This window comes from Gillisia lutea (genome assembly GCF_021568705.1).
GTDB classification, from domain to species: domain Bacteria; phylum Bacteroidota; class Bacteroidia; order Flavobacteriales; family Flavobacteriaceae; genus Gillisia; species Gillisia lutea.
This window is the reverse complement of record NZ_JAKGTH010000010.1, coordinates 194416-252086: the sequence shown is the minus strand read 5'-3', so window position 1 is coordinate 252086 and position 57671 is coordinate 194416. Positions and strand designations below refer to the sequence as shown.

Below are 57671 nucleotides of genomic sequence, written 5' to 3'. Positions count from 1 at the left end.
GTTGTTGTTGAAGAGGTATTTGAAAAAGAATACTTTAAAGATAAAAGATTACAGGTTTCTGTTTTCATGTCCCCCATAAATGTACACGTAACGCGTCACCCTGTTGGAGGAATTGTAAAATACAGTAAATATCATCCCGGAAAGTTTCTTGTTGCTTGGCACCCTAAGTCCAGTGAAGAAAATGAGCGAACTACCGTTGTGGTTGAAAATAGCGAATTTGGAGAAATTCTTTATAGACAGGTGGCTGGAGCTCTGGCCAAACGTATTGTGAATTATGCGGTTGAAGGAGAAGAAGTAGCACAAGGAAGTGATAGTGGCTTCATTAAATTTGGTTCCAGAGTAGATATTTTCTTCCCTTTAAACACCAAGATCAATGTAAAGTTAAATGATAAGGTAAAAGGCGGCCTGAGTGTAATTGCCAATATTTAAGAAAAGAACAAATGGCAAACTTTACAGAAGAACAATTTAAAAAGGCCTATGAAATGGCCAATACAACTACTTTAAAATTCCCTCCCGATATTTTATTGCATTTCTATGCGTACTATAAGCGAGCAACTGAAAAAAACGGGTTCTACAGTCCAAGAGATGAGGAAGATGTGAGAAGTGGCTTTAAAGCTAATGCGCTGCTTCAGGTAGAGAGTATAAGTCCGGAAGAAGCCAAGATCAAATATATTGAAATGGTACAAAAATATATAGGGGAAGTATAATTACTTCCCCTATTCAATTTTATCGCTCTGGCGAAATAAAAAACTTATTTCAAGGCAGCTAAACTCTTCTTCAGCACCTCGATTTTTGCTTCTGCATCGGCCTGTTTTGCTTTTTCGACAGCCACAACGCTTTCAGGTGCATTATTTACAAAACGCTCATTTGATAGTTTCTTTTGAACCGATTTCAAGAAACCTTCCGTATAATTAAGTTCTTCAGTAAGTTTCTTTATTTCCTCCTCGACGTCTATAGCACCTTCCATAGGAATAAAGTACTCATTTGCTTTAACTCTAAAAGATAAAGCCCCGTCTACCTGTTGCGTTACATAATTGATATCAGCAATATTACACATCTTCTTAATTACAGGATTAAAATTTTCAGAAGCATTCTCAGCATTAAGAACTGCCAGGTTTATTTCATCTTTAAACGAAATGTTTTTAGATTTTCTAATAGTTCTTACTCCCGAAATCACTTCAGATGCAAATGAGAATTCATTAATTATGTTCTGGTCGACCTCAACAAATTCAGGCCATCTTGAAATAATTAATGCCTCTTCCGGAGTTCTACTTTTCAACTGCTGCCAGATCTCTTCAGAAACAAAAGGCACAAAAGGATGAAGGATCTTTAAATTATCTTCCAATATGCTTATTACCTCATCATAAGTCTTTTTATCAATTGCTTCACCGAAAGCCGGCTTCACCATTTCTAAGAACCAAGAACAATAGTCATCCCACACCAATTTGTAGGTTGCCATTAGAGCATCACTCATTCTATATTTAGAATAATGATCTTCAATTTCCAACAAGGTTTTTTGGAATTTTGCTTTATACCATTTTACGGCTAACTTGGCTGCTTCATTTTGTTGCTTATTCTCATCAACTTCCCAGCTATTAACCAGTTTAAAGGAATTCCATATTTTATTTATAAATCCGCTCCCTTGTTTACATAGGTCTTCATCAAACATAAGGTCATTCCCTGCAGGCGAACTTAGTAACATCCCCACTCTTACCCCGTCTGCCCCGTATTGATTTATTAATGCTAATGGGTCTGGAGAGTTTCCTAAAGATTTCGACATCTTACGGCGTTGTTTATCTCTAACAATCCCGGTTAAATACACATTCGTAAAAGGTTTCTCACCTCTATATTCATATCCCGCAATAATCATTCTTGCTACCCAAAAGAAAAGAATCTCCGGCGCAGTTACTAGGTCATTAGTAGGATAATAATAATTTATTTCCTTATTGTCCGGTTCGAGAATTCCATTAAAAACACTCATTGGCCATAACCAAGAAGAAAACCAAGTATCCAAAGCATCAGCATCCTGAGTAAGATCCGTTATGGTTAACGAGCTCTTTCCTGTTCTTTCAATTGCCTTTTCCAATGCTTTTTCAGCATTTTCAGCAACTACAAAATCTTCTTTTCCATCTCCATAGAAATATGCAGGTATTTGCTGTCCCCACCACAGTTGTCTTGAGATATTCCAATCTCTAACATTTTCCATCCAGTGCTTGTACGTATTTACAAACTTATCTGGCACTAAATTCACATCCTTATCCAGCACAGCATCTAAGGCAGGCTGAGCAAGATCTTTCATTTTCAAGAACCACTGGTCGCTTAACTTTGGCTCAATAACAGCACCAGTACGCTCACTAGTTCCCACTTTATTTATATGGGTTTCAGTTTTAACTAAAATTCCAAGTTCTTCTAATTCGTTTACTATTTTCTTTCTGGCATCAAATCGATCCATTCCTTTATAATGAAGCCCAAAGGAATTCAAAGTAGCATCATCATTAAAGATATCTATCACTTCAAGGTTATGGTGCTCACCAATAGCTTTATCATTTTCATCATGAGCCGGAGTTACTTTTAAACATCCTGTCCCAAATTCCACATCTACATAATCATCTTCAATAATTGGAATTGTACGGTTGGCTAATGGCACTATAGCTTTTTTACCTCGTAAATGGGCAAAACGCTCATCGTTGGGATTGATACATATTGCTGTATCTCCTAAAATAGTTTCGGGACGAGTAGTAGCAATTGTTACAGTTTCATCGCTATTCTCGATTTTATAATTTAAATAATATAAATTACCCTGTTTTTCCTGATAGATAACCTCTTCATCAGAAAGTGTGGTTTTCGCCTCAGGATCCCAATTCACCATTCTATAACCACGATAGATCAATCCTTTTTCATATAGATCTACGAAAACCTTAATTACAGAAGCCGACATAGTATCGTCCATAGTAAATTTAGTGCGCTCCCAATCACAAGAAGCTCCTAATTTCTTTAGCTGTTCTAAAATTATTCCGCCATGCTTATGCGTCCAATCCCAGGCATGTTCCAAAAATTCCTCACGAGTGAGGTCATTTTTATTAATACCCTCTGCTTTAAGCTTGGCTACAACTTTTGCCTCAGTGGCAATAGAAGCATGATCTGTACCCGGTACCCAACAGGCGTTAAAACCTTTAAATCGCGCTCTTCTAATTAATACATCCTGAATAGTATTATTAAGCATATGTCCCATATGCAGTACCCCTGTTACGTTTGGAGGAGGTATCACAATAGTATATGGAGTTCTTTCATCAACTTCAGAATGGAAGAAATTGTGTTCCATCCAGTAGTTATACCATTTATCTTCTACCTTTTGAGATTCGTAATTTTGGGATATCGCCATCTTTGGTCTAATTTTTGAAAAATAAGGGCAAAAGTACTCATTAGTTAAGGATAATAAAAGGAGTTGTTTTGCTAATACCTTTGGGTCTGAATCAAAATGACTTATCTTTACTATAATTAAAAAGAAAAATTATGAAAAAATTTCTTTCAGTTTTAATATTGATCATTGCCGGTTACACCAGTATGGCAGCCCAAAATGTTGCCAAATTCGAGTTTAAATCGGAAGTTATCGATTATGGAGAGATCGAGAAAAGAAGTAATGGAGTGCGGGTTTTCACTTTTAAAAATATAGGAAATGCCCCCTTGGTTATTGAAAATGTATATTCCAGCTGTGGATGTACAGTACCCACATGGACAAAAACGGCAATTTCGCCTGGCGGCAGTGGAGAAATCCAGGTTAAATATGACACCAGCCGAACAGGTCCCATAAGAAGAACCATTACGATTTATTCAAATGCCGATGAACCCACGAAAGCTATCAAGATTAAAGGAAAAGTTCTAGACCCGGAAGAAGAGATCTAAAATATAAAACTCCCAAATTGGGAGTTTTTTTATAGTATTTTTTCGAGTTTAAAGCTAACCACCTTTTCCACTCCTTTCCTTCTAATACGCAGTTTAACTCTTTTGCCTTGAGCAGCACTAAATATTTTATTAATTTGCTCTAAACTAAATTTATAGGTGGGTCTGCCATTAATTTCCAGTACAACATCATCAATCATTAACCCTTCTATTTCCGCAGGCGAACCGGGTCGAATTTCTACAATTTTATATTCTGGCTCCAGAACATATTTAATATCCACCTCGCTTTTAAAAGCAATTACTCCTCCATGAGTTTCATTTGGATCACCTTGAGGGATATAGTTTTCAATATCCTTCACTACCGTATAGCCATCATGCGCAAGTACGATCCCGCTCATATCATATTCAAAAGGATCTTTAAAATATTTATTAGGCTTTAGCCGAAGGCGCTCATTTTTATAATCGAAAGTTGAATGAAATCTTTTTAAAATTTGAGCTCCTATAGTTCCGTTGCGTTTATTGTAAGTATCAATTCCTGAAAAATATAAGGTATCTGGAAAGCTGGCAGTAACTTCTTTGAACTTAAATTTCCCTAATTTAAAACTCGGGATTCGACTTCTTAAGCCATAAACACTTCCACCCATTCCGTAACCCAAAAAATCTTCAAAATAAGTTTCCGGCACCACCACTCCACTTTTCGGATCTTGAAATAACCAAAGCGCATCTCCTGAACCACTATCAATTAATAAACTTACTATAAACTCATTTGTACCGTCAAGTCCGGCGATTACATCAATATAAGGTTTGTTTTTATGAAAGGTAAGTTTGAAATCTTCACATCTGGCACAGGATTTATAGTTATACTTATCATTCTTATAAGCTCTTAGTCTTTTCTTTGTGTAATTGAATTCAACTACAAAATCCTTAAAAAAATCATACCCTAAAATTCCATGTATTGGAACTCCTATTCTATTAGAAAGGCTGATCTCATGTTCATAAACGACATAGAAAGTTAAATTGCTATGAAAGGCAGAACCAATTTCTGCCACATTGCCCGTAGATTTTAACGCTCGCACCGGCTCTCCTTCGCCGAGCCCTCTCAAATAGATTACAGTAGCATTTTTAATTTCCAAAGAATCTTTTTCCTGCAAGCTGAACAGCACAGTAGAATCTACTCCAGTATCCAGTAGAAAGGACAACTCCACCCCGTTAATACCAACCGGAATAACTACCAGATCATTTACAAGTTCAAACTTGAGATCGAAGTAATCTTTATTGTCACTAATATTAAAATCATCTTGAGCAGCCAAAGAAAAAGGCAGAAGGGCACAAAAAAAGAAGGACCAGAAAAAATATCTCAATTTTTTCTTTAAAATACAAAAAATCCTGAGATAATTGATAATTCTTAATCAGTCTATCTGCTTTTAATTTTGCATTTTTGCATGGAAAAAATAATTAAAGCTATGCCTAAAATTTCAGTTAAAGGGAATTCCATGCCGGAATCACCAATAAGAAAATTAGTTCCATTTGCGGAAAAAGCAGTAAAAAACGGAAAAAAGATATACTTACTTAATATTGGTCAGCCAGACATAAAATCGCCTGCAGCTGCCATGGATGCGGTAAGAAACCATGATATTGAAGTATTATCCTACAGTCATTCCGCAGGATTTGAAGGATATAGAAAAAAATTGGCTGACTACTATAATAAAACAGCTATACCAGTAACCAGTGAAGAAATAATTATTACTACCGGTGGTTCGGAAGCGCTGCTTTTTGCAATGGGTAGCATTGCCGATACAGGAGATGAAATTATTATTCCTGAACCATTTTATGCCAATTATAATGGATTTGCAACCGCTTCCGGAGTTAAAATTGTTCCGGTTGAATCTAAAATAGAAACCAATTTCGCCTTACCTCCTATTAGTGAATTCGAAAAGTTAATCACGCCAAAAACAAAGGCAATTCTTATATGTAACCCCGGAAATCCAACCGGGTATCTGTATACAAAAGAAGAAATTCAGCAATTGGCAGAAATCGCTATAAAGCATGATATTTTTGTGGTTGCCGATGAGGTATACCGCGAATTTGCATACGATGGCGCCAAGCATTACTCAATAATGAGCATTCCTGGAATGGAACAACATGCAATTATGATAGATTCTGTTTCTAAAAGATACAGCATGTGCGGAGCCAGAATTGGATGCTTAGTTTCCAAAAATAAAGAAGTAATTAATACTGCTATGAAGTTTGCACAGGCCAGATTAAGTCCGCCAACTTTTGAGCAAATAGCCAGCGAAGCAGCATTAGACACCCCACAAAGTTATTTTGATGATGTTATTAAAGAATATACTTCAAGAAGAAATCTTTTAATATCCGGTCTAGAAGAAATAGAAGGTGTAAAAGTTGCGGTTCCAAAGGGAGCTTTTTACTGTATTGCGGAACTACCGGTTACCAATGCCGATGATTTTGCAAAATGGCTTTTGGAAGATTACCAATTAAATAATGAGACTATTATGGTAGCCCCGGCTGCCGGGTTCTATTCTACTCCAAATACAGGACTCAACCAGGTAAGGATAGCATACGTATTAAAAAAGGAAGATCTTGAAAAAGCAATAAACATATTGAAAGAAGCATTAATAGCATATAACAAATAATGAAGGTTTTGCATAATGTATCTTTAAAAGACTATAACACATTTGGGATAGATGTGAAGGCACAAAACTTCATATCTGTAACTAATGTTGCGGAACTTGAAAAAGTACTTCAAAAAATCTATGCTGAAGAACTTTTCATTTTAGGTGGTGGTAGCAATATGCTATTAACCAGAGATATCGAGAAGACGGTATTACATATAGATATAAAAGGGAAGCGCGTAGTAGAAGACTTAGAAGATTACATTATTGTGGAAGCCGCTGCGGGAGAGAATTGGCATGAATTTGTGCTATGGACTCTCAGTAATAACTGGGGTGGCCTGGAGAATTTATCTCTCATTCCCGGGAATGTTGGCACCTCTCCAATCCAAAATATTGGCGCCTATGGGGTAGAGCTAAAAGATAGCTTTATTTCCTGTGAAGCTATAAATATACAGACCTTAGAAAAAGTCACTTTCATTAATGCTGACTGTGAATTTGGATACCGAAATTCCATTTTTAAGAGCAAAGTTAAAGGCAAGTATATTATTACAAGTGTAAGGTTTAAGCTAAGTACACATGCGCATAACATTCGCACCAATTATGGCGACATAAATGCATCACTGGAAGAGGCGGAAGTAGTTAAGCCCACTATTCAAGATATTTCAAAGGCCGTTATTAAAATACGACAGCAAAAACTACCCAACCCGGCAGAACTGGGAAATAGTGGAAGTTTTTTTAAAAACCCGGTTATTCCAACCGAAGACTTGAAAAGTTTAAAATTGGAATATCCTGAAATCCCCTCTTATGAAGTTTCTGAACATGAGTATAAGATTCCGGCGGGATGGTTAATAGATAAGGCGGGCCTTAAAGGCTATCGCATCGGGGATGCGGGAGTGCATAAAAATCAAGCCTTAGTATTAGTTAATTATGGAAATGCCAGTGGGGAAGACATTCTTACTTTAGCCCAAGAAGTTCAACATAAAGTCTTTGATAAATTCAGGGTGAAATTAGAACCTGAAGTCAATATTTTTTAAATAAAAAATCCCGCAAATGCGGGATTTTTAGTTTTATTGTGCTTTTAATTAAGACTTTTTCATCACAACAGCATCAATCTCATGAACTACACCGTTTGAAGCTTCAATATCAGCTTTTACAATAGTAGCAGTTTTACCATTTCCATCCTTTAACACAACATTCTCACCACTCATCATCGCAGTTAATTCTCCACCTCCAACGGTACTGAATTTATAAGAACCATCATTTTCCTTGATTTTGTTTTTCAAGTCTTCAGCAGTGATTTTATCTTTAACTACATGATATTGTAAAACATCTTTAAGATCACCTTTACCTTCTTCGGTCATTAATTTATCTAGAGTTGCCTTTGGCACTTTCGCAAAGGCATCATTAGTAGGAGCAAAAACTGTATATGGCCCTTCATCCTCTTTCATCATTGTGGCAAGTTCAGCAGATTGTAATGCTGAAACTAAAGTACTAAGCTCGGCAGTTGCCATGGCTTTAGCTGCAATACTGTTAGATTCCATTTCCATTTTTGCTTCATTGGCTTTCATTTCAGCCTCTCTTTCGGCTTCAACGCGTTCCATTTCAATCTTGTCTTTCTCTTCTTGCTCCTTCTTCTTGTTATCTTCACAAGACGTAAAAGCAATTGCTGATAATGCAGCAACTATTATTAAATTTTTGATTTTCATAATTTAAGTTTTTTGTTAATTAATTGATGCAAGTTACCACCGATGCCCATATTATTGTTTTTTTTTCAACTAAAGTTTAGTTAAATATTGTAAAGGTTATACTAATAATAGAATTAGTTTTTAAGGCGTGTATTTTATTCTTATTTTTGCAATCTAAAATTTAGTTATGAAATTACTACTTATAACAGTTATCTTACTAGGTTTAGCATTCGCAGGAATCGCTATTAAAATATGGGGAAAGAAAGATGGTAAATTTGCCGGTACATGTGCCAGCCAAAGTCCTTTTCTGAATAAAGAAGGAGAATCTTGCAGTTTTTGCGGAAAATTACCGGAAGAAATGGGAGATTGCGCTAATACCGAAAAAGGAAACTAACCTGTATGGCAATAACTTTACTAGTCGCATTCTTAATCTTTTCGATTATAAATATCCTATTTTACATAGGATATTTTAGTTTTTCAGCAGCAAAGAGTCAGAACACAACTGCTACAAATATTCCCGTTTCTGTAATTATTTGCGCTAAAAATGAAGCTGAGAATTTAAAGCAATTCATACCCAATATATTAAACCAGGAATATTCCAATTTCGAGGTAATACTTATCAACGATGCTTCTTCTGATGACACCTTTGAAGTTATGGAAAATTTCCGTGATATTGACCCTAGAGTTAAGCTGGTAAATGTTGAAAACAATGAAGCTTTTTGGGGCAAGAAGAAATATGCACTTACCTTGGGGATAAAAAAAGCTAGCAATCCTTATTTATTATTCACTGACGCCGATTGTGTTCCTGAATCTAATCTCTGGATCCAGAAAATGGTAATCAATTTTATAGACGAAAAATCTATAGTGTTGGGCTATGGCGGTTACTTCAAACAAAAATTATCGTTTTTAAATAAGCTTATTCGTTTCGAGACAATGCTAACGGCAATTCAATATTTCTCATACTCCAAACTAGGGATTCCATACATGGGAGTGGGAAGAAACCTCGCATATACATCAGCCGAATTTTACAATCAAAATGGATTTGCAACTCATTTACATTTAAAATCGGGAGATGACGATCTTTTTGTGAACCAAGCCGCTACTAAATTCAACACAGCGATTTGTTTCGACAAAGACGCCATCACCAGAAGTGTTCCCAAATCGGATTATAAAAGCTGGATCCAACAGAAGAGAAGACATATAACAACTGCCAAATACTATAAATTCAATCATAAATTATTATTAGGAACCTTTTTTCTATCGCAATTAGTATTTTGGATTTTATTTATTGGACTCTTAGCCCTCCAATTTTACTGGCCAATAGTTTTGGGAGTGTTTATTTTAAGACTTATTATACAGTATATCGTCTTTTGGAAATCGGCGAAAAAATTAGATGAATTGGATTTGCTTTGGGCTATCCCGGTGTTGGAATTCTTTTTAATATTAATACAAATAGGTATCTTTAGCTCCAATCTCTTTTCAAAACCAACCAATTGGAAATAAATCCGGGGAATTTAATTAGCCAAATTAAGCTGGCTCAGGAAGGGAACCAAGCCGCCTTTAAATTTTTACTGGACACTTTCTGGGCAGATGTGTACATGTTTCAGCTAAAAAGAACCAGGAATGAATATGATGCCGAAGAGATTACTATTCAAACTTTCTCTAAAGCTTTTGATAAGCTGGAAACTTTCGACATCAATTACTCCTTTAAAACTTGGCTAATTACCATTTCCAAAAACATTCATATCGATCTTATAAGGAAACAGAAAAGCTCCATTCGAGCCCACACTTCGGAAGATGAAACCGAAAAAGTCTATACAGTAGCCGATGAAACCCCATCTATTGAAGACACTTTGATTAATGAACAGCATTTGGCTCAATTGCTTAGTGACATTAAGCAGTTAAAACCTCCCTACCAGGAGATCATCAATTTGAGATATTTCCAGGAAAAATCTTATAAAGAGATCGCAGCATACTTGGACGAACCAATGAGCAATGTGAAAGTTCGTTTGCTACGAGCTAAAAAATTATTAGCTCAAATTATCGAGTCAAGAAAGTAATATGCACTGCTTAAAGTCTCCCCTCCTTATTAACTGATTTCACCTTATTATTGTATCTTTGCGCCATAGAATTTTGATATGATAACAGATACTATAACTACCCCAAAATCAGCTCCAAAACCTAAGTGGTTACGTGTAAAACTTCCTACCGGAAAAAAATACACAGAACTTAGAGGACTGGTCGATAAATATGATCTTCATACCATTTGCACTTCGGGAAGCTGCCCAAATATGGGAGAATGCTGGAGCGAGGGAACTGCCACCTTCATGATATTAGGAAATGTATGTACGCGTTCCTGCGGATTTTGTGGCGTAAAAACCGGTCGACCTGATACCGTAGATTGGGATGAACCTGAAAAAGTTGCTCGCTCCATTAAGCTTATGAAAATTAAGCATGCTGTAATTACAAGTGTAGATAGAGACGACTTAAAAGATATGGGTTCCATTCTTTGGGCAGAAACAGTGAAGGCCATTAGAAGAATGAATCCAGAAACCACTTTGGAAACACTTATCCCTGATTTTCAAGGCAATGAAAGAAATATAGATCGTATTATCGAGGTAAACCCGGAAGTTGTTTCTCATAATATGGAAACTGTTAAGCGTCTTACCCGAGAGGTAAGAATACAGGCAAAATACGAGCGTAGCCTTGAAGTTTTAAGATATTTAAAGGATCAGGGTATTGCCAGAACAAAGTCGGGAATTATGCTAGGTTTAGGCGAAACTGAAGAAGAGGTAATTCAAACTCTAAAAGATCTTAGAAGTGTGAATCTTGATATTGTAACAATTGGACAATATCTACAACCAAGTAAAAGGCATTTACCCGTAAAACAGTTTATTACTCCCGATCAATTCAAAAAATACGAAACTATAGGTTTGGAATTAGGTTTCCGACATGTAGAAAGCGGAGCCTTAGTGAGATCTTCCTATAAAGCACAAAAGCATCTAACGTAATTTCCACAAGAGAGTTTAAATGGCAAAGAAAATAAGAATTGCGATCAATGGATTTGGTCGCATTGGTCGTAATCTATTTCGATTAGTAATTGACAATGAAACTATAGAAGTTGTTGCCATTAATGATCTTGCTGATGCTGTAACCCTTACCCACTTATTAAAATACGATAGTATCCATGGAAAACTTGGGTGCAAGGTTACTTCAGAAAATTCTACTATTTTAATAAAGGGCAGGTCTATTCCTGTTCTAAACAAAAAACACCCACAGGAAATTGAGTGGAGTAAGCACAAAGTTGATTATGTTATTGAGAGTACCGGCAAATTCAAAACAACCGAAGATCTAAAACACCATCTTCAAGAAGGAGTAAAAAAAGTAATTTTATCAGCCCCTCCAGAAGATGACACTATAAAAATGGTTGTTTTAGGGGTAAACGAAAATATTCTGGATGGATCAGAAAAAATAATTTCCAATGCCTCCTGTACCACCAATAATGCAGCCCCAATGCTAGATGTTATCAATAAGAATTTTGGGGTAAAACATGCATATATTTCAACCATACACTCTTATACTTCTGATCAAAGCTTACACGACCAACCTCATCGCGACCTGAGAAGATCTCGTGCTGCGGCCCAATCTATAATTCCCACGACTACGGGAGCCGCAAAAGCACTGACTAAAATTTTCCCCGAGCTTAGCGATGTTATTGGAGGCTGCGGGATTAGAGTACCAGTTCCCAACGGATCGCTTACCGATATGACACTAAATGTGCTTAAAGAAACTAGCATAGAAGAAGTAAATGCTGTTTTTAAAGAAGCATCAGAAACCTATCTCAAGAATTACCTGAGCTACACCGACGAACCCATTGTTTCTATTGATATAAATGGAGATACTCATTCCTGTATATACGATTCTAAAATGACCTCGGTTATAGGGGGGAATTTAATAAAACTGATTGGCTGGTATGATAATGAAATAGGATATTCTAGCCGCCTTATTGATTTAATTTCTTTCATTTCAAGATAATACCTATATTTAACAACATTTAACAATCATTTGCATCAGTAGGAAGCCCCCATGAAAAACTTATACTTCTTGTTACTTCTTCTCTTGAGTGGTTACACTATGGTGGCTTTTCAACCAAAGAACGACAGTGAAATTTCGGATGCAAATAGCAATATTGAAAGACTCTTAAATGAGGCAGAATTATCTATCAATATTCTAGATTTTGAGAAAGCACTTAATCAACTTACCACCGCTCTCGAACTTTCTAAACAAATAAATAACCAGAAATACATTGCGCTTTCCAGTGGAATTTTAGCACAGTTATATTATGTAAGGCATGACCCAGATAGAGCGATAGATCAAATTCAACGCGCCATCTCCATTCAGCGAGAGATAAATGATGATAATGGTTTGGCTTACAGCTATCTCAGTTACGCCAAAATCTTTAATTATAAACGAGATTTCCCTCGTGCCAACAATTATTTGAATCTTGCCGAAGACATTTATAGAAAAGAAAACAATCAGGAATATTTAGGCCTGGTAAGCCTGAATCGAGCCATAGTAACCATTAATCTCGATCAGTCAAAAAGCAATCTTGAACATGCTCTTGAACAACTGAAATATGCTGAAAAACATCTAAAAAACAGTGATAATTTATATGAAAAAACTAGGCTTTATTATTATAAAGCCAGAGCATATCAGTATCTGAATAATTTTCCAGAAGCTGAAAAAGCGGCATTTACAGCTCTTGGAATTGGTGAAAAAAAATCTTTTGGGGGAGTCTTATTAAATACCAATAGATTACTTAGCGAGATCTACGAATCGGAGAAAAAATATGACAAATCTCTTACATACTTAAAAAATAGCAACCACGTACGGGATTCTATTTTTGACATGAACAAAGAAGCACTGGCAATTGAAGCCAATACCAGATTTAATGTAGATGCCATGCGCGCCAACTTAAACGAACTTACCGAAGAAAATGCAGAACAGGTACGTGAAATTAAAATAAAGAAACTCACTACTATTTTGAGCGTTGCTTTAATTACCATCTTATCCCTTTTAACTTTATCACTTTATAAAAACAATAACCTTAGAGCGAGAGCCAATGACTTGCTTCAAAAGAAAAACGACGAACTTACCTTAGCAAAGGAAAATGCTGAAAAAGCTTCATTAGCCAAAGCACAGTTTCTTTCTACTATAACTCATGAGTTAAGAACTCCATTATATGCTGTAACGGGATTAACACATTTATTGCTTGAAGAAAGTCCAACTCCCAATCAAAAAGAGCATTTAAACTCCCTTAAATTTTCAGGGGAATACCTGTTATCTCTTATTAATAACATTCTGGATCTCAATAAGCTTGAAGCAAAAAAGGTGGAGATTTTAGACACTTCGTTCAATTTGGAAAAACGAATTTCTGATGTGCTGGTAGCATTAAAGAATTCAGCTGATGATAAGAATACAAAGCTCCATTTTAATTTTGATCAGGACATCCCTAAAAAACTAAAAGGAGACCCTTTAAAAATATCACAGATATTGATCAACTTAATTGGCAACTCCATTAAATTCACCGAAAACGGGGACATATGGATAACCGTAAGAAGAATTAATCAAATTGGCCAGCAGTTATTTTTACATTTTGAAATAAAGGATAATGGCGAAGGTATTACCAAAGAAAAGCAAACTGCTATATTTGAGAATTTCACTCAAGGGTCTCTTCAAATAAACAGAAAGTTTGGAGGCACAGGATTGGGCTTATCTATTGTTAAGAATTTACTTAACCTAATGAATAGTGAGATACACTTGGACAGTGATTTGGGGAAAGGTTCAACATTTAGTTTCGATCTTAGGTTTGAAGCATTTGAACAACCATTAAGTTCTACAATACCTGCTGGGGCCGAGAACATTCCTGTTTCTAATGAAATTTTACGTAATAAGAATATTCTTATTGTAGAAGACAATAAAATAAACCAAATGATAACGCGAAAAATACTTGAGAAACACCAGGTAATTTGCGATGTTGCCGATAATGGAACTCTTGCCATTGAAAAGGCCAAAGGCACTAAATTCGATCTTATTTTAATGGATATCCACATGCCGGGAATAAGCGGAATAGAAGCCACTGTTGAAATTAGAAAATTTGATGCACAAATTCCCATTGTGGCTTTAACTGCGGTTACCTTAGATGAGAATCTGGATGAGTTTTATTTAAATGGATTTACCGACATTATCCCAAAACCCTATAAAACAGAGGAATTTTTCTACAAGATAAATATGCACATTGCAGCAAATATACATGCCTAGCTTTTTTGGCATACTGCTTGCAAACCATTAGGCAAATTGAATTATATAGAAGAGTTTTATATAGTTTGAATTAGCCAAAATAAAATGAGGTGCATCGTGCACCTCATTTTTCATTTAAGATATAGCGTTCAATTTGGGAATCAAATTCTAAACCGGAGTTAATGAATTTCATTTTAATTGGAATCTTATATAAATTAGGATGGTTCAAAACCCCTTTTAATCGCATATAATCCTTTTCCGTTGTCAGCACTATAGGAGCCGCAGCAATTTTTTCTAAATCGGAACTAGTGAAATTGTGGTGATCGGGAAAATCGAGATGATCATAATTTATCTGCAGGCCATCCAGATAATCACATAAAGGTTTGGGCTTAGCAATACCTGTCACTAAAGTCACTTTTTGATCAGCCAGTGAAGTGATTAATCCCATTTTATTTTCTTTATATAGATGCTTGCTATAAGCTATATAGCTAAAGAAAAGTTTTTGATAAGCCTCTAACTTCAAACTTTCCCTGATCTTTGCCTGAGCTCTACTATTGAGATCTCTAGGGCATTTGGTTACCACTACTATATTTGCTCGCTTGGCACCAGCTCTAGGCTCCCTAAGATCACCCATAGGTAATATGTAATCTTTAGAGTATAACTGCCCGTAGGTGGTTAAAAGAATATATAAACCCGCTCTCACTTTCCTGTGTTGAAAAGCATCATCCAGCAGTACAACCTCTGGGGCACATTTTTCCTGAAGAACACTAATACCACGAACTCTTTTTTCATCTACCGCAACTATACTATCCTTGAATTTCGTTTTAAACTGAAGCGGCTCATCCCCTACTTCAGTAGCATCATCGGTTTCCTTCAATAAATGAAATCCTTTGGTTGCTCTCCCATAGCCCCTGCTTAATGTAGCTGTTTTGTAATTCGGCCCCAAAAGCACCAGTAGGTATTCTATCATGGGGGTTTTCCCCGTTCCCCCAACACTCAGATTTCCCACACAAATAACAGGTATAGAAAAGGAAGTAGATTTAAATACTCCTGAATCGTATAAAAAATTACGAATCAGAATAATAATGCCATAAACCAAGGCTAAGGGAAAAAGGATTTTTCGAAGTATACTCATTGTAACGAAAGTATAATATTTATATTTGAATTAAAATACTATCACATGTTAATTGCAGAGGTTATTAATCACCTAGAAGATTTCGCTCCCATCGCCACCGCAGAAGATTTTGACAATGTTGGCTTATTAGTAGGTAGCCCTAACACAACACTTACCGGAATTTTAATTACTCACGATACTCTTGAAGAAGTAGTAGATGAAGCCATTGAAAAGAACTGTAATTTAATTGTGAGCTTTCACCCTATTATCTTTTCAGGTTTGAAAAAATTTAATGGGAATACCTATGTTGAAAGAACTGTAATTAAAGCTATCAAAAACAATATTGCAATTTATGCAATTCACACCGCATTAGACAATCATTTTCAAGGAGTTAACCGCGCTATGTGCGATAAACTTAGCCTGAAAAACATTGAAATACTTATTCCTAAAAAAAACAGTATTCAAAAACTAACCACATATGTTCCCAATGCTCAAGCAGATATGCTTAGAGCTAAATTATTTGAGGCGGGCGCCGGTAACATAGGAAACTATGAACAATGTAGCTTTAATATTGAAGGTCTCGGAAGCTTTAAACCTACTTCCAACGCGACCCCCTCTATTGGCGAAAAAGGAAAATTGCATTATGAGAATGAAACCCAAATTGGAGTTATATTCCCTAAGCATGCACAAAAAAATGTAACGAAAGCGCTGTTTAGCAATCATCCATATGAAGAAGTTGCTTATGAGATCGTCAATTTAGAGAATGAGCATCAGGAAATGGGGCTGGGAATGATAGGCGATTTAGAGCAGGAAATGGATGAGAAAGCTTTTTTAGAATTGGTTAAGCAAACTTTTAAAACAGGAGGAATTCGCCATTCTGCCCTATTAGGAAAAGCAGTTAAAAGAGTGGCAGTTCTTGGTGGAAGTGGCGGCTTTGCCATTGAAAATGCAACTAGAGCTAAAGCCGATTTCTATATTACAGCAGATCTTAAATATCATGACTTCTACAAAGCCGAGCAAAAGCTGGTAGTTGCCGATATTGGGCATTATGAAAGTGAGAGATACACAAAAAACTTATTACATTCGTATCTTAGTAAAAAAATTAGTAATTTTGCGCTTATTTTAGCGAATACACAAACCAATCCTATCAAGTATTATTAACTATGGCAAAAAAAACCGATGTTACTGTAGAAGAGAAGTTAAGAGCGTTGTACGATCTTCAACTAATTGACTCTAGAATAGACGAAATTAGAAATGTACGAGGTGAACTTCCGTTGGAGGTAGAAGACTTAGAAGATGAAGTAGCCGGATTAAATACACGTATACAAAAATTAAATGCCGATCTTGAGGTTTACGACAACGACATTAAGAGCAAAAAGAATCTTATTGAAGATGCTAAAACGGCGATTAAAAAATACAGCGAGCAACAAAAAAATGTTCGTAACAACCGTGAATTTAACGCGTTGAGTAAAGAAGTTGAATTCCAGGAATTGGAAATTGAACTTGCCGAAAAACACATCAAAGAATATAAAGCTCAAATTGAGCAAAAGAAAGAAGTGATCGTTCAAACACAAGAACGTTTGGAAGATAGAGAAAAACACCTCGCTCACAAAAAAGGCGAATTAGATGCTATTCTTTCTGAAACTCAAAAAGAAGAAGAAGCTTTAGCTAAAAAATCTGATGAGTACGAAAATCAAATCGAGCAAAGACTTATTAGTGCCTATAAACGCATTAGAAATAATGTAAAAAATGGTTTGGCTGTTGTTCCCATTGAACGTGGCGCTTCAGGTGGTTCTTACTTCACTATTCCTCCACAGGTAATTGTAGAGATAGCTAGCAGAAGAAAGATTATTACCGATGAGCATAGTGGTAGAATCCTTGTTGATGAGGATCTAGCTAAAGAAGAACAAGAAAAAATGCAAAAATTCTTTTCTAAAATATAGTTTTTGCACACTTCAATAATACAAAGGACCTACTAAGGTCCTTTTTTTTGTTTTAGCATTAACATCTGTTTTACAAATTAGCTTGATTATTATCCTAACTTTAATCACTAACACCTAAACAGATTAGTAATGAAATTAAAATGGATGCTTCCTATACTATTATTGATAATTATTTCTTGTAAAGATCAATCATCTTCTGAGCCATCAAATGAGTCTACCCTAAGTACTCAAAAAGTTTTACCAGAAGACACCGATACCATACTAAAGAATACAGAAGATTACCCGGTAAATACAACAACCGTTACTTCTAAAATAACCTCAGGGCAATATATAAAGTTAGAAAAAGAGCCAGCTACGGATTGTAGCTGTTATTGTATCAATTTTGAGCCTGAAGCATCCTCAAAGATGTGCCTTTTGCCTGATAAAATATATGTATTTGTAAGATTTCAAAAAATCGATGACCTGAATTACAACGTATATTTCACAGAAGCAGCTGAGACCAATACTGGAGGTAAAGACATCCCCTGGAATACGTTCGATAAAACTACACCAATTGCAACCATTACAAGCCTTCCTAATAACGAATTGGAAGTAGATTGGTTAGGATTCTCTGTTAATGGCGACTTAGTTATTGACTATGCCCTCTATGGAAAAAAAACACTTGAAGGAAAATATAAAATTCAATAAAATGAAAATGTTATACCTATTAAGCTTTTCAATATTTTTATTCTCCTGTGGGAATGGAAATACTCAAAATACCACACAAAATCATACAAAACTTGATCCGGTTGAAGTCCCCTTGCAAAATAATAAAGCGCGCGCCTATTTTGCCAGCGGTTGCTTTTGGTGTGTGGAAGCAGTTTATGAAAGTGTTAAGGGAGTAGATGAGGCTATTTCAGGATACTCTGGAGGCCATACTACAAACCCTACCTATGAATCAAGTAATACAGGCAGAACCGGTCACGCCGAAGCGGTAGAAGTTATTTACGATCCCCAAGTGGTCGACTTCGAAACCTTGGTAAGAGTTTATTTTGGCTCTCAAAATCCAACCCAAGCAAATGGGCAGGGTTCCGATATGGGTTCACAATACAGGTCTATTATTTTCTATCAAAACGAAGAGCAAAAAAATATCATTGAAAAGGTAAAATCAGAAATCGCAAAGAATTACAAGCAGCCAATTGCTGCAGAGATCGTTCCATTTCAAAAATTCTGGAAAGCAGAAGATTATCATCAAAATTATGAACGCATGCATCCCGAGAATCCATATATTCAAAATGTATCCATTCCACGACTAAATAAATTCAAAAAGAAATTTCCAGAATTATTGAAAGAACATTAATTCTGGGAAATACAAAAAGGCTTCCTAAAAAGCCTTTTTTCTTTTTTTGAAATTTGTAATACTACACCTTGGCAGTCTTATTTAAAGCCTCCAATATGTAATTCTCAACCTCTAAGCTATCCCAAATTTTATCGACATTTTGAAGTTTCATTACTTCATCCATAATTGCGCGTTGCCTATCGCCAATAGCTAATGCTTCTGCATAAGGCTTGTCTGAAAAAGTTACGCGGGAATAAAGTGGCACCCAAATATCAGGATGTTTTTCAGCGAAGTGTTTTTCTATTTTCTTTCTTAAAATAAAAGCAGGATTCGCCGTTTTGCTGCTCATTTCAATAAAATTTCTGTAACTCAGCTCGGCAATAGCGTCGGCATTAGGTTTTCTACTACTTTGATATTCCTTAAAAATACGTTCCCAGTCATCCTCATATTCTTCAATCAGATTATCCAGCACTAAAATATCTTCAAAGCCTGCGTTCATCCCCTGTCCATAAAATGGTACAATAGCGTGAGCAGAATCTCCAACCAGCGCTACTTTATCCCAATAGGTCCAAGGAAAACATTTCATAGTAACCATTGCACTTGTTGGGTTCTTAAAAAAATCCCGCATTAAATTGGAAATATCCTGCATAATATCAGGGAAATAAGTACTGAAAAATTGCTCTGCCTGCTCCTCAGACTTAATACTTTCAAAAGAAACCTCACCTTCAAACGGCAAGAAAAGAGTACATGTAAAACTCCCATTTAAATTTGGCATAGCTATTAACATAAACTCACCACGAGGCCAAATATGAAATGATGTAGGATCCAACTTATGACTCCCATCTTCATTTGCCGGGATTGTGAGCTCCTTGTAGCCAACATCGATAAAATTTTGAGAATAATTGAATCTGCTTTGACGTTGCATTTTATGTCGCACCCTAGAGAAGGCTCCATCTGCCCCAAAAACTATATCAAATTGATACTCTTGCCAAACGCCTTTTTCACTTTCACCTGTATAAATCTTCGCTTCGGGAAGCTTGATATCCCAGACCTTTTCTTCAAACTTAAAAACGACACCTGCTTCTTCAGCTAGGTCGATCATTTTTCTATTTAAGATTCCACGGGAAATAGAATAAATAGCCTCTCCTTCTTTTCCGTATTTTTGAAAATAAAGCGGTGTATTATTTACATGAAGAGCTCTCTTATCTAAAGGTAGCGCTAGTTTTCTTATCTCCTCTTCAATCCCCACTTTTCTTAAGCTACTCCATCCTCTATTAGACATTGCTAGATTAATAGATCGCCCGGAAAATTCAACCGTTCTAACGTCCTGCCTCCTGTCAAAAACAGTTACAGAATGTCCGCGTTTCTTTAAATATATTGCCAGAAGAGATCCTACCAATCCAGAGCCAATTATGGCGATATTTTTTTCTTTTTGCATTCGTTTTTTTAGAATAGCACACCTTAAACTGCTTGCTTACACCTTTTAATGTATACTAGTATTAGAAGTGGCTTTGCCGCGTAAAAATAATGAAATTATATAACATACTCTTTAGAGGAATATCGCAGATATTGTCAAAGTTCTTTCATTGCAAATACAATAAACACGCTTTTATTAAACTGGAACGTTAAATTGGAAGTAATTATAATTTGTTTAACAAAGCGTAGCACTAGCATCTTGTAACTTTAATTAATTATTAAAAATAAGACCTATGGAACAAGAACAACCACTACTACAATCATATCAACTTGGGAATTTAAATTTAAAGAATCGAGTTGTAATGGCCCCCATGACAAGGAACCGCGCTGATAATGCAAACAATTCACCCATCGATTTGCATATAAAATACTACAAACAGCGTAGTGAAGCAGGACTTATAATTACCGAAGGATCACAGATCTCTGAACGAGCAAGAGGCTATATTAACACTCCTGGAATACATACCGAAACCCAATCGGAGGCTTGGAGAAATGTTACAACAGCCGTACACGAGGCAGATGGAAAGATTTTTATACAGTTATGGCATTGCGGAGCAATTTCACATCCAAAATTTCATGACGGAGAAAAACCCCTTGCACCAAGTGCGGTAAACCCAAACACCCAAGCCTATACAAAGGATGGTTTTGAAGATACCGTGGAACCACGGGCAATGACATTGGCAGAGATAAAAGAAACCGTTCAGGAATTTAAAAAAGCGGCCCAATTTGCACTGGAAGCCGGGTTTGACGGGGTGGAAATACATTCTTCTAACGGATATCTCATACATCAGTTCTTTAATAAAAAAGCAAACGTTAGAACTGATGATTATGGTGGAAGCATAGAGAACCGGGCTAGATTCTTCTTTGAGGTTATTGAGGCCGTGGCAGAGGTTTGGGATGAAAACCGTATTGGAGTACGTTTAAACCCTTCCCTTCACGATGCCTTTGGAATAAAAGCTTCTGAAGAAACTATTCCTACCTTCGATTATATAGTGAATAAATTGAATGCATATGACTTGGCATACCTTCATTTATCAGAACCATTTACAGATGTAAGCAATATTGATTATTTAGAAAGCAACATCGCCAAGCACTATCGCCCACTCTATAAAGGAACATTAATGATTAACAATCAATTTGACAAGGAAAAGGGAAATAAAGTGATTGCTGAAGGCGAGGCTGATCTGGTTTCATTCGGAAAACTCTTTATATCTAACCCCGATCTTCCTATCCGCTTTGCGCAAAATGCAACTTTAGCAGAATGGGATGAAAACACCTTCTATACCACCGGTGAAAAAGGTTATACCGATTACCCAACATTAGAAGACTAAACCACAAGAAATTAAGGCTTTTTTAAACATTGTTATAGTTTCCCTTTTAAGCACATCCAGTAAATTAGGTCAGTTTTTAACTGACCTTTTTTTATGAAACACTATACCCTACATGATCTTGATGCGTTAGACAGGATATTTAGAAACAATCTTATAAATAGTGCCACAGGCTATAAATCTGCAAATCTTTTAGCTACGCAATCAAGAAATGGTAATACCAATCTTGCAGTTTTTAACTCTGTAACTCATTTGGGAAGTAATCCCCCTTTACTCAGTTTTATTTTAAGACCAACAACTGTAGCTCGAAACACCTATAAAAACATTTCAGAAACCAATTATTTCAGCATTAATCATATTAACAGCAATATTATAGCTCAGGCTCATCAAACCTCAGCTAAATATGATTCAGAAATTTCAGAATTTACCAAAACCGGGTTGACCGAAGAATATTTAGATGATTTCTTCGCTCCTTATTTAAAGGAATCCTTCATAAAATTGGGCTGTCGATATATAAACGAATATCTTATAAAGGAAAATAATACTATCATGATAATTGCTGAAATTCAACATTTATACTTTATGGAAGATATTGAAATGACAGATGGATGGCTTCAACTGGATAAAGCCCAAACAGTAGCGATAAATGGCTTAGATGGATATGCATTACCAAGCTTACTAGATAGATTTGGTTATGCTCGCCCAGAAAAAGACATCTCTTCCCTTCTTAAAACCCAAGACCTCATAAAATATTAAAAATTTAGATAAATACTTATAATTAAGTTAAACCATAGTTAAATAGTCTTTTTTCAACTTGTGAATTCTATAAATTCGCATAGAATCACTAACCAAATAATGTGATTTTAAGAAAATTTACGCTTATTCCTGAAGGGTTTAAGTAATTTATTTAGAATCATTAACCAACTAGCAATTTTAAAATTGCTTTAAAACAACCAAACATGAGAGACTTAATTTGGCTTATCGTAGTATTATTGATTATTGGATGGCTTGTAGGATATTTCGCCTTCCCAGATTTAGGTAGCATAATTCACATCCTAATTGTGGTAGCTGTTATACTTGTATTATACAAATTACTAACCGGAAGGAGATTGTAATTTTAACTGATAAAAAAGGCCCTTTGTAATTCAAAGGGCCTTTTTTTTGCTTCATTTTATCTGCTCCACTTCTGTTCCTGATATGTGAGAAACTCGAATACCGGTATTTATCAAAGCGAATAAATACTTATTTTTACTTTAAACCTCATGATATGAAAAAAATAATATCGGCACTCATCGTACTTCTAGTGCTTACAAGCTGTAAAGATAATAATGCGCAACAGGAAACAGTTAAAGAAAACATTACCACCCCCTTAGCTATTACACAGCAAATTGCGAATGCAAATGGCTACGAAAACTTCAAAGATATTAGTGAATTAAACTTCACATTTAATGTAAAGGTGAATGACACTTTAAGAGCCAATCGCTCATGGAAATGGCTGCCAAAGGAAAATAAAATACGTCTTATTGAAGGGCAGGATACCATAAGCTATATCAAATCTGAAGAATTAAATGAAAAAGCACTGGCTGTCGATCAAAAATTTATAAACGACAGTTACTGGCTTCTATTCCCTTTTCAACTTGTTTGGAGTAATTTCGAAATGGAAGAAAGTGGAAGTGTTACATCTCCTATAAGCAAGGCAGAAATGAAGAGCCTAGCTATTAAATACACTAATAATGGAGGCTACACTCCCGGCGACACCTATTATATATATTATAGCGACGATCTTATGGTTAAGGAATGGACATATCAATCTTCCGGTGGCAGAAGTTTATCCACCACCTGGGAAGACTATACTTTATTTAAAGGTATCCCAATTGCACAAATGCACAAATCTGAAGATGGCAGTTTCCAACTATATTTTACCGATATATCAGTAAAATAAATCAGTGAGAACGAAGCCCTTTCTTTAGTATCTGGCCAAAGTCGTACATATCTTCATAAGAACAATAAAAAGGAGCGGGAGCAAGACGAATAACGTTAGGCTCTCGCCAATCTGTTATCACCCCGTTTTTCATTAAATAATTAAACAGTTCTTTTCCTTCTCCATGAAGAAATACAGATAACTGTGTACCACGTTCATCCTGATTAGCCGGGGTAATAATCTCAAAAGTTGTTCCCTCTACTCCTTTATCAATATCCTCAAGTATAAACTCTAAATACGCAACAATTCTATTCCTTTTCTCTATAAGGGCAGGCATTCCAACCTCGTCAAACATTTCCAAAGACGCTAAATAGGGAGCCATCGCTAAAATAGGAGCATTACTAATTTGCCAAGCATTGGCATCCGGTTCTGGCTGGAACTCCGGCTCCATTAAAAACCGCCTTTCTTTATTATGCCCCCACCATCCTTCAAACCGTGGGATATTATTGAGTCCGTGATATTTTTCGTTTATATAACAACCAGAAGCATTACCAGGTCCTGAATTCATGTATTTATAGCTGCACCAGGCAGCAAAGTCTACATCCCACTCATGCAATTTCAATTCAATATTTCCTGCAGCATGTGCTAGATCCCACCCCACAATAGCTCCTGCTTCGTGCCCGGCATGAGTAATAGTTTTCATATCCAGAACTTGCCCAGAGTAATAATTCACTCCACCTATAAGTACTAAAGCACATTCCTCACCAACTTCCTTAATTACAGCAAGGATATCTTCGGTTCTAAAGCAGTTTTCTCCCTCTCTTTTTTTAACCTCAACTATAGCCTTTTTAGGATCCAGACCATGAAATTTTACTTGAGAAGCTATCATATACTGATCACTGGGAAATGCCTTCTCCTCACAAATTATTTTAAATCTCTTTTTAGTGGGTCTGTAGAAGGAAACCATCAACAAATGAAGATTTACAGTAAGAGTGTTCATTACGGCTATTTCGTGTGACTTTGCTCCCACAACTTTTGCCAGCTTTTCAGAAAAACGCTCATGATAATCCCACCAAGGTTTATCGGCGTAAAAATGTCCTTCTACGGCAAGATTGGCCCAGTCTGTCATCACCTCATCTACATATTTTTTAGCCAATTTGGGCTGCAATCCTAATGAATTTCCTGTAAAATAGATGACCTCTTTATTGTTGACCTTAGGAAAAATAAATTCTTCTTTATATTTAGCCAAGGGATCGTTCGCATCTAGATTTTGTGCAAATTCCCTTGTATTTTTGAATTCCATAGAAGCAAGTTTTCCGTAAAAATAACATTTAATTCTGCGTCCCAAAAACACCGAGAATGCTTTTATTTAATTTAATTCAGTATAAAAATATGCGAATGCGTAAATTTGAAAAAAAATAATATATAGATGCATTTTATACCGGAAGCTTTAGACCACTATTCTGTAAAACATACGCAAGAAGAGCCGGAACTTTTAAAAAAGCTGACTAGAGAAACCTATCAAAAAGTGCTACAACCCCGGATGCTTAGCGGGCATTATCAAGGCAGGTTATTAAGCATTATCTCTAAATTAATAAAGCCCAAGAGTATACTGGAACTTGGTACTTATACCGGCTACTCTGCTTTGTGCTTAGCGGAAGGTTTACAAAAAGACGGGGTGTTACATACAATTGACATTAATGAAGAACTCTACGATTTTCAAAGAAAATATTTTGATCTCTCGCCATATAAAAATCAGATCCATCAACACTTAGGAAATGCATTAGAAATAGTACCTAGTCTAGAAGGCAAATTCGATATTATTTTTGTTGATGCCGATAAGCCGAATTATCCAGCTTATTTCAACATGCTTGTGGAAAAATTAAATCCGGGTGGAGTTATTCTAACCGACAATGTTCTATGGAGCGGAAAGGTTGTAGAGAACGTTAAGAAAGATGATATTTCAACTCAAGCTTTATTAAGATATAATAAAATGGTTGCAGAGGATCCTCGATTAGAGAGTATTCTATTACCGATAAGAGATGGACTTAGCCTTAGCCGTTTAAAGGATGCTAGGCCTTAGTCCTTAACATCTTGTTTTGAACGTTTAAATAGAGCTTGTGAAAAACAAATCCAAACATAATTCCTACAAGCATGCCTACAAATAGATCTAGCGGATAATGAACTCCCACGTATACCCTGCTTATTACAAAAGTTGCAGGCCAGATATATACTACATATATCCACGGGTATTTTTCTTTTAAGCTAAGGATTACAAAGGTGCTCACCACAAAGGAAGCGGAAGCGTGCCCCGAAAAAAAACTATAATTGGTTGGATTTTGTAATACCCGAATTACATCAATGAGATCGGGATTATTATTGGGCCGTAGACGAACAGCAAAGCCTTTAACCAAGTTAGTAAAGGCAAGGGTGGTAAAAAAGGATGCGAATAAAAATAGAGAATGAAGAAGGGCCTTTTTCCAATGAAAGGCACTAAAAAAAAGAACAAAGAACAATATATAGAGAGGAATCCAGTGTTTAATATTTGTTACAAATATCCAGAAATCATCGTACTGCTCTATACCGAGGCCATTAAGAAAAACAAATAACTCTCTGTCCCACTTATACAGCTGTTCGATCATTAGAATCTACGTTTAACCGAACCTGTTATTTGATCAATATCTTCTTTTACCTTACTGATCTCATTTCTAACATCAGCAGAAATATCGGTATCAATACCTTGCTTCTCGGCGCTTTTTTGGATCTCGCTTTTAATATCATTGGAAGCATTTCGCAAAGTGCGCATGCCTTTCCCCAAACCTCGGGCTATTTCCGGAATTTTATCTGCTCCAAAAACCATTACCAGTATAAAGACTATAAAGGCAATTTCAGCACCACTAATAAATAAAGGAAGTGTCATCATAGTTGGCAAATATAACGACAAATTGTATTAAAAAAGAAGCCGACTCGTTAAAGTCGGCTTAATTTTTATTTAGCTATAATTAATCAGCTGTATTTGCTTTAAACTGCTGGAACTTATCTTCTTTAACCTCTTGAGGCCAGCTGTTATTATCCAAATTAACATCGGCAGTTTCAAGATTAGGATCTACTACTACTTTAGTAATTTCCTTGTTGCTGGCAACTGCTTTGCTTACCTCTGAATCATTCTTACGCCATACCTGCACCGGGTAGGTTACATTTTCTGTAGTCCCATCAGCATAGGTATATTCAACAATTAACGGCATAACAAGTCCACCCGGCTTTTCGAAGGTGATTTGATAGAAATACTTTGGAGATTTCATCTTAGCACGTTCCTCGGTTGAGAAGTTATCCATAATGAATTCATTCAACTTTGGAGCATTGTCTAGTGGGTTCCCTTCTTTCATAGATTCGGTAAAATCTTCGCTACCTTCTTCTACAACGTAAACTGCATCTATACTTGAGGGATCGGTTATTCCATATCGCTCCAAGAAAGCAGCTCCTTCCTTAGTAACATTATCGGTTACAAAGTACTTTTTAACTTCTTTCACTCCTATATCTACATAATCGGTAGAATAGAACCAACCTCTCCAGAACCAGTCTAGATCTACACCAGAAGCATCTTCCATTGTTCTAAAGAAATCCTCGGGAGTTGGGTGCTTAAACATCCATCTTTGCGCATAGGTTTTAAAAGAGTAATCAAAAAGATCATTCCCCATTACTGTTTCTCTCAAAATATTTAAGGCAGTTGCAGGTTTTCCGTAGGCATTGTTTCCTAATTGAAAAACGTTTTCAGGATTAGACATTATTGGAGAAATGAATTTCTGATCACCTTTCATATAAGGAACAATTTTAGTTGGCTCTCCTCTTCTTGAAGGATAAGACGCTTCAGGGCTAATAGCTTCCGGATATTGCTTTCCAAAATCCTGCTCAGCCAAATATTGCATAAAGGTATCAAGACCTTCGTCCATCCATCCCCACTGACGCTCATCACTGTTTACGATCATCGGGAAGAAATTGTGTCCAACTTCATGAATAATTACACTGATCATTCCAAATTTCACCCGATCACTATAAGTACCATCCTCTTCCGGACGCCCGTAATTCCAGCAAATCATAGGATATTCCATACCTTGATTTTTAGCATGAATAGAAATTGCCTTATGGTAAGGATACTGGAAGGTGTGTTTTGAATATGAAGTTAAGGTAGTAGCTACCGCACGAGTAGAATACTGCTCCCAAAGCGGATTTCCTTCTTTTGGGTACATAGAAACCGCCATAACATCTTTTCCCATTACATCAACATTCATCATATCTACAATGAACTTTCTTGACGTAGAAAAAGCAAAATCACGCACCATTTCAGCTTTTAACTTCCAGGTTTTCTTTTTATCTGAAAATTGCTTTTCTGCAGCTTCAGCTTCAGCTTGCGTAACAATAAGAACTGGCTTGTCGTAAGACTTCTTAGCCTGCTCATATCGCTTCATCATTTCCTTGCTATAAACTTCTTTTCTATTTTGAATTTCTCCGGTACCATCCAGAACATGATCTGCAGGTACGGTAATGTTCACTTCATAATTACCAAAAGGCAAAGCGAATTCTCCATTACCCCAGAATTGCATATTTTGCCAACCTTCTACATCATTATAAACAGCCATTCTAGGAAAGAACTGAGCTATAACATAAGCATTATTTCCATCTTTAGGGAAATGCTCGTAACCAGATCTTGCACGATCGGTTACATGGTTGTTTATATTATACCACCACTTAATTTTAAAAGAGAAACTCTCACCAGCCTTTAATGGTTGTGGAAGATCCACTCTCATCATAGTAAAGTTTATAGTATGAGGTAAAGCTTTCCCATCTTTAGAAACTTCTGTGATATTGAATCCACCATCGAACGGCTCGTCCATGAACTGGTTCACGAAAGTACTTTGTTGATTTACCGGATTGATCCCGCTACCATTTTTCTCTATGGCAGGAGAGTTTTTCGAACGAATATTTTGATCCAATTGCACCCAAAGGTATTCTAATGCATCTGGAGAATTATTATGATAGGTAATGGTTTCTACACCAGTAAGTTTTTGAGTTTTATCATCTAACTCGACATCCATTTTGTAATCGGCCTGATTTTGATAATAAGCCGCTCCCGGAGCACCTGCACCAGTACGATACTGATTGGGCGTAGAGAATTCCTGATAAAGTTGTCTAAACTTGTTTTCATTAAGATGGCCCATTTGCTTAACTTCTTCAGCTTTGGTTTCATTATCTTGAGCGTAAAGCCCTGCTGAAAAGATTAAGAAAAACACCAACATTGCAGATTTAATTTTTCTCATTATGGTTTTTCTTGATTTAATTTGTTAAAAATAAGTATTTAATGCTGTCACACAATTTTATCCTAAAAATTTAACACCTCTTCCAGTCTCCCGGATGTAAGTATCATACTTTTAGTTTCTCCTCTATATTCTATATGGACTAGATTTTTTTGCTCCTCGAACATATCGGTTAAAATGGCATTTTTAACCTTAATTGATTTTAGCTCAGAAACATCGGTCACTTCTAAATAGATAAGCGCCATGTCATCTTCATATTCCTTTCCTATATACTTTACCGCAACAGGAACTCCATTTACTTCAATTTGAAGTTTTTGATCTAAGTATTTTTTTAAATATGTTGTCACCGCCTCCTTCTCATCTTTTGACGAGAGCATAAGGGATTTATCATATCTCTTCTGAAGTAATTTTTCAAGATCGTCTATAAATACTCTGGAAATTATTTGAAGACTTTTATTTTTCTGATTGTATTCAACTTCGGTAACACTTATATAGAATTTGTGATAATCATTTGTATGCTTAGTTGTAAATGAAGATAAACTAAGCATTAGTAGAAGTACTAATATTTTAATTTTCATAATCGTTAAGGTGTTATTTAAATATGAGGATCTATCATATCACTTCAAAAAATATTCCATTCTTATCAAACAAATCATTTTAAAAAGGGGTTAAGGCGTCGACATCCTTTGAAAACTTTGATACTCTTCAGCCATTCGCTTAAAGAACTCATATAGCTTCAGGACTTTATCCTCCTCTAATAAGTCGTTAAACCCTGCATCCTTTGCGCAATAATACACATAGCCTTCTATTAAATTAGATGCTATTCCTAAATCGTTTATAAACGTCTTTTCGGGAAAAAGATTGATTGCTGTTTTAACCTGGCCTTTATTTGTTACAAGAGCTTGTCGCTGTTTTAACTTTTTATGCCTGCCAGACAGTCGATTTATCAAAGGCTCGAGGCTTACCGACATATTAGTGATTCCAAACCGTGCTACATCTTGATTAATTTCTCTCTCTAAGGAGGTAGGCCCTTCTTTATACGGGATAGGAATTCCGAACTTTGAAGCTGCATACACCTTCATACCGTTAATATCTTGAGCCATATTACCAGACAATGTAATATTGCTGATTTTCACTTCTTCAAGTTCATTTACGATTTCCCTAAGATTTACCTTAAGAAGCTTGGACTCCATGATTTTTGTAGTAATTACAACTTGAAGAAGTTCATATTGGACAGAAGAAAACAAAAGAGTATCTCCTTTTTGAACCAAGAGAGTAAATTCTCCTAACTCATTGTTTACAGTTCCTTTTGACTGAGTCTTATTTATAATATGAATAGTAGAATTCTCGAGAGAATCTTGCATGATTAGGCCTTGAAGTTGAATATTTTCTTGTGCAAATGCAAAAGAAATTAAAAGGAAGTTTAGAAATAGAAAGAGCCAATACTTCAAATTAATAGGCCTCACTTAATTCTTTATATTTTTCACTTTGTTGCATTAAAAAAGCAACCAGATCCAGTTTATTTTCATCATTAAGAAGCTGCCTATTTAAACCATTGTCATCAGCAAAAAATATAAAATCATTTATCCGCTCCTCTTTAATTCCTAAACCATTAATAAAGAACGCATCATCAAAGATCTTTCTTAATTCATCATCTATTTGATCTTTAGGTATATCACTTGAAATTGCAGATTTACCCACGCTATTACCGGATCCAACAAGAGTACTAACTCCTTTAACCAGTAACCCCAGAACATCTACTCCGGCTGGCGGTCCCGCCCTCTGTCCGAGTGCAATATTTACCGGAGCAGATTGATGGTCGTTCACATCAGATTCAAAGTACCTGTTTTTTACATTCAATCCATTTAACTCTACAGGAAGTTTGTAAACTTTAATAGCAGCGATATCTGTATTTAAATTTCCAGTAAGAGTGGTATTTTTTAGTGTAACCTCATCTAAGAAATTTAAACTTTCCTGAAGTTCTACCACTAGATTTCCTGACTCGAGCATCTTTTTAGTAACGCTAATTTCCTTATTATCATATTGAATAGAGGAAAACAACAATACATCATTTTCCTTTACCATGATTTTAAAGTTGCCCTGCTTGCCACTTATAGTTCCTGTTTGTTGCGTAACATTAATAACATTAATTGAAGTTCCGTCGAGATTTTCTGCTTTTATTTTCCCTTGAAAAGGGATGTTTTCCTGTGCCCATATTGATAAGGAAATCAATAAAAACATGAGACTCAAACTTAACTTCATACTTTATGTAGATTAATATGTTAAAACGCTTAAATTAATCTATTTATTTCTTAGAGCGTTGCTTTTTATATCTTTTGGCCTGATCTATTAGAAACTCTATGAGGTCTAGCTCATTTCCTTTTCTAAGCATTTGCTCGCTTAAACCATTGTTATCGGCATAAAAAATAAAATCATTTATTTCATTTACGGGCAATCCAAGATTTTCTTGAAAAAATTCATCCTTATAAAGTTCCCGCAATGCTGTATCGGTGTTAAGATTCCTACCAGAAGCATAGGGCTCCTTAACCTGCTCCTGTTTACTTGTTAATAATAAGGCTTTAAAGATATTTACGAAATTTAATCCATTAACCAGTCTGGTCTGACTAAATTCCAAAGCTTTATTTTTTGGTGGAGACTGTGTATCGACATTTGTTTCAGATTCAAAATAAATATTCTGGGCCTCTGCTCCAGTCATACTTACAGTTTCTCTAACCACCTGCAAGCGTGAAATATCGGTATTTATATTACCACTCAGGTCATAAGGAGAAACCACCACTTCAGGCAATTTATTGATAATCTCCTTCACATAAATATTGATCTCTCCCGAATCTATAACGCTTTCATCTATTATTACAGTGAACTTTTCAAACTGAATAGCAGAAACTTCAATACTGTCATTTACTGCCATAGCTAAAGTAAAGCTACCTTGTGCATCTGAAATTGCCCCCATAAGAGAATTTAAATTATAGACACTTACTCCTCCAGGGTTCTCACCTACGGGAACTTGTATAGTTCCTGAAATTTGAGTTCTACCAGCAGTTTGCCCATAGCAATAAGCGCCAAGGAAAATTAAAAGCAGAAGGAAAGAAACCTTTTTCATATTCAATTAAGTTATGGGAAGAATTACATTTTCGGGTAAATATAACAAGTCCACAAGTAAAATTTTTGTTAAACCAATACAATACTTAAATTTACAAAAATTACTCATGAAAAATGCACTATTAGCCAGCACATCCACCCTACACGGGCAAAAATATTTAGAGTACCTGCTGCCGGAAATCTCAAGCCTGTTTAATAATTGTAAAGAAATCATCTTCATACCTTATGCCAGACCGGGAGGTATTAGCCACGATGAATACACCAACCTTGCAAAAGCCGCATTTCAAGAGATGTCGTTTCAGATAAAAGGGATTCACGAATATGATAATCCAAAAGAGGCCATAGAAAAGTGTGACGGGATTTTTACCGGTGGTGGCAATACGTTTTTATTAGTTACCAAGCTTTACAAAGAAGGAATTATCGACATACTTTCAAAAAGAATAACAGAAGGTCTTCCCTATTTAGGAACAAGTGCTGGCACTAATATCGCGGGGCTTACTATGCAAACTACCAATGACATGCCAATTATTTACCCCCCTAGTTTTAAAACCTTAGGAATTATTCCTTTTAACCTGAATCCACACTACTTAGATCCTGATGTTAATTCCACACACAAAGGCGAAACAAGAGAAACTCGAATTAAAGAATTTCACAGCATAAATACTCAACCTGTAGTAGGACTAAGAGAAGGAAGCTGGCTGGAATTAAAAAATAACAAGATCACTTTAAGAGGAGATCTTAGTGCACGAATATTTACTGCCGGAAATACCCCTTACGAACTAGAATCGAATAGTGACCTTAGCCAGCTTAATTAATATGGATTATCAAAAAATTTTAGATCAAATCCACGAAGAATTAACCTATAAAGACGCTTTAGGCAAGGTTGCTTCCTATATTCCAGAACTGGCAAAAGTCGACCCTAGAAAATTCGGAATGCATTTGTATTGTGATGATGCCAGTCATTTTTCTTTTGGCGATAGTGAAGAAAGATTCTCCATCCAAAGTATTTCAAAGGTTTTTACACTTACAATGGCCATGCAACTTTTAGGAGAAGATCTATGGGAACGTGTAGATGTAGAACCTTCAGGGGATCCTTTTAATTCACTTACCCAGTTGGAATATGAGAACGGAGTACCCAGAAATCCCTTTATCAACTCAGGAGCTTTAGTAATAGCTGACATCCTTGTCTCCAATCTTCAAGATCCGAAAAGAGAGCTATTAGAGTTTGTAAGAAAACTTACCGGTAACAATACGATCGACTACGATCTGGATGTCGCTAATTCTGAAAAATCTACAGGGTACAGGAATTATGCATTGGTCAATTACATGAAGGCTTTAGGCAATATTAAAAACGATGTAGAACCAATCGTTGATTTTTATTTTCATCAATGTTCGTTAGCCATGTCATGCAAAGAACTAGCACAGGCATTCATGTTGTTTGCTAACAGAGGAAAATTATTAGAAACAGAAGAAAAAATAATTTCCAAAACAAAAACCAAACGTATTAATGCCCTTATGCAAACTTGCGGCTTCTATGATGAAGCTGGTGAATTTAGTTTTGAAGTAGGTTTACCAGGAAAGAGTGGTGTTGGTGGGGGTATTGTAGCTATACATCCCTCAAAATATTCGGTTGCAGTTTGGAGCCCTCTCCTAAATAAAAAAGGAAATTCGGAACTTGGAATGGCAGCATTGGAAAGACTTACTACCTTAACCGGATTTTCAATTTTTTAGCATAAATAATTCTATATAAACCAATTACATAAATTGATTAAAAATAAAAAACCTCATCAAATAAATGATGAGGTTTTTTTGAGCGAAAGACCGGGTTCGAACCGGCGACATTCAGCTTGGAAGGCTGACGCTCTACCAACTGAGCTACTTTCGCAAGACGATGCAAATATAAAGTTTAAAGTAATTATCTACCAAGAAAAATTACAGCTTTTTTAAAAAATGATAGCCTTTTATCACATAATCATGATTCATATAAAATTTATGAGACCGGAAATTACTAACATACGAATTCAATTCACTTGTCTCACAGCCCTTTGAGATAGCATATTTAAAAATGAACTCAAAAATATCTTTTCCTATTCCTTTATTCTGAAATTCCTTTTTAACAAATACATGATCTGGCTCACATGACTTTCCCGCATAGTGCCTAGTCATGAACCACAAGCCAAAAACCCCTATTAGCTCTTTATCTGCATAAACCCCAAAGCACTCATAATTTTGATCGAACATTTCTTCAAAACGAACTCGAAGCACCTCATTATCTACCTTATACTCACCTAATTCCTCCACAAAGGGCAACACCAATTCAATGTCTTTTTTTAAAATCTTGTTAAATGCCAATTCCATCCTGCGGTTTTGTGCGAAAATAGTCATAATTTTAGCTACAAATATTAATCAGAATTAAATCTCATGAAAAATAAATCAGGAAAGATTCAAGACCTTATTGATAACAACTTTTTAGAGCAGCGCAAGATCTTTCTTTGGGGTGAAGTAGATGGAAAAAGTGCAAAACATGTAATTGAACACCTTTTATATTTAGATTCGGTATCCGATAAAGAAATACAGTTTTTCATAAATAGTCCGGGAGGTTATGTAACCGACGGCTTTGCTATTTACGATACCATGAAATCTTTAAAAAGTCCGGTTTCTACCATATGTTCAGGGCTGGCAGCATCTATGGGGTCCATCCTGTTATCTGGAGGAGCAAAAGGGCGAAGATTTATTCAACCTTTAGCTAAAGTGATGATTCACCAACCGAGTGGAGGAGCAAGAGGTCAGGCATCAAATATTGAAATTCAGGCTGCTGAAATTTTAAAGATAAAGGAAATCAGTGCTCAAATTTTAGCTGAAAATTGCGGGCAGGAAGTAGAAAAAGTATTGAAGGATTTCAATAGAGATTACTGGATGAACGCTCAAGAATCCATAGAATACGGAATTGTTGACGGGATTTATCAACCCTAAAAAAATACTGGAAATGAGTATGGAAATAAAACACAAGGAAAGTAATACTCGTGGCATGTTCTATATGGAAGATGATTCCGGAATTATTTCAGAACTTACCTATAGCAGGCAAAGTAATGACATTATTATAATAGACCATACACAAACCCGAACAGAACTTGAAGGCAAAGGACTAGCATCTAGGCTATTAAAAAAAAGCGTGGAGTTTGCACGGGAAAACAATTTAAAGATCGACCCACTATGCCCGTTTGCTGAGGTAAAGTTTGACGAGAACAAGGACTATCACGACGTGTTATCCAAATAACCTTATTATGGCAAGCACTCGTACTATTAAATTAGTAAGCGAAACTCAAACTTACAAGATTAGGCAAGAAGTACTAAGGCCCGGTAAACCGATAAACGAGTGCATCTTTAGGGGTGACAAAGATGAGGATACATTTCATTTAGGACTGTATGAAAGTGATGAACTAATAGGGGTTGCTAGTTTTATGAAAATTTGCAACCCTTTGTTTTCTCACAATACCCAATATCAATTAAGGGGAATGGCCATTCTTCCGGGATATCAGGGAAAAGGTGATGGGTCTGCCCTCTTAAAACATGGAGAGTTGGTATTAAAATCTAATAATGCTGATACCAACTTATTGTTATGGTTTAATGCGAGAGAACACGCCACCGCATTTTATGAAAAACATGGCTATATTACGATAGGGGAAAAATTCGATATCCCCGGTGTATGCCCGCACATAGTCATGTATAAAAGGCTTTAAATGCCCACTCATACATGTATTATGAATACCTTTTTATTCATACCGCTACATAATACTTCCATAAAAAAGAATCTAATTCTTTTAGGCTTACTATTGCTTTTTTATAGTTGCCAAGAACACTCTGGAAAAACTACTAATTCTCCGGCACTGGCAACGTATCAAAAAGCAATTGCTTCCTCTAAAAAGATATCTGAAATACTATCTACTTCCGACACATTAAAACTATTTGAGAACGATTCGGTAACTGCCTTTTACATCAACAGGAAAAATAAACCGGTGTGGAATAATATTGAGTTCAAAAACTCATTTATAGATACTTTAAAACAAGCAGAGGCCCAAGGGCTTAATTTCAAGGATTATCATGGCGATCAATTGAATACCCTCTCAACTTTAGAAAAACCAGATACTGAAAGCATCAATAAGCTCGATGTTCTTTTGACCGATGCTTATTTCAAATTTGGGAAACATCTGTTAAACGGTAAAACAAACCCTCTTAAATCTCATGAAATCTGGGACTTACCTCGAAACACTGCTAACCTAACCAAACTACTAGAAAGCGCAGCTGAAGATCAGAATATTGAAATAGCCCTAAGATCACTTAGACCAAATCATCCCATCTATAATCAGTTAATAAAAGCTTCAAAAGAGTATAAAAAGCTAAGTGAAGAATTTAAAGGGTTTAAAGATATTATAGAGGGGAAAATCATTCGACCGGAAATGAATGATACACGCATTCCTAGTATACAGTTTCGATTGATGTATTTAGGATATCTGAAAAACATCGATCCTATGAGCAATAAGTATTCAGAAGAAATATTAGCCGCAATTAAAAAGTTTCAGCACGACAAGAAGCTATTGGTAGATGGTATTATTGGTAACAGCACCATTGCGATGCTAAACACCGGGCCAGATAAAAGATTTCAGCAAATTCAAGCTAATTTAGAGCGATGGAGATGGTACCCGAGGTATTTGGGAGACCATTACCTTCTTTTAAATATTGCTAATTTTCAACTTCAAGTAATTCAAAATGGCAAGGTTATATCCACCAATAAAACTATAGTTGGGAAACCAAGTAGAAAAACGCCTATTTATAAAGATGAGATTGAATATATTGTCTTTAATCCTAGTTGGCATATCCCTCCTACCATTAAAAATAATGATGTGATTCCTCAGGCGAGAAGAAATGCGTCTTATTTATTAAATAAGAAAATAGATGTTTATAACTCTAGTGGAGAAAAATTAGATCCTTTTAAAATTGACTGGACTCACAGCGCAATAAGAACATATACCTATAGACAAGGCCCAGGACCTACAAACCCTTTAGGAGTAGTAAAAATCATTTACCCAAATAAACATTATACATATTTGCATGATACTCCTTCAAAAGACCTGTTCAACAGAAATTCTCGTGCTTTAAGTTCAGGGTGTATAAGGGTTGAAAATGCTTTGGTTTTGGCGCAACATCTGCTTAGTGATCAAGACGACATGACCCCTGATAGAATAAACGAAATTCTAAAAAAAGGGAGAACTCAACAAATAGAAATGCGTCAAAAAGTATCTATATATCAACTTTATTGGACAGCATGGCAAGAATCCGGGGTTACCGTATTTGCAAATGACATCTATGGTTACGACACTAAAATATTTGAAGAATTACGGAAAGCGTCTTAAACTCTAATCATCTTCGAGTTTTCAGCATAACTTTTATCGGCAGAATGTATATATAATACCGATTTATCTTTTATTAAATCAATAATTTCAGCTGTAAGAGCAGTTGGTACTGCAGGACACCCATAACTCCTGCCTAATCGACCAATTTTATTAATAAATGATGGATTTGCGTAATTTGCGCCGTGTACAACCACATATCTTTCTCTTGCTTTAGAATTAAACTCTTTTTCCATACCGTCAATAAACATGGAAAGTCCGTTTTTACCATAATAAGTTTCACCAGTTACATAAAAACCTAAAGAGCTTTGTAAAGAATTCACTTTATTAGAAAACTTAGTAGCAAATTCTCCTCCGGTATTCTTACCATGAGCAACTACTGTATTATATAATACTTTGTTAGTTGTCATATCCATAACCCACATTCTCTTTTTAGTTGAGGAAAGGCTAAAATCAATTATGGTAAGAATCTTTTTATTTACCAGATTCTCTTCTGAGAGTTTATAATATCCAATCATCCCATTTTTAAAACTCTGTAAATCGGGAACATTGGTATTTTTTTCCACAAAAACATCGTACAACTGAGTAATTTCCTCTTCAAGTGTAAGTTTTGTATTTAGTTTTTTTGAGATTTCAACCTCTGGCGTAGAGGTTATTTCTGATATGTTATGGCCTTCTGTGGTTGTAAACGCTATTGATCCGGTTAAAAAAGCTATTACAGTCAAGATTTTATGCGTCATAAAATTGGGGATAATAAATTACTATTTGTTAAAATATTCCAAACAACGTGCCAACTTACAAATTTTAAATTATAATAAAAAAACTTGAACAACTTTTCACTTTTAAATGAATTCAATTAATATTATAATTAAAAATCAAGCACTTACAATGGTAACAAACTGGCACTTCCATTAAGACAACGCAAATAATTTTATTTTATTTCTTCACATTTCGAATATTATTTTAAGATACTGTTGTAAATTAGTAGCATTAAATTTTAACATTTGAAACTTATAAATTTAAAATCCTTTATATTAAGGTTGTTCAGTTTCAATTGTTCTTGATGAATGTTTTCTATAATTCTAAAACCCTCTCTTGAATCATTTTAAGTCTCAACTTCAAAATTATAGAAGGGAAAAACCAATTATTTTGAATTTTAGTAAAACATTAGTAGGTGGCATTAATCCCTACAAAAATTAGTTTATATATTTACACCACACTTAAATTATTGTAATGAATAAAAAAGTTATTCTAATGATATTAGATGGCTGGGGTATTACTTTAGATGAAAATATATCTGCGGTAGCCAAAGCCAAAACACCATATTTTGATTCCTTAATACATACTTATCCTCATGCACAATTGCTTACGCATGGAATGAATGTTGGGTTACCTGAAGGACAAATGGGAAATAGTGAGGTTGGACACATGAATTTGGGAGCAGGAAGAGTAGTCTATCAAGATCTTGCCAAGATTAACCTGGCAGTAGAAAATAATAGCCTTATTAAAGAACCTGCTTTAGAACAGGCTTTCGATTATGCGAAACTTCATAATAAACCCATACACTTTATGGGGCTTTTAAGTGATGGTGGAGTTCACTCCCATATTAATCACTTAAAAGGACTTTTGAATGCAGCCGAGGAATTTGGTGTGAAAGAAAAATATGTACACGCTTTTACAGATGGCCGGGATGTCGACCCTAAATCGGGAAAAGGTTTTATTGAAGAAATTGAAGCTCATTTAGCCGAAACCGGGGGGAAATTAGCCTCAGTTATAGGCCGATATTTTGCAATGGACAGAGATAATCGATGGGAACGAGTTCAAAAAGCTTATGACCTTATAGTGTCTGGAAAAGGGAAACCTTCTCAAAATGCTGCACAAAGTATTCAAGATAGCTACAACAATAATGTTACTGATGAATTCTTAGAACCTATTGTACTTACCGATGCTGCAGGAAAACCTGTTGCCACATTAAAAGATGATGAAGTTGTAATTTTCTTCAATTTTAGAACAGATCGGGGAAGACAACTTACAAGAGTACTTTCTCAGGAAGACATGCCGGAATACGGAATGAAAAAGATGCCTTTATATTTTGTTACTCTTACAAAGTATGATGATGAATTCACCAATATAAATGTGGTTTTCAAGAAGGAGAATATAAAAACCACCCTGGGAGAAGTCCTGGAATATATGGGGAAGACCCAGATTAGAATTGCTGAGACCGAAAAATACCCTCACGTAACCTTTTTCTTTTCAGGCGGAAGGGAAAAACCTTTTAAAGGGGAAAAGAGAATTATGTGTAATTCCCCGAAGGTGGCAACCTACGATCTTAAACCGGAGATGAGCGCTTACGAAATTAGAGATAAAATTATTCCTGAGATCAACTCGGGAAAGCCTGATTTCATCTGTTTAAATTTCGCAAATCCGGATATGGTCGGGCACACTGGAGTAATGGAAGCAGCTATTAAAGCCTGTGAGGTAGTAGATGACTGTATGAAAGATGTAGTGAACGCAGCAATTGACAATGATTACAGTGTTCTTGTTATAGCCGATCACGGAAATAGCGAGGTGATGATAAATCCAGACGGCTCTCCTAATACTTCTCATACTACCAATCCGGTTCCATTAATCTTGGTAGATAAAGATATAAAATCTATAAAAGATGGTAAGCTGGGAGACGTTGCTCCGACTATCTTAAAACTTATGGGTATTACGAAACCAGAACTAATGACCCAAGAACCTTTAATTTAATTAATTTATGAAAATGAGTTTATATATACTTTTACTTGCATTAATAACATCTTGCGGAAATACTAATGGAACCTCTCAAGACACCGCTCAGGTTGTGAAAGAAGAAGTTGTTAGTACTACAACACTACAACAGGGAATGCTTGTAGGAGAATTCAAAAAGGAAGACCTGCAACAGGAACCTTTTGCTTCATGGTTCAATAGCGGTTATGAAGGTTTTACGCCTTCCGCAGAAGCCATGAAAACCATTAAAAAAAATATTGGAGATTACAAAATAGTTGCTTTTATGGGAACCTGGTGCCCGGATAGTAGAAGAGAAACGCCTAAACTTTTCAAAATATTGGATGATGCAGGTTATGATCTTTCAAATTTAATTATTTATGGGGTTGACAGAAGAAAGAGCACCCCTGAGAAAATAGAAACAGAATATGCGTTAAATAGAGTTCCTACCTTTATATTTTTGAAGAATGGCAAAGAAGTGAACCGATTTGTAGAATATCCGCAAGAAAGTATTGAGGCAGATATTGCTAAAATTGTTTCGGGAGAAGAATACAGTAATTCTTACGCTAAGTAATTACGTAACAGAAACATCAATCTATTTAACATAGTAGTTTCTAAGAAATTTTCTTCTTAATTTTGCAGCTATGCTGAATGTATTGACTATTGCTGTAGATTTTGATGGAACTATCGTAGAAAATAGATATCCAGAAATAGGAAAACCAATTCTGTTTGCATTAGAAACCCTTCAACAATTACAAAAAGAAGGGCATTTGCTAATTTTATGGACCTATCGATCGGGTAGTCAGCTACAGGAAGCGGTCAAATTTTGTAATAAAAATGGGGTTTTTTTCTATTCGGTGAATAAAAGTTACCCTGAGGAAAATTTCGATGAATCCATAAGCAGGAAAATACAGGCAGATTTTTTTATAGATGACAGGAATATTGGAGGACTTATGGGCTGGGGAGAAATTTACCAGCATTTAAGTCGAATTTCAGGAAATAAATCAAAATCTATTAAATATAAAAATAAGAAATCACGAAAAGGCTTATTGAGCTTTTTTAAATCCAAAATATGATTATAACAAAATCCAGGGAAGAAATTGAGCTAATGCGTGAAAGCGCTCTGGTTGTTTCCAGAACATTAGGAATGTTAGCATCAGAAATCAAACCCGGAGTTACAACCTTACAACTTGATAAATTAGCAGAAGAATACATAAGGGAACAAGGTGCTATACCTGGATTCCTGGGATTATATGATTTCCCTAATACCCTTTGTATGAGCCCGAATGCTCAAGTTGTTCATGGAATACCAAATAGCACCCCGTTGCAAGAAGGCGATATTATATCGATAGATTGCGGCGCAATTAAAGAAGGTTTTTATGGCGATCATGCATACACCTTTCCAATTGGAGAAATTTCTGAAGAGACCAGTAAACTTTTAAAGGTTACCAAAGAATCTCTTTATGTAGGAATTGAGCAATTAAGAGTAGGAAATCGCGTTGGTGACGTAGGCTATGCTATTCAAAAATATTGTGAAGACCATGGATATGGTGTAGTACGTGAATTGGTGGGGCATGGATTAGGAAAAACCATGCATGAAGACCCCGAAATGCCTAATTACGGCCAACGAGGAAGAGGTAAAAAGTTTGTTGAAGGAATGGTTGTAGCCATTGAGCCAATGATCAATCAAGGAACAAAACGTATAAAACAATTAAAAGACGGTTGGACAATTCTAACCGCAGATAATAAACCCAGTGCACATTTTGAGCATGATGTTGCAATTATAGACGGTAAACCGGAACTACTATCAACCTTCAAATATATTTATGATGCGTTAGGAGTAACCAGTACCGAAGAAGATAAATTCAGGTCTAAAGCATATGATTAAAAATTTCAGACAAGAGCGATGGGAAACCTACCATAAGGATATTTGGCAAGACCGATTTGTCTATAAAATATCCAATTATGGAAGAGTAATTAGCTTTGTGAAAAATCCGGAAGGCGAACTGCTTAACGGAGGAAGAACAGCTGGTTATTTATCCTTTGTAGTGAACCTAAAGAACGGGAAAAAGAAGAATTACTATTTTCACAGGGTTATTGCCGAAATTTTCTTGGAAAAGAAAGAGGGGGATAAATACGTTATTCACAAAAATTATAAGAAGCACGATAATGAGGTTTCGAACCTAGCATGGGTAACAAAAGAAGAGTGGACAGCTCATCAATTCGACAACCCCAATGTTAAAGAGAATAAGCTGAAGCGCAAATTAAGAAAGGTTACCTCCTATTCGAAGCTAAGCTATGCTCAGGCGGTGATCTTAAAGAAGAAACTTTTAGACCCGAACCGAAAAACCCGAATTCGAGTACTCGCAAAGCAATTTGGTGTTTCTGAAATGCAACTATACCGTATTAAGTCTGGTGAGAACTGGGGTGATATAGAAGTATGATCCAACGAGCATTTAAAATTGTCTTAAATTCGATTCCAAGACCGCTTCTAATAAAATTGAGTTATTTGGCAAGACCTTTTTTAAGTATTGCCTTAAGAGGAAACAACTACCAGGACCCTATTGATGGTAAAAGTTTTCGAAAATTTTTACCATATGGGTATGTGGTACAGCGGGAAAATGTACTCTCACCTTCTACTCTTTCCCTGGAACGCCATCGACTACTATGGCTTTATCTGAAGAATGAAACCACTTTCTTCACTAACAAGCTTAAAGTATTACATTTCGCACCTGAACAGGCCTTTTATAAGCGCTTCAGAAAGCTAAAAAATCTTGACTACACGACTACTGATCTAAATTCACCTTTAGCTGATGTAAAAGCGGATATCTGCAATTTACCATTTGAAGATAATACATATGATTTCATTCTTTGTAATCATGTGCTCGAACATATCCCTGATGACATTAAAGCCATGAAGGAATTATACAGGGTTTTAAGACCTGGAGGAACGGCAATTTTACAAATACCCCAAGACCTTAATCGAGAAAAGACCTTTGAGGATAATTCTATCACCTCCAAAGAAGAGAGGGCAAGAATATTTGGTCAGTACGATCATGTACGGGTGTATGGAAGGGATTACTTTGAAACATTAAGAGGTATAGGATTTAAGGTACAAGAGATAAATTATGCTTCAGTACTTTCATCAACTGAGATAGACCGATACCGCATATCTAGCGATGAAATCATTCCGGTTTGTACCAAGTAGAGGTATTATTCGACCAATACCTTTTGAAATCCATCAGAAGTATAAATTTTCACATCATCACTTCCTTCAGAATAAATAAAATAAACATCTACATCCTTTAAATCTTTAAGCATTTCTAAAGATTTCTCCATCCCCATTGCCATAAAAGCAGTTGCATAGCCATCAGCTAATGCACAATTTTTGGCAAGTACTGAAGCACTTAACAGATTACTCTTTTGCGAACGGCCCGTTATTGGACTAATAGTGTGCACAAAACGTTGACCAGACTTTGGTTCTATTCTAAATTTTCTATAGTTTCCTGAAGTCGCCATAGCTCTATTCTCCAACTTTAACGTTGCCTGAAAGGTACGACTACCTTCTTCTTGCAAGGGGTCATCAATAGCCACTATCCATGCTTGCTGATTCCCTATATTTTCTCCTTTAGCAACCAGCTCTCCACCTAATTCAATTAGATAATTATCAATTTTATTCTTGTCCAGATACTTAGCTATCACATCTATCGTGTACCCTTTGGCAATAGCATTGAAATCAAGATAAATCTCGGGGGCTTGCTTTTTTATTCTGTTTTGGGAGGTAAGTGTGAGTTTATTAAGACCAACATACTGTAACATAGAATCAATTTCAACAGCATTTAAGCTATCTTTAGTATGATCGGGCCCAAAACCATAGGCATTTACCAAACTACCAACTGTAGGGTCAAAATAACCCTTACTTTCATCATAAATTTTCCTTGAGGCAATGAAAACCTCTTTGAAATTATCATCAATCACAACAGTAGTATCGCCCTTATTGATCCTTGAAATATCAGAATCTTCCTGATATGTGCTCATAGAGTTATTTATTACGGTAAAAATAGAATCTAAGCCTTTATCAATCTCCAATTCTTTATTACTAAATAATTTCACCTGATAACTTGTACCTAAAGCGCTCCCAACATACACCTGCTCAAGAAAGCCTCGCTCTTTGCAACTAATAAACCCTAATACCACTAAAACTAGTGCAGCGTATTTTTTAAATTTCTTGTAAGCCATCATAATTGACAATATAATCTTCCTGCTCTAATACAGGATCTTCATAATTTGTAGAATTTGCAAGCCCAACCCCCGCGTAATAAGTTCTTGCATCATGTTTCAACGCATGATCTTTCATGCTCTCCATAAATGTTTTATTGAACAGTTTGGGGTTATTAGGGTAAGTTACCGCCCTTACAATCACGAAATGAAGCTTCTTTTCTTTTAGAGCCACAAATTGTGGGTTTCTCTTTAATTGACTATTCACACCTAAAAACTCAAAGCCTTTATCTTCTAAATCTTTACCGACAATATTCATGGCAAGATTATGCAATTCCTGTTCTGTAAGTTCCTTTTTCATAGCTATACAAAATTACGGATTACTAAACTGATTAAGAATTAAAACACGAAAAAATACGTTGCTGCTAGAATCTAATAAAAAATAAAAAAGGTCAGCTATAAAGCTGACCTTTTTTGATATAGTTATCCGGAATTATTATCCTCCAAAGTCGTCGAAACGTACATTTTCTGGTGGAACTCCAAAATCATCTGTCATTTTTTCCACAGCCTTATTCATTAGCGGTGGTCCACAGAAGTAGAATTCTATATCTTCAGGACTATCATGATACTGTAAATAGTTATCAATTACAACCTGGTGAATAAATCCTACAAATCCGTCACCTTCTCCTTCAATTCCATCTTTAACTTTCCAGTTATCTACATCCATAGGTTCTGAAAGTGCTAGGTAAAACTTGAAGTTAGGGAAATCTCTTTCTAAAGCTCTAAAGTGCTCAGTATAGAATAATTCTCTTTTAGATCTACCTCCATACCAATAGCTAACTTTTCTACCGGTTTTAAGTGTTCTGAATAAGTGGTACAAGTGAGAACGCATTGGTGCCATCCCTGCTCCCCCACCAACATAAAGCATTTCTGCTTCACTTTCGTTGATAAAGAATTCACCATAAGGTCCGGAAATAACTACTTTATCACCTTTCTTTCTTGAGAAGATATAAGAAGAAGCAATTCCAGGGTTTACATCCATCCAACCATTTTTAGCTCTATCAAAAGGTGGTGTTGCAACACGTACATTCAACATGATTTCACGTCCCTCAGCTGGGTAGGAAGCCATAGAGTATGCACGTTCTACGGTTTCAGAATTTTTCATTTGTAATGGCCAAAGTTTGAACTTATCCCATTCTTCTTTGAATTTATCTGGCTCTCCAGGGTGTTCATCTGGGTGAGCTGTGATATCCATATCACTGAATTTCACTTCACACGGAGGGATTTCAATTTGAATATACCCCCCTGCTTTGTAATCCATATCTTCAGGAATTTCAACAACAAATTCCTTAATGAAAGATGCTACGTTATAATTTCTAACAACGGTTGCTTCCCATTTTTTAATTCCGAACACTTCTTCAGGAATTTGGATCTTCATGTCCTGTTTTACCTTAACCTGACATCCTAATCTCCAACCCTGAGCGATCTCCTTTCTAGTGAAATGTGGCTCTTCAGTAGGAAGAATAGTTCCTCCCCCTTCAGCTACAATACACTTACACTGAATACAAGTTCCACCTCCACCACAGGCAGAAGGCAGGAATAATTTATTTTCACCTAAAGTTGAAAGTAATGTTCCACCTGAACCAACTTCAAGATCTTTCTCTCCGTTCACATTTATGGTAACAGGACCCGAAGGAACTAATTTAGATTTGGCTCCTAATAATATGGAAACCAGCAATAAGATTAATACTAAGAATACAATTACACTCGCTATAATAACTGCCATTATTTTCTGTTTTTATTATAATTTAATTCCCATAAAACTCATGAATCCTATCGCCATTAACCCGGTAATAATAAAGGTAATACCTAATCCTTTTAAAGGAGCAGGCACGTTTGAATAGGTAATCTTCTCTCTAATTGCTGCTATAGCTATAATTGCTAAAAACCAACCAATACCACTTCCAAGACCATAAGTTACAGCTTCAGAAACTGCACTAAAGCTCTTTTGTTGCATGAACAATGATCCTCCAAGAATAGCACAGTTTACAGCGATAAGTGGCAAGAAAATCCCTAAAGCACCGTAAAGCGCAGGAGCAAACTTCTCCACTACCATTTCTACCAACTGTACCATAGATGCAATAACTGCAATAAACATGATAAAGCTCAAGAAACTAAGATCTATATCTACATATTCTGGGCTTAACCATTGTAAAGCTCCGGGTTTTAATAAATACTGGTCTAACAAAAAGTTGATTGGTACTGTAATGGCAAGTACGAAAATTACCGCAGCTCCTAAACCAACAGCTGTCTTTACTGTTTTTGACACCGCTAAATAGGAACACATCCCTAAGAAGTAGGCAAAAATCATATTTTCTATGAAAATACTTCTAACAAATAAATTTATATAATCCATTTTATAGTGTTTTAATGCTGTTAGTTTTGTTCAATTAATTTACGGTTTCTAGCTCTTTGAACCCAGATGATAATTCCCACTACAATAAGAGCCATAGGAGATAATAGCATTAAACCATTATTCTCATATCCGTAAGCATATAATCCGGTAGATTCTGCAGCTACTGCAGCTTTGTGACCTAACACTTCAAATCCGAACAGTTTACCTGAACCTAATAGCTCTCTAAAGAAAGCTACTATTACTAATATCACACCGTATCCTGCCGCATTACCAATTCCATCAAGAAAAGATTTATAAACCCCGTTACCCAAGGCAAAAGCTTCTAAACGCCCCATCACAATACAGTTAGTAATAATAAGACCAACAAATACTGAAAGTTGCTTACTCACATCATATGCGTAAGCCTTTAAAATCTGGTCTACTAAAATTACCAAAGAAGCAACAATTACAAGCTGCACGATAATACGAATCCTGTTAGGAATTAAATTCCTAATTAAAGAAACTATCATGTTTGAAAATGCAAGTACTGCAGTTACTGCCAATGCCATTACAATTGCCGGTTCTAATTGAACTGTAATTGCAAGCGCCGAACATATACCTAATACCTGAACGGTAATAGGGTTATTATCGTTTAACGGGTCAGACAATAACTTTCTGTTATTCTTTGATAAAAAATGCTCTTTCTCTTCTGAATTAGACAAGAACAAGATCATCTCTTTCTTTTTTGCTTCCTTTTCTTCGGAAGTAAGATTTTTATCTTTAGCCATAATTACTGAATTGCTACTTTAATATCTTGTTGCTTTTTAAAATACGGAAGGTAATGTTGCAACCTTTCAGAGATCATATCAGAAACCCCATTCCCGGTAATTGTTGCTCCAGAAATAGCATCTACTTTATTATCGTCTTTATTGCTTGGGCCAACATTTCCTTTTACTACAGATACCCCAATAAGGTTTCCATTACCGTCAAAGATCTTTTCATCTCCAAAGCGCTCTCTAAACCAAGTTTGAGTGATCTCTGCTCCTAGTCCAGGAGTTTCACCTTTGTGATCAAACACGGCACCTTTAATAGTATTTACATCATCTTTAAGAGATATATACCCCCAGATCGCGTCCCAAAGCCCTTTTCCTTGAAGCGGTATAATGTAGTATTTTTCACCATCTACATCTGCTATATATAAAGGATAAATTTGTTCGTTCACATCCTTCTTAAGTTCTTTTGCAAGATCTACTTTAAAAGCATCTGTATTTTCGTCTACACTACCATCTTCTTTCAAAGCAATAGTTTCGGTGATATATTTGTTGTAAAGAGCCTCAGCTCCTTCTCTGTCGGATTCCACACCAATGGTTGCAAGAATATTTTGCATCTTTTCCTGACGCACATTCTCATTTTGCAAAGGCTGTAAAGAAGTTGCTGTAAAAGCCAGAACACTAGCCACAACTACTACTAAAATAACAGCAAACATAAAGGTATACCCGTTACTGTTAGTTTTATTTACTGATTTCTCTTCCATAACTATACTGCTGTTTTAATTTGAGCGGTTGCACTGGATACTCTTTTCTTTCTTCTTTTGATGTTCCCATCAATTACATAGTGGTCAATTACCGGGGCAAACACGTTCATCAATAAGATAGCCAACATGATCCCTTCAGGATATGCCGGGTTGAACACCCGAATCATCACGGCAAAGAAACCTATTAAAAACCCGTAGATCCATTTCCCTTTCATAGTTTGAGCCGCAGAAACAGGATCGGTAGCCATAAATACGATTCCAAAAGAAAGTCCACCAATAATTAGATGCTGGTACCAGGGGAAATTGGTAAGCTCATTCCCTTCAATACCCATAGATGGAAGCGCATTGAATATTAATGCCATTATGGAAGCTCCTATAAATGCACTTAGAATAATTCTCCAGCTACCAACTTTAGTGAGCACCAATAACAAGGCCCCAGCTAAAATACATATGGTGGAAGTTTCAGCAAATGAACCTGGAATTATACCTGAGAACATATCCATAGCGCTATAGTCTACAGGATTTCCAGCAGCTAACGAACCTAAAATAGTCTCTCCAGACACACCATCAACTTTACTCGCTTCACTAACCCACACCTGGTTTCCAGACATGTAAGTAGGGTATGCGAAGAATGCAAAAGCTCTTGCCGTTAAGGCGGGGTTCAGAATATTCATTCCTGTACCTCCAAATGCTTCTTTCCCAATAACTACAGCAAATACTACCGAAAGTGCAACCATCCATAAAGGAATATCGATTGGCATGATCATAGGAATTAAAAGTCCTGTTACCAAGTATCCTTCATTTACCTCGTGCCCTCTAAAAATTGCAAAGGCAAATTCAATTCCTAATCCAACTCCGTAAGAAACGGCAATCATAGGAAGTATTTTTAGTGCTCCATGCCCAAAAGCTTCCCAAAACGTTACTTCGGTTTGAATTTGAGAAAGGTATTGATATCCTCCATTCCACATCCCGAAAATAAGAGCTGGAACTAATGCCAATACCACAGTAATCATCGTTCTCTTTAAATCTACCGCATCTCTAACGTGGGCACCTTTTTGAGTTGTATGATTTGGAGTATAAAGAAAAGTATCTAATGCATTGATAGCAGGAGCGTACTTTTCAAGTTTATTACCCTTATTAAAGGGCTCTTTGAATTTATCTAATTTTTGTCTTATCCATTCCATAATTAAACTTTTTAACCTACTTCAGTAATCATTAAATCCAATCCAAGACGTATAATCTCCTGAGCTTCTATTTTAGAGGTGTTCACGTAATCTATCAACGCAAAATCTTCAGGAGCAACTTCGTAGATCCCTAAATTTTCCATTTTTTCGATATCTCCTGAAATACAGGCTTTAATAAGCTGCATTGGGTAAATATCCATAGGCAAAACCTCTTCCATCTCCCCAGTTACCACCAAAGCACGTTCTTCCCCATTTAAATTGGTGTTAAGCTCATACTTTTTCTTTGGAAACAACCAAGAAAGAGAAGTTTTAGAATTTGAATGAATGTTATTATAAGTAAAAGGCAACCAACCAAACATCCTGTACTTATTCCCTTCAGGGATCAAGGTTAATGTATTATGGTAGAAACCGATATATTGGTTATTTGAAAGTTTATCTCCAGTTAATACATCTCCGGAAATAAGTCTTACCTCATCAGATACCTGACCAACTAAATCAGATGAATTCGCACCAATTTGAATTCGGTAATATTTCTGCTCTTTAGCTTCGCTTCCAGCTACCGCAATGGTTCGCTCTGCATGAAACTGCCCGGTTAAAAATACATTTCCAATTATTGCTACATCTTCAGCGCCAACTGTCCAAACACGCTCCCCCATATTAACGGGATCGATCTTGTGAATTTGAACCCCCACATTTCCTGCAGGATGCGGACCGCTTACCATATGAATTTCCGCTCCTTTAACATCCTTCAAATAAGAAGAACTTTCATCTAAAGAAACATGAACTTTTCCTGGAGTTAATTTTTGAAGTGCATAAATACCTTCCTGAAAAGCCGCTACCTTATCTTTTAATGCAAATCCAAGATCTGCAGCCAAAGGAGCCGTACTTACCACTGAAACAAAAATTGACTTAGGAGTATCTTTTGGATCTGCTACTATATCGTATGGCCTTTGCATAATAAATGCTCCACAACCACTTTCCAGAACCCTGTTTTTAACAGCTTCTGCGCTCGAAGTAGCAGCATTCATTTTTCCAAAATCCTTATATGAAATTGTTGGGTCGGCTTCAATAATAACCTCCAAGATTCTACGCTTATCACCGCGTTTAATCTCTAGAAGCGTTCCACTAACAGGAGAAGTAAATCTTATCTCTTCAGTGTATTTTGAAAAGAACAGTTCGTCTCCGGCCAGTATTCTTGCGCCTTCTTTAACAACCATTTTAGGAACCACAGAGTGAAAATCAGGGGGTTTGATCGCATAGGTCTTAGACCTCGGGGCTTCAACAACTTGTTTTTCGGCCTCCCCTTTTAATCGTAGAGTTAATCCTCTTTTAATTCGAATGTCTTTTGACATAGGATGGAGTGTATATTAAAATTATTTTTTTAAGTGTGCAAATTTACTAATTTTAACCCTACAACTCCCAAAGTTTTCGCATATTTTTAGGCTGCACTCTTATTCAGGTAACAATTAAAATTATGGGAATGGATTTTGTAAACCTTTGTAAAATAATTTTTAATTAAATGAGAATCCTTACTATTTTGGCTGTTGTGCTCTGTTCCACTAGTGTATTTAGTCAGCAACAACAAGAAACTCCTCCCCCAAACTTTATACGCAGCATCACTTTTCAGGGGGACGCTAAAGTATCAGGAAATCCTATTATTCGCATTGAAGAAAGCTTACTACTGGAATTTGATGATATTATTGGAGATGAAGCCGATTATTATTACACAATTGAGCATTTTAATTTTGACTGGACTCCTTCCCAATTAAATAAATCGGAATACCTGGACGGATTTGATGAAGTGCGTATTACTGATTTTGAGAATTCTTACAACACGCTTCAGGCGTATACCCATTATAAATTAAGCTTTCCAAATAAGGATACAAAAGGATTTAAAGTAAGTGGAAATTATTTACTCAAAGTATTCAACACTGCTAAAGAAATCATTTTTTCTCGAAAATTCATGGTCTACCAGCCAATAGCTCAAGTAGCCGTTACAATTAAAAGATCCAGAGATTTATCATTTATAAACAAAAAACAGGTAGTGAACTTTACCGTAAACTCCCCTGAGCTCCTTTTAAAGAATCCTGCCACTACGGTTAAGACTCTTATTCTGAAAAACAACAATCTCAAAACGGCCATTTCCCAAGTCCCACCTCAATATACCATTGGAAATGAACTGATATTCAAATATGACAAGGAAACTTCCTTTTGGGCCGGGAATGAATATTTACAATTTGACAGTAAAGATGTACGCGCTCCTACCATTAATATAAGTCGAATTGAATTACTAGACCTATATCATCACTACCTATTTACAGACACTTCTCGAGATACTGAACCCTACAGATACAATCCAGATATTAACGGCCAATTTATTGTAAGAACCTTACAAGGAGAAAATTCAGCTATAGAATCCGAGTATATTTGGACACATTTCACTCTTCAAAATTTCGATCCGTTAAATGGAGGGCAACTTCATTTATACGGGGCTTTCAATAATTTTGAAATTAACGATACCACCCTAATGACCTATAACACGCATACAGGATTGTATGAAAACGCAATGCTATTAAAACAAGGTTTTTACAACTATAGTTATGTACTGGTAAAAAAAGACGGGACGTTGAATGAAGGCTTTATTAGTGGCAATTTTGATAAGACCGAGAATAAATATCAAGTTTTAATATATTACAGAGACCTGGGAGCCAGATACGACCAAATAATAGGTTTTGGAGAGGCTTCCTCTATTAATATTACCAATTGAAAATAAACATCTTTAATCGACAAGAAAAAACAAGATCCCTTACTAAATACAGAGGGGTAGAATGCCTTAATTGCAAGCATCCTTTGGATATTAGCGACAGATACTGTGCTTACTGCGGACAGCTTAATAGTACTAAACAATTATCTTTCAAAGATTTTTTAAATGAATTCCTCTCCGGGTTCTTCGCTTACGATTCAAGGATTAGAAAATCCCTTTCCACCATACTTTTCCGCCCCGGGAAGATCTCTAAAGATTACATCCAGGGAAAACGAACGCAATACGTTAACCCTTTCCGGTTCTATTTAAGCATTTCTATCATCTATTTCATTCTCTTCAGTTTTTCCAATAACTACAATGACCTTGATGGTTTTGACGAAACTGACACCTCTACGAAATTAGAAAGTCTTTCAGAAAGCGAAATTGAACAAGTTAATCAGGAATTAGTATCGATTCCGGGTATCAATACAATCAAGTTAGACTCCTTAGCAAATATCGAGGAAAAGAAAACAAGTTATCATGACATCTATTTTTCAGCGAAAGCTTTAGACAGCATGCCTTACTGGGACGGTAATTTGAAAAGAATAAAACTTTATAATCAATTCCATAAAGAGACCGAAATATATAATTCAAAAAGAGCACTCGAGCAGTTAAAACATCCCTCTACAAAGATGAATTTATGGATGTACAAAAAAACTGTAGACGGTAACAATTTCTTGAAAAACCCCGGTTTATTCATCAACTACATTTTAGGTAAAATGCCCTTAATCATCTTTTTTTACCTACCGTTTTTCACACTTTTCCTCTGGCTGCTTTATTTCAGAAAACCATTCAGCTATATGGAACACTTGGTATTCACATTTCATATACAAAGTGTTTTCTTTATTTTTTTGGTAATTAGCTTACTTATCAATTTAATTATTGTGGATATTATTTCACCGATCATCATTTTTCTAATATTTCTCTTCTATCTATATAAGGCGATGCGGAATTTTTATGAGCAGGGAAGATCTAAAACCATTGTTAAATTTGTGATTATAAATGGATTATTTATTATTTTAGCTGGAATAGCAATAATAATTTCTCTTTTTGCGTCATTCGCAATTTTTTAAAAACATGGTACAACAGGTAACAAGCGGGATTAAAATTTCAGTCGAAACCAACTTCGAGGGCACGTTCTATAAGAACTACAAGATCCATTTTGCTTTTGGTTACCGAATTACAATTGAAAACCAGAGTAAAGACTCTGTGCAACTAACCTCAAGATTTTGGAGAATAAAAGATGCGCTCAATAATACTGAAATTGTTCAAGGCGAAGGCGTTATTGGAAAAAAACCCGTTTTAAAACCCGGAGAATCACACACCTACAATAGTGGATGCCTACTAACCGCACCTTTTGGCTCGATGAGCGGCTACTTCAATATGATCAATTTCACATCTACTAAAAAATTTAAAGTCTCAATTCCTACTTTTAAACTAAGCGCTCCATTCGCATTGAATTAAAAACTGAACAATTTATAATTATAGCGCAAATCGCGTTTCTGTTATCTTCATATCTCGAAGATCTTCATACCTCATTTTTGTATAAGTTTCGGTATTTATTATTTGGGTAATACTTTGAGTTTTTACAAATCCTCTATCCATTATAAGATCGATAGCTGGGTCACCTATCCCTGCAGAATGATGAAATTCCCACAGTTTATCTGCCTTTAAAGAATATTTTCTTTGAAAATCAACAAACCAAGCCTCACGTTGCTCTTTCATTTTGGCATCATAAAGAGGTGATGAAGACCACAGGTGTGTTGTTAGATCTAAGTGTTTTACGTGTCTGCTCCTTCCATCCCAAACCAACTCCATGCACTGAAGTTCATTTTTCCAGTCCCCGGTGATCATAGTAAAAGGTTCTATATTATTTAGATCATATTTTTCAACAACTGTTTCCATATTAAGGGCTGTTAAAAAATCCTTCACCACAACACCCCTACTCTTCCTATATTCCTTTTCCCGTTTATGAGCATGAAAACCACCATTTAACAGGCACACCATTCTGTTAAGCTCACTTACACCAATCCAGGTTCCTCCTGCAGCTATATCTTTTGGATAGAGAAGTTTCACCCCTTCTTGTAGATGAAATTCGGGAGGAGATGAAATCCTGCCTCGTGCTTCATCTCGGTTAGAAGTCAGAACAAAAGCCTTTTTTGAAGTTGTATCAAAACTAAGTGTTACTGTACACATATCGACCTGATAAATTAGTATAAATGCAACTTACAAATAATTTTATCATCTCCAGAAGCAACCTCAAACCTAAGAGAGAATCGGTTAATTTTTTTTACCTTTACCTCATTATAAAGAATTAGTAAAAAACATCGAAATAATTATGGGAAAAGGATTTTTTCACGTTCCGAAAGCTGAGAATGAACCAATTAAATCATATGCTCCTGGAACACCAGAAAGAGAAGAAGTATTACTTACTTACAAAGATTTATTCAACTCCAAAATGGAGGTGCCATTATATATTGGATCTGAAGAGATCAAGACCGGAGACACTGCAAGTATGCATCCTCCTCACGATCATCAACACAATTTAGGGAACTATCATAAAGCCGAAAAGCAACATGTTGAAAAGGCGATAGCTACTGCTCTTGAGGCACGTACAAAATGGGCTGACATGGAATGGGAACAAAGAGCTGCAGTATTTTTAAAAGCTGCCGATCTTATTGCCGGGCCATACAGAGCCAGAATTAATGCTGCTACTATGATAGCACAATCTAAAACCATTTATCAGGCTGAGATTGACTCAGCATGTGAATTGATCGATTTTTTGAGATTCAATGTTGAGTACATGTCTCAAATTTATAACGAGCAACCTAATTCTACTTCAGCTGCATGGAATAGAGTAGAATACCGCCCTTTAGAAGGTTTTGTATATGCTATTACTCCTTTCAACTTTACTGCTATTGCAGGAAACTTGCCTGCAAGTGCTGCTTTAATGGGAAATACTGTTATCTGGAAACCAAGTGACAGTCAGGTTTTCTCTGCACAGGTTATTATGGAGGTATTTAAAGAAGCTGGTGTGCCAGACGGAGTAATTAATATGGTGATGGGAGACCCGGTAATGATTACCGATACTATTTTAGCAAGTCCGGATTTTGCTGGAATCCATTTTACAGGAAGCACCACAGTATTTAAAGACATCTGGGCAAAAATTGGAAATAATATTCACAACTACAAAACCTACCCTCGCATTGTTGGAGAAACAGGAGGAAAAGATTTCATATTAGCCCATGCTACGGCAAACCCAAAACAGGTAGCTACAGCAATAGCTCGAGGCGCTTTTGAATTTCAAGGTCAAAAATGTAGTGCTGCTTCTAGAGCTTACATCCCTTCAAGTTTATGGCCAAGTGTGAAAGACAGCTTACTAGAAGATATCAACTCCTTCAAAATGGGCTCTCCAGAGGATATGACCAACTTTATTACAGCAGTTATTCATGAAGGTTCTTTCGATAAATTAGCTAAATATATAGATGCAGCTAAGAAAGATAAAAGCACGGAAATTATAGCAGGTGGAAACTACGATAAATCTAAAGGTTATTTCATTGAACCAACTGTTATTGTAACTACCGACCCTAATTACACTACCATGCACACCGAATTGTTTGGACCGGTAATTACCATTTTTGTCTATGAAGATGAAAATTGGGAAGAAACTCTTAAGCTAGTTGACGAAACAAGTATCTACGCACTAACAGGCGCTGTACTTTCCGGAGATAGATATGCGGCTGCTCAAGCGACCAAAGCACTACAAAATGCAGCCGGAAACTTCTACATTAACGATAAACCAACAGGAGCTGTTGTTGGACAGCAACCTTTTGGAGGTGCTAGAGCCAGTGGAACGAATGATAAGGCAGGTTCAAAACTTAATTTGTTAAGATGGATCTCACCGAGACTTATTAAAGAGACTTTTGTTACCCCAACAGATTACAGATACCCATTCATGGGAGAATAAGAAAATTTACAATATTTTATAATAAGCCGTTTTAAGCATTCTTAAAGCGGCTATTTTTTTTTCAAAATAACAGTTTTGCACTTTTAATTACAAGAATAGGAAAACCGTACATCGAAAAAAACCGTACATAAACTGCTGCTTGTCAGATTATATCCTTAATTTTGTTTTAAAATTTACCGTATGGGGAAAACTACTCCTACGATAAAATCTATTATTTTCATTTTTACTATATTAGGTTTTATTGTTTACCCTTTTTTAAAATCTAACAGCCACTTTGAAGAACTTTCAAATAGTGAGGGTTTACATGAGATTTTTTCAGCGGCTAATATCGATCCGAATAATTTTGAGGAAAGAAACCATGAAGGAAAAAACTTATCCTTGGTTATTTCTGAATCAGTAATATCAACTTCGAAAGCGGTAGCACCACCCACCATAACTTTAGGCACCAATCCTGAAGTTTGTAAAGGCGTGACAACTGCGGATTTAACCTATAGCAATACTACCGGCAACCCAACTAAATACAGTATAAACTATAATTCCTCAGCAGAGGGTCAAGGTTTTGCAGATGTAAACAATATAAATTTACCATCTAGTCCGATACAGCTTACAGTTCCGGCCGGCGCTGCAACAGGAACCTATTCAGCCACCCTTACAGTTTCAACAGCTAGTGAAACCAGTTCTAATTACACAATTTCAGTAAAAGTTAAACCTCTGCCTGGATTAAGTGCAATTAGCAATATTACCACTTGTACCAATAATCCTATAGCCCAAATAAATTTTAGCTCGAGCACCACGGGAACGACATATGCCTGGACCAATAATAGAACCTCTATAGGTCTAGCCGCAAATGGAACTGGGAACATTGCAGGCTTTAGCCCTGTAAATAACACCAATACCCCTATTACTGCTAAAATAACTGTTACCCCTACAGCAAATAATTGTACAGGAACTGCTAAAAGTTTCAATATTGTAGTTAACCCAAAACCGTCAGTCAACCAACCTACTGATATCATAGTTTGTAATGGAGAATCAATTCCACAAATCAATCTTTCGGGAAGTGCAGTAGCAGGAACCACTTATAGCTGGACTAACGACAAAACTTCTATTGGACTTGCAGCAAGCAGTACAGGAAATATTAGTTCTTTCACTGCCACGAACACCTCCAGCAGCCCTGTAACAGCAACCATTAGTGTAACTCCTTCAGCAACTAGCTGTAATGGGGATGTAAAGACATTTAAAATTACCGTAAATCCAACTCCTACAGTTACCAAGCCTGACGATATTGTGGTTTGTAATGGAGAAACTATTTCACAAATCAATCTTTCGGGAAGTGCAGTAGCAGGAACCACTTATAGCTGGACTAA

The 57671-nt window shown here is 36.0% G+C and carries 61 protein-coding genes and 1 tRNA gene (1 of these 62 running past the window's edge); 37 read left to right on the top strand and 25 right to left on the bottom strand.

Annotated elements, in window-relative coordinates:
• Positions 1-429: the 3' portion of a phosphatidylserine decarboxylase family protein gene (locus L1I30_RS12230; protein ID WP_236134579.1), read on the top strand. 222 nt of this gene lie to the left of the window's left edge; only the last 429 of its 651 coding nucleotides appear in the window; its start codon lies off the left edge, out of view; its stop codon occupies positions 427-429.
• Positions 430-440: 11 nt separating this feature from the next.
• Positions 441-707 carry an acyl-CoA-binding protein gene (locus tag L1I30_RS12225; RefSeq protein ID WP_236134578.1) on the top strand — a complete coding sequence of 89 codons (267 nt, stop codon included), beginning with the start codon at positions 441-443 and terminating at the stop codon, positions 705-707.
• Positions 708-751: 44 nt separating this feature from the next.
• Here L1I30_RS12225 and L1I30_RS12220 read toward each other — a convergent pair whose 3' ends face one another.
• Positions 752-3382, bottom strand: coding sequence for a valine--tRNA ligase (locus L1I30_RS12220; RefSeq protein WP_236134577.1), 2631 nt, complete (start codon positions 3380-3382; stop codon positions 752-754).
• A gap of 131 nt (positions 3383-3513) precedes the next feature.
• Between L1I30_RS12220 and L1I30_RS12215 the strand changes: the two genes are divergently transcribed.
• Positions 3514-3903, top strand: a complete 390-nt coding sequence (locus L1I30_RS12215) for a DUF1573 domain-containing protein (RefSeq protein ID WP_236134576.1) — start codon at positions 3514-3516, stop codon at positions 3901-3903.
• A gap of 29 nt (positions 3904-3932) precedes the next feature.
• Here the strand turns inward: L1I30_RS12215 and L1I30_RS12210 are convergent, their stop codons facing one another.
• A complete protein-coding gene (locus tag L1I30_RS12210; protein ID WP_236134575.1) occupies positions 3933-5261 on the bottom strand; it encodes a retropepsin-like aspartic protease in 1329 nt (442 codons plus the stop codon).
• A gap of 102 nt (positions 5262-5363) precedes the next feature.
• Here L1I30_RS12210 and L1I30_RS12205 point away from each other — a divergent pair, with 102 nt between their 5' ends.
• Positions 5364-6554 (top strand): pyridoxal phosphate-dependent aminotransferase, encoded by a 1191-nt coding sequence (locus L1I30_RS12205; protein WP_236134651.1) that lies wholly within the window; start codon positions 5364-5366, stop codon positions 6552-6554.
• Entirely contained in the window at positions 6554-7567 is a 1014-nt protein-coding gene (gene murB, locus L1I30_RS12200) for a UDP-N-acetylmuramate dehydrogenase (RefSeq protein ID WP_236134574.1), read from the top strand. The genes L1I30_RS12205 and murB overlap by 1 nt, the downstream gene beginning before the upstream one ends.
• 48 nt (positions 7568-7615) lie before the next feature.
• Here the strand turns inward: murB and L1I30_RS12195 are convergent, their stop codons facing one another.
• Positions 7616-8239, bottom strand: coding sequence for a fasciclin domain-containing protein (locus L1I30_RS12195; protein WP_236134573.1), 624 nt, complete (start codon positions 8237-8239; stop codon positions 7616-7618).
• 166 nt (positions 8240-8405) lie between these two features.
• Here L1I30_RS12195 and L1I30_RS12190 point away from each other — a divergent pair, with 166 nt between their 5' ends.
• From L1I30_RS12190 to L1I30_RS12165, 6 genes are all read left to right on the top strand, one after another.
• Positions 8406-8612 carry a membrane or secreted protein gene (locus L1I30_RS12190; protein WP_236134572.1) on the top strand — a complete coding sequence of 69 codons (207 nt, stop codon included), beginning with the start codon at positions 8406-8408 and terminating at the stop codon, positions 8610-8612.
• A gap of 5 nt (positions 8613-8617) precedes the next feature.
• The gene (locus tag L1I30_RS12185) at positions 8618-9721 is read left to right on the top strand and encodes a glycosyltransferase (RefSeq protein ID WP_236134571.1); all 1104 of its coding nucleotides are present in this window, start codon (positions 8618-8620) and stop codon (positions 9719-9721) included.
• Entirely contained in the window at positions 9712-10278 is a 567-nt protein-coding gene (locus tag L1I30_RS12180) for an RNA polymerase sigma factor (protein ID WP_236134570.1), read from the top strand. Before L1I30_RS12185 ends, L1I30_RS12180 begins: the two co-directional genes overlap by 10 nt.
• Before the next feature lie 78 nt (positions 10279-10356).
• Entirely contained in the window at positions 10357-11229 is an 873-nt protein-coding gene (lipA, locus tag L1I30_RS12175) for a lipoyl synthase (protein ID WP_236134569.1), read from the top strand.
• Positions 11230-11248: 19 nt separating this feature from the next.
• A complete protein-coding gene (gene gap, locus L1I30_RS12170) occupies positions 11249-12253 on the top strand; it encodes a type I glyceraldehyde-3-phosphate dehydrogenase (protein ID WP_236134568.1) in 1005 nt (334 codons plus the stop codon).
• Between the two features lie 51 nt (positions 12254-12304).
• A complete protein-coding gene (locus L1I30_RS12165; protein WP_236134567.1) occupies positions 12305-14539 on the top strand; it encodes a tetratricopeptide repeat-containing hybrid sensor histidine kinase/response regulator in 2235 nt (744 codons plus the stop codon).
• A 103-nt stretch (positions 14540-14642) separates the two neighbouring features.
• Here the strand turns inward: L1I30_RS12165 and lpxK are convergent, their stop codons facing one another.
• The gene (gene lpxK / locus L1I30_RS12160) at positions 14643-15653 is read right to left on the bottom strand and encodes a tetraacyldisaccharide 4'-kinase (protein WP_236134566.1); all 1011 of its coding nucleotides are present in this window, start codon (positions 15651-15653) and stop codon (positions 14643-14645) included.
• Positions 15654-15698: 45 nt separating this feature from the next.
• On the opposite strand from lpxK, the gene L1I30_RS12155 reads away from it, so the two are divergent.
• From L1I30_RS12155 to msrA, 4 genes are all read left to right on the top strand, one after another.
• Positions 15699-16793 carry a Nif3-like dinuclear metal center hexameric protein gene (locus L1I30_RS12155; protein ID WP_236134565.1) on the top strand — a complete coding sequence of 365 codons (1095 nt, stop codon included), beginning with the start codon at positions 15699-15701 and terminating at the stop codon, positions 16791-16793.
• A 2-nt stretch (positions 16794-16795) separates the two neighbouring features.
• The gene (locus L1I30_RS12150) at positions 16796-17575 is read left to right on the top strand and encodes a zinc ribbon domain-containing protein (protein WP_236134564.1); all 780 of its coding nucleotides are present in this window, start codon (positions 16796-16798) and stop codon (positions 17573-17575) included.
• Positions 17576-17704: 129 nt separating this feature from the next.
• Positions 17705-18262: a hypothetical protein gene (locus L1I30_RS12145; protein WP_236134563.1), complete on the top strand. Its 558-nt coding sequence runs from the start codon at positions 17705-17707 to the stop codon at positions 18260-18262.
• 1 nt (position 18263) lies between these two features.
• Complete coding sequence (gene msrA / locus L1I30_RS12140) at positions 18264-18914, top strand: peptide-methionine (S)-S-oxide reductase MsrA (protein WP_236134562.1); 651 nt, start codon at positions 18264-18266, stop codon at positions 18912-18914.
• A 61-nt stretch (positions 18915-18975) separates the two neighbouring features.
• On the opposite strand, the gene L1I30_RS12135 is transcribed toward msrA, so the two are convergent.
• Positions 18976-20331: an FAD-dependent oxidoreductase gene (locus tag L1I30_RS12135; protein ID WP_236134561.1), complete on the bottom strand. Its 1356-nt coding sequence runs from the start codon at positions 20329-20331 to the stop codon at positions 18976-18978.
• A gap of 271 nt (positions 20332-20602) precedes the next feature.
• On the opposite strand from L1I30_RS12135, the gene L1I30_RS12130 reads away from it, so the two are divergent.
• The 4 genes from L1I30_RS12130 (at position 20603) to L1I30_RS12115 (ending at position 23639) form a co-directional block, all read left to right on the top strand.
• Positions 20603-21700: an alkene reductase gene (locus L1I30_RS12130; RefSeq protein ID WP_236134560.1), complete on the top strand. Its 1098-nt coding sequence runs from the start codon at positions 20603-20605 to the stop codon at positions 21698-21700.
• A 93-nt stretch (positions 21701-21793) separates the two neighbouring features.
• Positions 21794-22453, top strand: coding sequence for a flavin reductase family protein (locus L1I30_RS12125; protein WP_236134559.1), 660 nt, complete (start codon positions 21794-21796; stop codon positions 22451-22453).
• Positions 22454-22656: 203 nt separating this feature from the next.
• Complete coding sequence (locus L1I30_RS12120; RefSeq protein WP_236134558.1) at positions 22657-22812, top strand: lmo0937 family membrane protein; 156 nt, start codon at positions 22657-22659, stop codon at positions 22810-22812.
• 152 nt (positions 22813-22964) lie between these two features.
• Positions 22965-23639 carry a hypothetical protein gene (locus L1I30_RS12115; protein ID WP_236134557.1) on the top strand — a complete coding sequence of 225 codons (675 nt, stop codon included), beginning with the start codon at positions 22965-22967 and terminating at the stop codon, positions 23637-23639.
• Between the two features lies 1 nt (position 23640).
• On the opposite strand, the gene kynU is transcribed toward L1I30_RS12115, so the two are convergent.
• Positions 23641-24921 (bottom strand): kynureninase, encoded by a 1281-nt coding sequence (kynU, locus tag L1I30_RS12110; RefSeq protein WP_236134556.1) that lies wholly within the window; start codon positions 24919-24921, stop codon positions 23641-23643.
• Between the two features lie 126 nt (positions 24922-25047).
• Here kynU and L1I30_RS12105 point away from each other — a divergent pair, with 126 nt between their 5' ends.
• Positions 25048-25701 (top strand): O-methyltransferase, encoded by a 654-nt coding sequence (locus tag L1I30_RS12105; RefSeq protein ID WP_236134555.1) that lies wholly within the window; start codon positions 25048-25050, stop codon positions 25699-25701.
• On the opposite strand, the gene L1I30_RS12100 is transcribed toward L1I30_RS12105, so the two are convergent.
• The 7 genes from L1I30_RS12100 to L1I30_RS12070 all read right to left on the bottom strand — a co-directional run bounded on the left by L1I30_RS12100 (position 25691) and on the right by L1I30_RS12070 (position 32051).
• Positions 25691-26260: a phosphatase PAP2 family protein gene (locus L1I30_RS12100; RefSeq protein ID WP_236134554.1), complete on the bottom strand. Its 570-nt coding sequence runs from the start codon at positions 26258-26260 to the stop codon at positions 25691-25693. The two genes, L1I30_RS12105 and L1I30_RS12100, sit on opposite strands and share 11 nt — an antisense overlap.
• Entirely contained in the window at positions 26260-26541 is a 282-nt protein-coding gene (locus L1I30_RS12095; RefSeq protein ID WP_236134553.1) for a Sec-independent protein translocase subunit TatA/TatB, read from the bottom strand. Before L1I30_RS12095 ends, L1I30_RS12100 begins: the two co-directional genes overlap by 1 nt.
• Before the next feature lie 79 nt (positions 26542-26620).
• Positions 26621-28933 (bottom strand): M1 family metallopeptidase, encoded by a 2313-nt coding sequence (locus L1I30_RS12090; RefSeq protein ID WP_236134552.1) that lies wholly within the window; start codon positions 28931-28933, stop codon positions 26621-26623.
• A gap of 62 nt (positions 28934-28995) precedes the next feature.
• Positions 28996-29508 (bottom strand): DUF6702 family protein, encoded by a 513-nt coding sequence (locus L1I30_RS12085; protein WP_236134551.1) that lies wholly within the window; start codon positions 29506-29508, stop codon positions 28996-28998.
• Between the two features lie 90 nt (positions 29509-29598).
• Positions 29599-30294 (bottom strand): peptidase associated/transthyretin-like domain-containing protein, encoded by a 696-nt coding sequence (locus tag L1I30_RS12080; RefSeq protein ID WP_236134550.1) that lies wholly within the window; start codon positions 30292-30294, stop codon positions 29599-29601.
• A gap of 88 nt (positions 30295-30382) precedes the next feature.
• Positions 30383-31192: a BamP family beta-assembly machinery protein gene (locus L1I30_RS12075; protein WP_236134549.1), complete on the bottom strand. Its 810-nt coding sequence runs from the start codon at positions 31190-31192 to the stop codon at positions 30383-30385.
• Positions 31193-31235: 43 nt separating this feature from the next.
• On the bottom strand, positions 31236-32051 hold the full coding sequence (locus tag L1I30_RS12070; RefSeq protein ID WP_236134548.1) for a BamP family beta-assembly machinery protein: 816 nt from the start codon (positions 32049-32051) through the stop codon (positions 31236-31238).
• A 106-nt stretch (positions 32052-32157) separates the two neighbouring features.
• Between L1I30_RS12070 and pepE the strand changes: the two genes are divergently transcribed.
• Positions 32158-32865: a dipeptidase PepE gene (gene pepE / locus L1I30_RS12065; RefSeq protein WP_236134547.1), complete on the top strand. Its 708-nt coding sequence runs from the start codon at positions 32158-32160 to the stop codon at positions 32863-32865.
• A gap of 1 nt (position 32866) precedes the next feature.
• Positions 32867-33781, top strand: a complete 915-nt coding sequence (locus L1I30_RS12060) for a glutaminase (RefSeq protein ID WP_236134546.1) — start codon at positions 32867-32869, stop codon at positions 33779-33781.
• Between the two features lie 81 nt (positions 33782-33862).
• On the opposite strand, the gene L1I30_RS12055 is transcribed toward L1I30_RS12060, so the two are convergent.
• Together L1I30_RS12055 and L1I30_RS12050 are read right to left on the bottom strand one after the other, a co-directional pair.
• Positions 33863-33935, bottom strand: a tRNA-Gly gene (locus L1I30_RS12055).
• Between the two features lie 47 nt (positions 33936-33982).
• Entirely contained in the window at positions 33983-34435 is a 453-nt protein-coding gene (locus tag L1I30_RS12050; RefSeq protein ID WP_236134545.1) for a GNAT family N-acetyltransferase, read from the bottom strand.
• 36 nt (positions 34436-34471) lie between these two features.
• On the opposite strand from L1I30_RS12050, the gene L1I30_RS12045 reads away from it, so the two are divergent.
• From L1I30_RS12045 to L1I30_RS12030, 4 genes are read left to right on the top strand one after another with little or no spacing between them, the layout of a single operon-like run.
• Positions 34472-35023 (top strand): ClpP family protease, encoded by a 552-nt coding sequence (locus tag L1I30_RS12045; RefSeq protein WP_236134544.1) that lies wholly within the window; start codon positions 34472-34474, stop codon positions 35021-35023.
• Between the two features lie 13 nt (positions 35024-35036).
• The gene (locus tag L1I30_RS12040) at positions 35037-35327 is read left to right on the top strand and encodes a GNAT family N-acetyltransferase (protein ID WP_236134543.1); all 291 of its coding nucleotides are present in this window, start codon (positions 35037-35039) and stop codon (positions 35325-35327) included.
• Positions 35328-35334: 7 nt separating this feature from the next.
• Positions 35335-35790: a GNAT family N-acetyltransferase gene (locus tag L1I30_RS12035; protein ID WP_236134542.1), complete on the top strand. Its 456-nt coding sequence runs from the start codon at positions 35335-35337 to the stop codon at positions 35788-35790.
• A complete protein-coding gene (locus tag L1I30_RS12030; protein ID WP_236134541.1) occupies positions 35791-37461 on the top strand; it encodes a L,D-transpeptidase family protein in 1671 nt (556 codons plus the stop codon).
• Here the strand turns inward: L1I30_RS12030 and L1I30_RS12025 are convergent.
• A complete protein-coding gene (locus L1I30_RS12025) occupies positions 37458-38198 on the bottom strand; it encodes a murein L,D-transpeptidase catalytic domain family protein (protein WP_236134540.1) in 741 nt (246 codons plus the stop codon). The two genes, L1I30_RS12030 and L1I30_RS12025, sit on opposite strands and share 4 nt — an antisense overlap.
• Positions 38199-38691: 493 nt before the next feature.
• On the opposite strand from L1I30_RS12025, the gene gpmI reads away from it, so the two are divergent.
• From gpmI to L1I30_RS11995, 6 genes are all read left to right on the top strand, one after another.
• Positions 38692-40209, top strand: a complete 1518-nt coding sequence (gene gpmI, locus L1I30_RS12020; protein WP_236134539.1) for a 2,3-bisphosphoglycerate-independent phosphoglycerate mutase — start codon at positions 38692-38694, stop codon at positions 40207-40209.
• Between the two features lie 13 nt (positions 40210-40222).
• Positions 40223-40780: a TlpA family protein disulfide reductase gene (locus tag L1I30_RS12015; RefSeq protein WP_236134538.1), complete on the top strand. Its 558-nt coding sequence runs from the start codon at positions 40223-40225 to the stop codon at positions 40778-40780.
• A 70-nt stretch (positions 40781-40850) separates the two neighbouring features.
• The gene (locus tag L1I30_RS12010) at positions 40851-41282 is read left to right on the top strand and encodes a BT0820 family HAD-type phosphatase (RefSeq protein ID WP_236134537.1); all 432 of its coding nucleotides are present in this window, start codon (positions 40851-40853) and stop codon (positions 41280-41282) included.
• Positions 41279-42094 (top strand): type I methionyl aminopeptidase, encoded by an 816-nt coding sequence (gene map / locus L1I30_RS12005; RefSeq protein ID WP_236134536.1) that lies wholly within the window; start codon positions 41279-41281, stop codon positions 42092-42094. Before L1I30_RS12010 ends, map begins: the two co-directional genes overlap by 4 nt.
• Positions 42087-42650 carry an HNH endonuclease gene (locus tag L1I30_RS12000; RefSeq protein ID WP_236134535.1) on the top strand — a complete coding sequence of 188 codons (564 nt, stop codon included), beginning with the start codon at positions 42087-42089 and terminating at the stop codon, positions 42648-42650. The genes map and L1I30_RS12000 overlap by 8 nt, the downstream gene beginning before the upstream one ends.
• Complete coding sequence (locus tag L1I30_RS11995) at positions 42647-43414, top strand: class I SAM-dependent methyltransferase (RefSeq protein ID WP_236134534.1); 768 nt, start codon at positions 42647-42649, stop codon at positions 43412-43414. Before L1I30_RS12000 ends, L1I30_RS11995 begins: the two co-directional genes overlap by 4 nt.
• 5 nt (positions 43415-43419) lie before the next feature.
• Here the strand turns inward: L1I30_RS11995 and L1I30_RS11990 are convergent, their stop codons facing one another.
• The 8 genes from L1I30_RS11990 to L1I30_RS11955 all read right to left on the bottom strand — a co-directional run bounded on the left by L1I30_RS11990 (position 43420) and on the right by L1I30_RS11955 (position 50889).
• Positions 43420-44448 carry an FAD:protein FMN transferase gene (locus L1I30_RS11990; protein WP_236134533.1) on the bottom strand — a complete coding sequence of 343 codons (1029 nt, stop codon included), beginning with the start codon at positions 44446-44448 and terminating at the stop codon, positions 43420-43422.
• Entirely contained in the window at positions 44426-44785 is a 360-nt protein-coding gene (locus L1I30_RS11985) for a DUF8840 domain-containing protein (RefSeq protein ID WP_236134532.1), read from the bottom strand. The genes L1I30_RS11990 and L1I30_RS11985 overlap by 23 nt, the downstream gene beginning before the upstream one ends.
• 135 nt (positions 44786-44920) lie before the next feature.
• The gene (gene nqrF, locus L1I30_RS11980; RefSeq protein ID WP_236134531.1) at positions 44921-46210 is read right to left on the bottom strand and encodes an NADH:ubiquinone reductase (Na(+)-transporting) subunit F; all 1290 of its coding nucleotides are present in this window, start codon (positions 46208-46210) and stop codon (positions 44921-44923) included.
• 15 nt (positions 46211-46225) lie between these two features.
• Positions 46226-46840, bottom strand: coding sequence for an NADH:ubiquinone reductase (Na(+)-transporting) subunit E (nqrE, locus tag L1I30_RS11975; protein ID WP_236134530.1), 615 nt, complete (start codon positions 46838-46840; stop codon positions 46226-46228).
• Positions 46841-46860: 20 nt separating this feature from the next.
• Positions 46861-47607 (bottom strand): NADH:ubiquinone reductase (Na(+)-transporting) subunit D, encoded by a 747-nt coding sequence (locus L1I30_RS11970; RefSeq protein ID WP_236134529.1) that lies wholly within the window; start codon positions 47605-47607, stop codon positions 46861-46863.
• 2 nt (positions 47608-47609) lie between these two features.
• Positions 47610-48353 carry a Na(+)-translocating NADH-quinone reductase subunit C gene (locus L1I30_RS11965; protein WP_236134528.1) on the bottom strand — a complete coding sequence of 248 codons (744 nt, stop codon included), beginning with the start codon at positions 48351-48353 and terminating at the stop codon, positions 47610-47612.
• Between the two features lie 2 nt (positions 48354-48355).
• Positions 48356-49537 (bottom strand): NADH:ubiquinone reductase (Na(+)-transporting) subunit B, encoded by a 1182-nt coding sequence (locus L1I30_RS11960; protein ID WP_236134527.1) that lies wholly within the window; start codon positions 49535-49537, stop codon positions 48356-48358.
• Positions 49538-49548: 11 nt separating this feature from the next.
• Positions 49549-50889, bottom strand: coding sequence for a Na(+)-translocating NADH-quinone reductase subunit A (locus L1I30_RS11955; protein ID WP_236134526.1), 1341 nt, complete (start codon positions 50887-50889; stop codon positions 49549-49551).
• Between the two features lie 167 nt (positions 50890-51056).
• Between L1I30_RS11955 and L1I30_RS11950 the strand changes: the two genes are divergently transcribed.
• From L1I30_RS11950 to apaG, 3 genes are read left to right on the top strand one after another with little or no spacing between them, the layout of a single operon-like run.
• The gene (locus tag L1I30_RS11950; RefSeq protein ID WP_236134525.1) at positions 51057-52304 is read left to right on the top strand and encodes a type IX secretion system plug protein; all 1248 of its coding nucleotides are present in this window, start codon (positions 51057-51059) and stop codon (positions 52302-52304) included.
• Positions 52301-53413, top strand: a complete 1113-nt coding sequence (locus L1I30_RS11945) for a DUF3667 domain-containing protein (protein ID WP_236134524.1) — start codon at positions 52301-52303, stop codon at positions 53411-53413. Before L1I30_RS11950 ends, L1I30_RS11945 begins: the two co-directional genes overlap by 4 nt.
• Before the next feature lie 4 nt (positions 53414-53417).
• The gene (apaG, locus tag L1I30_RS11940) at positions 53418-53804 is read left to right on the top strand and encodes a Co2+/Mg2+ efflux facilitator ApaG/CorD (protein ID WP_236134523.1); all 387 of its coding nucleotides are present in this window, start codon (positions 53418-53420) and stop codon (positions 53802-53804) included.
• A gap of 18 nt (positions 53805-53822) precedes the next feature.
• On the opposite strand, the gene L1I30_RS11935 is transcribed toward apaG, so the two are convergent.
• Positions 53823-54536, bottom strand: coding sequence for an NRDE family protein (locus tag L1I30_RS11935; RefSeq protein ID WP_236134522.1), 714 nt, complete (start codon positions 54534-54536; stop codon positions 53823-53825).
• Between the two features lie 142 nt (positions 54537-54678).
• Here L1I30_RS11935 and pruA point away from each other — a divergent pair, with 142 nt between their 5' ends.
• Positions 54679-56307: an L-glutamate gamma-semialdehyde dehydrogenase gene (gene pruA, locus L1I30_RS11930; protein WP_236134521.1), complete on the top strand. Its 1629-nt coding sequence runs from the start codon at positions 54679-54681 to the stop codon at positions 56305-56307.
• A gap of 180 nt (positions 56308-56487) precedes the next feature.
• On the top strand, positions 56488-57671 hold a 1184-nt coding region (locus tag L1I30_RS11925), incomplete at its 3' end, for a PKD-like domain-containing protein (RefSeq protein WP_236134520.1).

Excerpts from the sequence above, each read along its gene's own strand:
- L1I30_RS12045 (WP_236134544.1), top strand. The coding sequence starts at position 34,472 with ATGAAAAATAAATCAGGAAAGATTCAAGACCTTATTGATAACAACTTT.
- L1I30_RS12070 (WP_236134548.1), bottom strand. The coding sequence starts at position 32,051 with ATGAAAAAGGTTTCTTTCCTTCTGCTTTTAATTTTCCTTGGCGCTTAT.
- L1I30_RS12205 (WP_236134651.1), top strand. The coding sequence starts at position 5,364 with ATGCCTAAAATTTCAGTTAAAGGGAATTCCATGCCGGAATCACCAATA.
- L1I30_RS12040 (WP_236134543.1), top strand. The coding sequence starts at position 35,037 with ATGAGTATGGAAATAAAACACAAGGAAAGTAATACTCGTGGCATGTTC.
- L1I30_RS12000 (WP_236134535.1), top strand. The coding sequence starts at position 42,087 with ATGATTAAAAATTTCAGACAAGAGCGATGGGAAACCTACCATAAGGAT.
- gap (WP_236134568.1), top strand. The coding sequence starts at position 11,249 with ATGGCAAAGAAAATAAGAATTGCGATCAATGGATTTGGTCGCATTGGT.
- L1I30_RS12135 (WP_236134561.1), bottom strand. The coding sequence starts at position 20,331 with ATGCAAAAAGAAAAAAATATCGCCATAATTGGCTCTGGATTGGTAGGA.
- L1I30_RS11970 (WP_236134529.1), bottom strand. The coding sequence starts at position 47,607 with ATGGCTAAAGATAAAAATCTTACTTCCGAAGAAAAGGAAGCAAAAAAG.
- L1I30_RS12165 (WP_236134567.1), top strand. The coding sequence starts at position 12,305 with ATGAAAAACTTATACTTCTTGTTACTTCTTCTCTTGAGTGGTTACACT.
- L1I30_RS11995 (WP_236134534.1), top strand. The coding sequence starts at position 42,647 with ATGATCCAACGAGCATTTAAAATTGTCTTAAATTCGATTCCAAGACCG.
- pepE (WP_236134547.1), top strand. The coding sequence starts at position 32,158 with ATGAAAAATGCACTATTAGCCAGCACATCCACCCTACACGGGCAAAAA.
- msrA (WP_236134562.1), top strand. The coding sequence starts at position 18,264 with ATGAAAATGTTATACCTATTAAGCTTTTCAATATTTTTATTCTCCTGT.
- L1I30_RS12155 (WP_236134565.1), top strand. The coding sequence starts at position 15,699 with ATGTTAATTGCAGAGGTTATTAATCACCTAGAAGATTTCGCTCCCATC.
- map (WP_236134536.1), top strand. The coding sequence starts at position 41,279 with ATGATTATAACAAAATCCAGGGAAGAAATTGAGCTAATGCGTGAAAGC.
- L1I30_RS12030 (WP_236134541.1), top strand. The coding sequence starts at position 35,791 with ATGCCCACTCATACATGTATTATGAATACCTTTTTATTCATACCGCTA.
- pruA (WP_236134521.1), top strand. The coding sequence starts at position 54,679 with ATGGGAAAAGGATTTTTTCACGTTCCGAAAGCTGAGAATGAACCAATT.
- L1I30_RS12145 (WP_236134563.1), top strand. The coding sequence starts at position 17,705 with ATGAAATTAAAATGGATGCTTCCTATACTATTATTGATAATTATTTCT.
- murB (WP_236134574.1), top strand. The coding sequence starts at position 6,554 with ATGAAGGTTTTGCATAATGTATCTTTAAAAGACTATAACACATTTGGG.
- L1I30_RS12075 (WP_236134549.1), bottom strand. The coding sequence starts at position 31,192 with ATGAAGTTAAGTTTGAGTCTCATGTTTTTATTGATTTCCTTATCAATA.
- L1I30_RS12120 (WP_236134558.1), top strand. The coding sequence starts at position 22,657 with ATGAGAGACTTAATTTGGCTTATCGTAGTATTATTGATTATTGGATGG.
- gpmI (WP_236134539.1), top strand. The coding sequence starts at position 38,692 with ATGAATAAAAAAGTTATTCTAATGATATTAGATGGCTGGGGTATTACT.
- L1I30_RS12100 (WP_236134554.1), bottom strand. The coding sequence starts at position 26,260 with ATGATCGAACAGCTGTATAAGTGGGACAGAGAGTTATTTGTTTTTCTT.
- L1I30_RS12015 (WP_236134538.1), top strand. The coding sequence starts at position 40,223 with ATGAGTTTATATATACTTTTACTTGCATTAATAACATCTTGCGGAAAT.
- L1I30_RS12035 (WP_236134542.1), top strand. The coding sequence starts at position 35,335 with ATGGCAAGCACTCGTACTATTAAATTAGTAAGCGAAACTCAAACTTAC.
- L1I30_RS12190 (WP_236134572.1), top strand. The coding sequence starts at position 8,406 with ATGAAATTACTACTTATAACAGTTATCTTACTAGGTTTAGCATTCGCA.
- nqrF (WP_236134531.1), bottom strand. The coding sequence starts at position 46,210 with ATGGCAGTTATTATAGCGAGTGTAATTGTATTCTTAGTATTAATCTTA.
- L1I30_RS12150 (WP_236134564.1), top strand. The coding sequence starts at position 16,796 with ATGGCAAAAAAAACCGATGTTACTGTAGAAGAGAAGTTAAGAGCGTTG.
- L1I30_RS11965 (WP_236134528.1), bottom strand. The coding sequence starts at position 48,353 with ATGGAAGAGAAATCAGTAAATAAAACTAACAGTAACGGGTATACCTTT.
- L1I30_RS12130 (WP_236134560.1), top strand. The coding sequence starts at position 20,603 with ATGGAACAAGAACAACCACTACTACAATCATATCAACTTGGGAATTTA.
- L1I30_RS12085 (WP_236134551.1), bottom strand. The coding sequence starts at position 29,508 with ATGAAAATTAAAATATTAGTACTTCTACTAATGCTTAGTTTATCTTCA.
- L1I30_RS11960 (WP_236134527.1), bottom strand. The coding sequence starts at position 49,537 with ATGGAATGGATAAGACAAAAATTAGATAAATTCAAAGAGCCCTTTAAT.
- L1I30_RS12185 (WP_236134571.1), top strand. The coding sequence starts at position 8,618 with ATGGCAATAACTTTACTAGTCGCATTCTTAATCTTTTCGATTATAAAT.
- L1I30_RS12025 (WP_236134540.1), bottom strand. The coding sequence starts at position 38,198 with ATGACGCATAAAATCTTGACTGTAATAGCTTTTTTAACCGGATCAATA.
- kynU (WP_236134556.1), bottom strand. The coding sequence starts at position 24,921 with ATGGAATTCAAAAATACAAGGGAATTTGCACAAAATCTAGATGCGAAC.
- L1I30_RS11935 (WP_236134522.1), bottom strand. The coding sequence starts at position 54,536 with ATGTGTACAGTAACACTTAGTTTTGATACAACTTCAAAAAAGGCTTTT.
- lpxK (WP_236134566.1), bottom strand. The coding sequence starts at position 15,653 with ATGAGTATACTTCGAAAAATCCTTTTTCCCTTAGCCTTGGTTTATGGC.
- L1I30_RS11990 (WP_236134533.1), bottom strand. The coding sequence starts at position 44,448 with ATGATGGCTTACAAGAAATTTAAAAAATACGCTGCACTAGTTTTAGTG.
- apaG (WP_236134523.1), top strand. The coding sequence starts at position 53,418 with ATGGTACAACAGGTAACAAGCGGGATTAAAATTTCAGTCGAAACCAAC.
- L1I30_RS12115 (WP_236134557.1), top strand. The coding sequence starts at position 22,965 with ATGAAAAAAATAATATCGGCACTCATCGTACTTCTAGTGCTTACAAGC.
- L1I30_RS11955 (WP_236134526.1), bottom strand. The coding sequence starts at position 50,889 with ATGTCAAAAGACATTCGAATTAAAAGAGGATTAACTCTACGATTAAAA.
- L1I30_RS12105 (WP_236134555.1), top strand. The coding sequence starts at position 25,048 with ATGCATTTTATACCGGAAGCTTTAGACCACTATTCTGTAAAACATACG.
- L1I30_RS11985 (WP_236134532.1), bottom strand. The coding sequence starts at position 44,785 with ATGAAAAAGGAACTTACAGAACAGGAATTGCATAATCTTGCCATGAAT.
- L1I30_RS12090 (WP_236134552.1), bottom strand. The coding sequence starts at position 28,933 with ATGAGAAAAATTAAATCTGCAATGTTGGTGTTTTTCTTAATCTTTTCA.
- lipA (WP_236134569.1), top strand. The coding sequence starts at position 10,357 with ATGATAACAGATACTATAACTACCCCAAAATCAGCTCCAAAACCTAAG.
- L1I30_RS12050 (WP_236134545.1), bottom strand. The coding sequence starts at position 34,435 with ATGACTATTTTCGCACAAAACCGCAGGATGGAATTGGCATTTAACAAG.
- L1I30_RS12195 (WP_236134573.1), bottom strand. The coding sequence starts at position 8,239 with ATGAAAATCAAAAATTTAATAATAGTTGCTGCATTATCAGCAATTGCT.
- L1I30_RS12220 (WP_236134577.1), bottom strand. The coding sequence starts at position 3,382 with ATGGCGATATCCCAAAATTACGAATCTCAAAAGGTAGAAGATAAATGG.
- L1I30_RS12095 (WP_236134553.1), bottom strand. The coding sequence starts at position 26,541 with ATGATGACACTTCCTTTATTTATTAGTGGTGCTGAAATTGCCTTTATA.
- L1I30_RS12010 (WP_236134537.1), top strand. The coding sequence starts at position 40,851 with ATGCTGAATGTATTGACTATTGCTGTAGATTTTGATGGAACTATCGTA.
- L1I30_RS12060 (WP_236134546.1), top strand. The coding sequence starts at position 32,867 with ATGGATTATCAAAAAATTTTAGATCAAATCCACGAAGAATTAACCTAT.
- L1I30_RS12215 (WP_236134576.1), top strand. The coding sequence starts at position 3,514 with ATGAAAAAATTTCTTTCAGTTTTAATATTGATCATTGCCGGTTACACC.
- L1I30_RS12125 (WP_236134559.1), top strand. The coding sequence starts at position 21,794 with ATGAAACACTATACCCTACATGATCTTGATGCGTTAGACAGGATATTT.
- L1I30_RS12080 (WP_236134550.1), bottom strand. The coding sequence starts at position 30,294 with ATGCAAGATTCTCTCGAGAATTCTACTATTCATATTATAAATAAGACT.
- L1I30_RS12225 (WP_236134578.1), top strand. The coding sequence starts at position 441 with ATGGCAAACTTTACAGAAGAACAATTTAAAAAGGCCTATGAAATGGCC.
- nqrE (WP_236134530.1), bottom strand. The coding sequence starts at position 46,840 with ATGGATTATATAAATTTATTTGTTAGAAGTATTTTCATAGAAAATATG.
- L1I30_RS11950 (WP_236134525.1), top strand. The coding sequence starts at position 51,057 with ATGAGAATCCTTACTATTTTGGCTGTTGTGCTCTGTTCCACTAGTGTA.